Consider the following 52,699-nt stretch of genomic DNA (forward strand, 5'->3'; position numbering starts at 1 on the left):
CGACCTCGTCGCGTTGTTCGGCCACCGCATCGGCGTCGGCAACGTCTACGTCTGGCCAGTCAGTCACGTGCGGACGGACGCTCCCGGACGGTTTAATCAGTACGACTCGTCGGCCGTGCAAAAGTGGCGGTCTGTCTCAGTACTCGTCGTAGTTCCGCGGGGAGTAGTCGGCGCATTGGTCGCCGTCGACGGTCGAATTGCTGCAGTCGAAGTCGCTGCCGACGAACGCGTGCCCGCCGACGGTGCTCGAATCGAGGTCGACGTTGCCACTGGCGGCTATATCGTCCTCGACGACGCCGTTGGACGCGGCGATCTGGTTGTCGGCGACGAGCGCCCCTTCGACGGTGGCTTTCGAGAGATCGACGTTGGCTCCCGAGACCGCGGCGCTAACCGTCGATCCCGCATCGATATCTACGTCACCGTCGGCGTCGATCGAACCGTCGACGCTCGTGTTCGAGACATCGACGCCCTTGCTGGCGTCGACCGAGCCGTAGATGTTCGCATTGTCGAAATCGATATCGCCGCCGTCGATATCACCGAGCACTGTCCCGCCCTGTTTGACCGTGATCGTGCCGCTCGTCTCGACATCGCACGCGACCGTGATACCGTCGATAGTGAGATCGCCGCCGGCTCTGGACTCGACCCACGCGCAGCCCTCGTCGGGCGATGCGGGGACGGGATCGGCGTCGAACGACGCCAGAACGTGGCTCTCGTCCCCGTCCTCGGCGAACCAGACGATAGCGACGTTCTCGTCGACGGGATAGACGCTGACGGAGTCGTCTGCACTCAGTTCCACAGTGGCGAGCGCCTCGGGGTTGGCGACACCGCGGACGACGAGGCGTCCGTCGCGCTCGCCGAGCGTGTCGCCGCCCTGATGGACAATGACGTGAGCGGGGCCGTCGCCCTCCGTCTGCAGATCGAGTGTGGCCTGCGGTGCGGGTCCGGATTGGTCGGTGAGCCCACCCACCATGAACATGGTGACCGCCGCCAGCGTGACGACGATAGCGATGAGGAGTCCGACGCCGATCACGGGCGAGAGCGCACGCTTGCGCCCGGCCGCTCGAAGACGGATGACCTCGCGCATGGCCGGTCCATATGGACTCACATCGGTTGTACCTTTCCCGAGCGGTCGTGACGGACAACAACAGGCTCCGCAGACACAGATATCACTACGCGACCGACACGCTGGGGAAGACGCTAGTCAGAAATTCGCTTAGTCGATGTGACCTTCGCGGCGGAGCTGGTCGGCGTCTTGGCTGGTGTAGCGCCACTCGATGTTGGCCTTCTCGTCCTGCCAGTCCCACGGTTCGACGACCACGATGTCGTCTTGCTCGATCCACGTACGGTACTTCATACGGCCGGGGATCCGGCCCATTCGCTCTTTGCCGTCCTCACAGCGAACGCGCACGTGGTTGCCGCCGTTGTGTTCGGTTACGACCGCAAACAGCTCGTCGTCGTTGGGCATTCGGAGGTTCCGACGCCCGCTTTCTTCACTCACAACCTAACTAGGGGCTTCGCAGGTTTAAGTCATTGGTACGAGACGATACCACACCGCAGACGCGTATCGGATGGTTTTCGACAGGGGTCCGTATCATGCCAGCGTACACGGACGGAGAGGCCGCGTGAGGGGGAGACCGTCAGTCGTCGTTCCAGACGAACCGCGACTGAAGGTAGCCGTTCAGCGGCAACAGGGCGAGCCAGCACAGGATTCCCAGCCGAGGATCGAACAGCCCGATCGGAATCGAGATCACAAACACGAGCGGCGAGACCGCAAACCGTGCAACTCGCACGCGGACGGCGTGCGATCTTATTCCCTCGGCGAACAGTTCCTGCCGGGACGCGTAGACCCAAACAGCCACGAGCGTCGCACCGGCGACCGTCTGAGACGCCGCGTAGAAGATAACGCCGAACTCGTTCGGAAAGGCGGTTAGAACCGACGTGGGATAGGGCAGAAACGAGACCGCGAGCAAAAATAGCAAGTTGAGCCACAGCAGCCGCCTATCGTGACGCCGGATGTGGACGAACGTGTTCCGGTGTAACACCCAGTAGAGACCGATAACGAGAAAGCTCAGGACGTACGCGAACACGTCGATCCCCTGCTCGCGGACGAACGAGCCGAGAAGTTCCGCCGATCCTCCGCCGCCGGCCTCCGGAAGCGGGATGTCGAGCACCAGCAGCGTGATCGCAATGGCGAAGACGCCGTCGCTGAGCGCAACGAGCCGGTCGGTTTCGTCAGTGGCGGCCATCACGTCGACTGTCCACGGCGACGTAAAAATAGGATTGACCCGCTCTGCGTTAGTTCGTCGTTACGACTTCGAGCACGTCCCGGTCGTCGAGTTCGTAGCCCGCGCCGCGCTGGCGGTTCGACCGGCAGTCGATGGCGTGCAGAAAGCCCTCGCCGATGTCCGAGTGGAGGCTGTACGCGAAGTCCTCGGCGGTCGAGTTCGGCGGGAGTAGATAGCAGTCGGGAAGCACCTCGCCCCGCTCGTTGCCCAGTCCGTTCGCGCCCCCGGGGAACACCGGCGTGACGCCGAGCACGTCGAACAGCGCGGCCTCTAGGGCGTCTTGGACGCCGGTCGAGCCGTACTCGTCGACGAACTCGCGGATCTGTTCGAGGCCGGCTTCTTGCTCCTCGGAGATGTCGCCGACGATCTCGAACTCGCCGTCGCCGGGACGGTAGTCGACGACGCCGCCCTCGTCAGCGGACTTGAGCGCCTTCTCGGCGTGAGCGCTGGCGGGGACGAACGTGAGATGGTCGTACTCGGGATCGTCGGTGATCTCGTCCCAGTTGTCCTGTGCTTCGGGCATGTCCATCTTATTGGCCGCGATCACCAGCGGCTTGGTCTCCTTGCGGATCTCCCGGGCGAGATCGATCTTGTCCTCGTCGTCCCACGCGTCGGGGTCGAAGCCGACATCGGTCCGGCGGATCAGCCGCTTGATCTCGTCTTCGATGATGCGGAACGCGCTCATCTGCTCGGCGAGTTCCTCCTCGATGTCGTCGTCTTCGGTGACGTGGCCGCTCCGGTAGCGCTCGATGCCTTTGTCGAGCACGTCGAGGTACCACTGGTCGAGTTCGGTTTCGAGGAAGTCGATGTCGTCGCGCGGGTCGTGATCCTCGGTCGGCTCGCCCTCGATGTCGGTCTTCCCCGAGAAGTCGACGACGTGGACCAGCACGTCGGTCTCGTTGAGATCCGTCAGGAACTGGTTACCCAGCCCCGCACCCTCGTGGGCGCCGGGGATCAGCCCGGCAACGTCGACGAGCTTGGTCGGGACGAAGCGGACGCCGTCGTCGCAGTAGCCGGTGTTTGGCGTACAGGTCTCGTCGAATTCGGGGGCCGCACACTCGACGCGCACGTAGGCCTCGCCGACGCTCGGGTCGATCGTCGTGAAGGGATAGGCGCCTTCTGGCACGTCGTTCATCGTCGCCGCGTTGAAGAAGGTCGACTTGCCCACGGAGGGCTTGCCGACGAGTCCGATCCGGTAACTCATTGCTTTCACTGGTTGGTCCCGGCGTATACGGATTTCTCTCCGTCGGCGCTTCGGTATGCCGTGACGGGGCAGAGAGCCGGGCGCTCAGAGCACCCGGCCGAGCGCCTCCATCGTCCGCTCGACGCGGTTCCGGCGGGCGTTGTGGCCCATGTGGCCGACGCGAAGCACGTCGTCTTCCAGATCGCCCAGCCCGGTCGACAGCACGACGCCGTGTTCCTCGCGCAGTCGTCGCTGAAGCGTCTGTGCTCGCCCCTCGACGTGGAACGCAGTTACTGTCGGCGAGGCGATATCGGCGTCGGGGTACAGCGAAAGGCCAAGCTCGCTGCCGCGCTCTCGGCACAGCTCGGCGGCGGCATCGTGGCGATCGAAGACGGCGTCGAGCCCCTCTTCGAGCAGCAGATCGACCGCGGCGTCGAGCGCCTGCAGATTCGACACCGGCATCGTGTAGGGGAACCACTCATCGTCGGCGGCCGCCTTCCAAGGCGTCAGGTCGGCGTAGTACGACCGCGTTTCGGTCGCCTCGATGGCGTCCCACGCGGCGTCGGAGATCGACAGCACCGCCAGCCCCGGCGGCGCGCTGAAGCACTTCTGAGTGGCGCCGATACAGATGTCGATCTGCTCGGTGGGGACCGGCGTCCCGCCGAGCGAGGAGACGGCGTCGACCACGCTGAGAACGCCGTGGTCGTCGAGCAGGTCGAGCACCGGACCGAGGTCGTTGAGCGTTCCCGTCGGCGTCTCGCAGTGGACCATCGTGGCAACGTCGAACGTCCCGCCGTCGAGGTGGTCGGCGACGGCGTCGACGTCGATCGGCCCCGTCGAGGGCGCGCTACAGACGACGGCCTCGCCGCCGTAGTCCTCGACGAAGTCGGCGAAGCCGTCGCCGTACAGGCCGTTGGAGATACAGAGCACGCGATCGCCCTCCTCGACGAGCGAGGCGACGGCGGCCTCAAGTCCGAGGATGCCCTCGCCGCCAAGCACGGCGATGTCGTCGGCGCCGTAGATCGCGCCGAGCTTGTCGGTCAGATCGCGGTAGAACTCGACGAACTCCGGTTCGACATCGGGGTTCCGGGCCGGCTGGCTCATCCGATCGCGGACGGGAGCCGGAACGGCAGTGGGGCCGGGCGTCATCAACAGTCGGTCGTCGTCCATGCGAGGGTGGGCGTCCCCGGCGAGCATAAAAGCACTCGACTGCGGTCGGCCGCGCCAGCAGCGGTCGCCACTTTCGAAGGATACTCCTGCCGGTCGGACGTAGTTTTTCGTATGATACGTACCCCGCTCTCCCTCCGCCCAGTCACTCCGCCCGACCGACGACGCCCGGTTCGCGGCCGCCGATGACGTTCGACGAGCTCTGGTACCTCGCCAACGAAGCCGAACAGCGCGCCGAGCAGGCGCGACACCGGCTGGCCAGCGAGTACGACGAGTATCTGGAGTTCGAGCGCACGCGCCGGGTCAGTCGGCCGCGCTTCCGGACGCTCGCGGAGCGCATTCAGGCCAACGGAACGCCTTACGGCGCCCACACGATCGTCTACCGCCCCTCCGGTGAGCTGCTGTTAGTCCGCCACGAGACGGTCGATCTGTGGGTGCTACCCGGCGGCGGCGTCCGGGCGGACGAGTCGTTCCGCGAGGCCGCCGAGCGCGAAGTCGCCGAAGAGGCGGGCGTCGAAGTGAGCTACGACGGGCTGGCGATGCTGACAGACGTTCGCGTCGTCGCCGACGACGCCACGATGCGGGGCGTGCTCCCGGTGTTTGCCGGCCGTGCGGAGACGACGACGCCGAGCGTCTCCGACCCCGACGACGAGATTTCGGCGGCGCGGTGGTTCGCCGAATTGCCAGCGGACACGCGCGACCGCGACGAGATTTTGACGTGGCGAGAGCAGGCGCTCTCGGCCTGAGCGGGTGCTCGGCAGCGACGCCCCAGCCGCCCAGTCTACCCGCCGTGGCTGACGCCGTCGTTCGACGACGCGGTCAGGCGCCGCAGCGCCGCCCGAGCGTTGCTGGCGTCGTAGCCAAAGAACACTGATTCGCCGTACGCATCGGCGACTTCGGCGGCGTGGAGCAGGTCGTCGATGTCGACGTCGACGGCGTACAGTTCGACGCTGAAGGGCGTGTCGAGCAGCGACTCGAAGCCGCTCGCGATCGTCTCGATCCAGTAGGTCGTCGAGTAGGCCATGTCGTACAGGGGAACGACGAACTCGTCGACGTGGGGTTCGATCGCCTCGATGTCGATACCCGAGCGCTCGTAGAGATGGCCCGGATAGGGATCGGGATGGAGCGTCAGGTACGTCTTGCCGGGGATGCGATCGGCCGCCTCGGCGACGAACTCGCTGATCACGTCGGCGCGCCAAGCCTGCCAGTCGTCGTACTCGCTGGCGGCAAAGCGCTCCTCGCAGATATCGCAGTGACAGTACTCGGGCCGCGGGAAGCCGATGTCGTCGAGTCGCACGTCCTCGTTCGCCGCGGCGGCGTCCTCGACCATCTCCAGCACGCCGGTGCGGTACTCGTCGCGGTTCGGACAGACGTACCCCCAATCGAAGTACGGTTGCTCTTGGGTCGCTGCGGTGCCGTCCTCGCTTACCGGCGCGAGTTCGGGCCGGGCCTCGACGGCCGCGTTGTCGCCGAAACAGGAGATCATGTTGACCGCCTCCGAGACCGGCTCGGTCGCTCGACCGGTGACATCTTTGACTTCGTAGAACGCCCGGTCGAACTCCGGCCACGACAGCTCTTGCTCGTTGCGCGTCACCACGCCGTACATACTCGACGGTCGGCGGGAAGAAGGGTAAGTGATTCGCTCGGCGATCTATGCGTCGTCGTACTCGACCTCGGCGTCGGTCGAGACAAACTTCCAGAGGGCGACGATTGCGAACAGTACGAGCAGGACCTTGAGGGCGCGCTTCATACCGGAAATACGTCACGTCGTCATATAACTGTTTCCAGTTAGTTTCATGATAAGTTCGTCCCAGCCGGCACGGCGTCAACCTCCCTGTTCCGTGCCGTTGCAACGTTCAAGTTCGGAGGCCTCGCTAGACGAACACATGGGAGCGTCTAGCGACGATGCACTGGCCGACGAACTCGTCAGCGCCTGCCGGACGACGATCGGAGACTCGATGCGGAGTATCACCTACTTCACGGTCGAGGACTACGAGCAGGTCTACATCCGGAGCGACCTCGAACGCGACGCCGAACTGGATCGGTTCGTCGCCAACGAGCGCCTCGGATTTACGTCCCAGCAGACCTACGGTGACTCCGAACTGGGCGCTTACGAGTTCACGATCCGGGCGTTCGACCGGGGGTACGTCACGCGCGTCATCGTCGGCGATCGCGGCGTCTACGTGACGACCGACAAGATTCACATGGACGAGTTCGAAGAACTCGCAACAGCGGTGCGGGGGGTGTTGCGTGAGCATCGCAGTGACTGATCACCTGCTGGCGCGCTGCTGTGAGTTTGGAACGTAACTGAGGAAGTGGGGTCGGAGGGAGTATGAACCGCGAGGACGTCGCTTCGCTCGACCTCTGGGCTCAAACCTCCCGGCGTGACGGATTTGTCGCTCGCGAAGTAGCTCGCGACAAAATACAGTGGGGTCGGAGGGATTTGAACCACGGTCGCAGCAAGCTGCTCCCTGCTTCAAATCCCGCCTCCGTTAGAATACACGCGGCGCTCGAAGGTGAGCGCCGCGAGAAGTTAGTGGGGTCGGAGGGATTTGCGCTAGTCGGGTACAGCGTGGTCTTAGTGCGGTTCAACTGCCGGTTTGCGTTGCTCACTGTCATTGTTCTGAATTGTCTCCGAAATCGAGATCCTGAACGTACTTGCGTCGTCGTTTCTCCATCCGCTCGACCGCGCTCGCCTTGTCGTAGTGACGCTCGATCACGTCCGGGCTCGCGTTCACGCGCTCGGCCGTGACCTCCATCGGAATGCCGCGATCGCGGTGCCAGGTGATCGAGCCGGTCCGAACCTGATGTGGCGACCGCGATGATGGGCACTGACTCGCCTTGTTCCGGTGCGGGTACTCGCAGGTCGGTCGCGTCTCGCCGTGCGGACACTCTTGGTGAAGACACGGCTGGGTTGCGAGGTAGCACCACGAGCGGATCGTCGACGCCGACGGCCGGCCTTGCCGACACGAAAACAACGGCTGGCGACCGTGGTCGTCGCGCTTCTCCCAGCGGTCCCGCTCGATATACGCGTCGAGGACATCGCACACCGTCTCGGGAATGCTGACCGGGCGCTCGCCGTCCTCGTCGTTCTTCAGCCCGGTCCCCGTCTCGGGGCGGTGCTTGAAGTCGAGGAACTGCCGATCGGGATAGTAGTCCTCGAGGTCGAGCGTTCGGATGCCGCTCAGTCGAGCGCCCGTGTTCCACAGCACCTCGAGGAGGGCGTGGTGGTTCGTCGCGTAGACTCCCGGATCGTTGCGGTAGTACTCCAGCAGCGCCTGAGCGTCCTCCGCGGCGAGCTTCGTGTCGCTCGTCTCCTCGGCGCGCGAGAGGCTCGGGATGTCGACCTTCTCCGGCAGATCCTCGTCGACGGCGTCGATCCGAGCGCAGTAGTCGAGCAGCTGCTTCACCGCGACCATCTTGCCCTTCACCGTCACCGGCTCGTCGCCCATCGACTGCCGATCGCGCTTGAACTGGTCGATGGTCCAGCCGGAGATCTCGCTGACCTGCTCGACATCGTGCTCCTCGCACCACTCGACGAACTGCGTGAGCCGGTATCCATAGCTCCGGATCGTGTGGTCCGAAGAGTCCGCCCGGAGGTCGTCGAGGTAGTACTCGCGCGCCTCCGCGGGCGTCAGGTCATCGGGAGCCTGCATCGCCCACCCCCATCGCGTCGAGCGCTCTGCGGAGCATCTCCTCGTCGGCGCCGTTGGCGCGATGTACGAGCTGCCGGATCATCCGATCCGTCTCGGTCGTGCGCCGCGGCGACGGCCACGGCACGCCCCGGACCTCCACCCAGAGTTCGTACATCGCGCGCTCGTCGAGCGAGATCTCGACGCGACCGCCGTCGTCGGTGGTCAGCGCGAGCGTGTAGCCCTCCCCGCGCGGACGCGGGCCGTAGGAGATCGCCGGCCGGTCGCCGGTGACGCGGTAGCGATCAGTCACGGCGATCCCTCCGACTTCGCAGCGCGTTCGAGGAGCGCCTCGGGGCTCCAGCCGCCGGTACTGTTCGACTCACGGACTACGGGATCGTCGAACATGTTCCCGCAGTCGTTGCAGTAGAAGTCGTGATCCGACCGAGACCGCGAGGTGATCGCCGACGAATCGCACGCCGGACAGACCTCGATCTCGTCGCCCGTCACGACTGATCACCCTGATCTGCCTCCTCAGGATCAATGCGCTTCAACGCTGGCGCGTCCGGTTCGTGCTCGGCGCACGCCCAGTACCGGAAAACTGGGCCAGCGGGCGGTTCAAGGCCCTCAAATTGTGCGACTGCCGGGACGCATTCGCCTCGATGCTCACGGTGGTCACACGTCGGGTAATCAGCACCGTTCTCGACAGTGCCGCCGTCGGGAAGCACCTCGTTGTCGTCCTTGAGCGGTGGATCCTCGTTGCGCAAGTCGACGACCTCCGACCGGTCCCACGACGATTGCTCTCGGCGCTGGTCGCGGCAGGTGACACAGCTAACCGTGTTCCGGCTGATTCGGATCGCGTGATGACCACGGGGACAGACCAACGGATCGATCGTATGCTCGGCGCTGACATCGAAGTCCGAGTCAATGCTCATCGTTGCCCTCCATGTTCTCCAGCAGTCGATCGGCCTCGTGGCGGGGAATCGAGAGACGTTCGGCGAGTTCGACGACGCGCTCGTCTCGCTCGCTCACGCTTCGAGCACCTCGTTCAGGGCGGCCGCGAGATCTCGAAGGACCTTCCGGCCGCGGGCTGTCAGCTCGTAGCTGTTTGTACGCTGGTCCAGCATCCCCTTTTCGACCAGCCCGATCTCGACCAACTCGTCGAGGTTCGGGTACAGTCGGCCGTGGTGGATCTCCTCGCCGTACTCGTCCTCGATGTGATTCTTGATTTCGAGTCCGTACGGCGGCTCGTCTTGGGACTGCTCGACGGACGCGATCGCCTCCAGGAGGTCGCGCTGGAAGCCAGTCAGATCGGTCCGGGTGATCTTGATGATCCCGCCGTCAGGCGCGACCGTCGGACTGCAGTCGTGGTCGGCCAGCTCGCCCAGCGTCTCGAACGGCGTCGAGCAGAGGTCGCAGTAGTGCGCGTCGCCCTCGAGGAACGCGGCGCGATCGGAGTCGGTACTCGGTCGGTCGGCTGTGGTGTCATCGGTCATAGTTGTCTGGGATCTGTGTTCTGAGCGAGACGCTACGGTACAAAAACTCGTTTTCAAGGCCGGAGTGGAAGTGAAACTGGTCACTTCCGAACACCCGAAAACTGTCGCAGCGTCAGCGTTGCGACGCCGTGCCCGCAGGGCTCGACGGAGTGACGGCCCGGCCCCATCGTCGACACGGCGGTGATCTCCCTGCCACACTGCGGGCAGGTCGGCGATTCCTCGGTCGGTTCGGGACTTTTATGCCCCGAGTGGACTTCCGTTTGCATGCTTCCGTACCACATCTACGGGAGCGTCGCGGACCCGGTGTCATCAGCACCGGTCCGCTTGGTTTTCAAGAGGACCTGAACGACCAGGCCCGCGTATCGATCCCGTGAACAGTCCGTTTAGATGCCAACTACTAATACCTTTGCACAATATCTTGCAACTGCACAATGTATCTTTCAGAACTGGCGCATAAGGTGCGTAAGGAAACATATTCGGTGCGACTAAGGAACGCTAAGGAGGATTCGGGGGTATGCGTCCCCGGGTTAATTGGATGACCGAAGCCGATGTCGCCATTCTGGAGTTCTTCTATGAACTCGGTGATGTCGATGATGACCGCGTAGTCCTTCCGCCCGGAACAGTTTACGAGAACCTCGTTGAGCAGTTAGGGGTCCTCCAGAAGAGCAAAAGCACAATCTCTCGTCGCATGAAAAAGCTATCTGAAGAGGACCTATTAGAAAAGATTCCAGACACTCGCGGGACCTACTACCGGATCACTGACGTAGGCGTTGACTACTTGGAGGGGAACGTCGACGCCGACGATCTCGAAGAACCCGAAAATTAACTCGTGACCAGACGGCTCACGCAGAGATCACGCACCGACGGTGGGGCTCATCGTACTCCGTGTTGACTGTCCCACTTGTTGCTGTGCCCGGTAGCGCCCTGACTTCGGCATCGAACGATGGCGGTATTTCAACGCAGTTGTCGGTCTTGAATGGCTGTGCCGACGTTTCGAGTGTCGCCGTCTCTCCGTGTGGAACTATCCCTGTAAGTTCGACTCGATTCTCAGTATCACCGATGCGAAGGTCCTGTACCGATGCTGGCGCGTTCCCTGTGTTCTCAATCTCGATCGACGCTGCCCCCGTTTCCTTGTCGACGCTCCCACCGACGATCTCCAGTTCCGGCTCAACACCGAACTTTGCCGTCGAGACGGCGGCGTCCTGAAGCGATGCTTGTGAGTCTTGAGAGTAGTCAGAGAGTTGAATGTCGTACCCGACAAGTCGCCACGTTCCGGACCGGACTGCGTCGAATGACCCCAGAGATCCGAAAACGTCGATCTCCATCTTGTCTTCGTACACCGGTGGTTCCCCGCTGTAGACGAAATCGGGAGCGTTCTGGTTCGGTCCGTAGAGTGCGATCGCGTTCATCCTTTCAGTGTTCTCGAAGGTGACAACCAGCGTCCCGTCCGGTTTCCACTTGACGCTCTCGAATTTACTCGTGAAGAACCCGAACTCGTGGTGTCCCTCGTCAGAGTATCCGAGAATGTCTGCGCGTGCTTTCTGGAGATCACCATCGTAACGAAGAAACCCAGCAGCACCTGCTCCTGCACCACCAACACCCAACATCGTGAGGAACGGCCGACGCCGCAATCGGAACCTCAAACGCTTGTCTGGTCGACGATCAGTCATTGCTCTGGTGACTATTCTGAGTTAACAAATAACCACGTGGTAGGAGAGCTAAATCACGGCCAGCCAGACGAACACGGCGAGGAACGCGATCACGCCGATCGCCTTTGCGACGGTCCAGAGCGTCAGCCCGCCCGCGCTCTCCTCGACCTCGTCTTCGGCGTCCTGCTCGTCCTCGCGTTTGATCGAGCCGTCGACGGCGACATCCGGACTTCGATCGTCGATGATCTCGTCTTTCGACGGCGTCCGGCCGTAGGTCTGTGCGTCGGCGGTCTCGTACTGCGTCTCTTGCTCCTCGCCGTCGACTTCCCGCAGCACCCCGCCCGCTTGTACGACCTTGGTTCGGTGCTGGGCTGTGCTCATCGACTCGTCGCGCCACTTCTCATCGTCGCTCTCGGCGTTCCTGAACGAACAGTCGTGATTCTCGGGGAGTCGGTGGTTCGAGCAGAACGATCCACCGCAGTAGCCGCACTCGTACGGCATGTTCGTCCCGTCGCTACAGAAGTCGCAACTCGCCATTACAACCCTCAAAACACCGAGCTAACAAATAGCTATCTCGTTGCTCGGTGTCGGCGCCGCTGGGCGCTCCAGTTGCCACGATCGGCGACGAGTTCGACCGCGTCCCACGGGATCTCCTTGTCCAGTTTCTTGTCGTAGATCTCCCAGTGCTCGGGATGGACATCGTCGCCGTTCTCGGCCTGCTGTCGGCACGACCGACACCAGACGTGGTTGTTCGTCCGGTCCCAGTCGGTGTGGCCGTTCGGACAGACGTACCGGTAGCGCTCGACCGCGTTGCTCCGGTCGATGCGGACTGTTTGGTGTCTGTCGTCAGGACTGCTTCCATCAGCCGCCAGAGTAGTTCCAGTGACCGACATCACAACTTGCCGATGCGACGTGGGGTAAAAGGCATTCTTCAAGGGCGGAGTGAAAGTGAAACTGGTCAGTTGGCACCTACTCGAAGGTACGATTCTACTAACAGAAACGTACATTCAAGGGTGTGGCAGCCGACTTCCTTTATATGTCGACCAACCCCAGCGCCGGCCGCTCGACAAACTCGAACATTCGTTGGCTCAAGCCAGATCAGGTCGAGGCGATGCGCGACGCCGCACACGAGGGGCGCCACGGCCCCCGCGACGACGCGATCGTGACGCTGCTCTACGACACCGGCCTCCGTCGCGGCGAACTCGTCCAGGTCGATCGAGCGATGCTCGACCTCGACGAAGAGCAGCTCCGGATCCCAGCGTCGATCCAGAAGGACTACCCGAACGACAACAGCCCGAGCGCCGCGACGTTCCAACTCGACCCGAGCGGCGATCTCCGAACCGTCCGAACGCTTCGGATGTACCTCGGCGCCCGTGACGATGACAGCGCGGCGCTGTTCCCGAGCCGAAAGTCCGACCGGATGAGCGGGAAGGGAATCAACGACGTTGTGAAACGGGCGGCACGCCGCGCCGACGTTCAACCGTTCGCGTACGCGGGACGCGGGGAACCCGACGATGTCTCGGCGCACACGCTCCGGCACAGCGTCGCGTGGCGGATGCTTCGAGCCGAGGAGGGGAACACGCTCTACGATGTCCGGAACCGACTCCGTCACGCGACGATCCTCACGACCGAGCGGAAGTACGATCACTTCGAGACGATCTGATTTCTGGATTCAACTCCTCGTCGTGCTCGATGTCGTGCTCGTCGGCGTACCGGATTATCAGAACAGAAAAGCGTACGCTGACCGCGGTGAAAGTGATCTATTCATGCCGAATGCGTTCTTGACTCTCAAAAATGTCGGTCAGTAGTCTGTGCACACCAAGCCCCAGAGCAATTCCCAATAGAGCGGCGCCGGCAAACGCGATACGCAGTCTCCAGTACCATAGCCCAACAGTGATACCAGCCAAGCCGAGAATCAACGAAGTTAGATAAACTGTGCCGTACAGGCCTTCTCGCTCCAAAAAGCGTCTGATTGCATTCATGGAATTTTACTCGGCGTCGTCCTTCCAGCGAACGATTACGTCGAACTCGGCGCCGCACTCGTGACAGAAGCCGAGTGAGAGATTCACGCGAGGCTGGTATCCAGGGCCGTCCTCGTCGTCTGGATCGCAGAACGGGCACGGTGTAGTGAGGCCCTCGTACTCCGCCTCAAACTCTCGTTGCTCGATTACGTCGTCGTTGTTGTCTTTCATCGATGGGAAATTACTCTTCATCCCACGGGACGCTCGTGAGATCCTCTTCGTCGTCCGGCTCTACCCATCGAGCTGCCAGCGCCATTGCGCTATCGCATATGCCGCCGAACAGGCCGATGCTGACCATGATCGTTCCGGCCACCACGAGTGACGATCGCGTCGTCAGCCACGTCGCTGCCTGCTCCGGGTAAAGCGTGACGTAGGCGCTCACGAAGAGCGCCCAGAGAACCAGACCGGCTGCGAGCGAGCGCTCGCGACGCTTCCACTTCGCCGTTTCGCTGTCAGTGTCGTGCATGTCAGTCAGATCGTGTTAGGTTCCGAGCCTTCCGTTTGTGCAGTTTTCCGTCGGTGCCATCCTCGTACCCGTCGTCGTACCCACTTCGGTATCCGCGCTGGTGTCCGGTGTACAGCCCGCCGATCATTGCGACGAGCGCAACCAGTTCCCAGTACGTTTGCGGGAGTTCGATTAGTGTCTCAAGCATGTTGCATCGAAGGTGGATTAGGCCGCGATTCTTTGCCGTCGACGCCCAAAGATAGCTCCGAACAGCATCGTCACGCCCAGCATCTCCCACAAAAGCAAGAAGCCGGCCGTGAACATGAATTGTAGTTCTGGTGTATCGATCCCAGCTGCTGGCAGGAACGCAATGAACTGTTCGATCATCATGAACGGTACGATCATCAACGCGAGGCCGATCAAGGCCACAACGATTCTGATAAGGATCATTAGAGAGCGCCTGCGCGTAGTGCTATCCAAACCAGTCCGATCACCGTACCAGCAGCGAACGCTTTCAAAAAGACATCGAATAGTCCCGTCATAGCCCATCGACCTCCTGAGCCTGAGCACGCAGTTCGGCGAGTAGTAGCGGGACCGAGAACAGCAGGCCCCAGATGAATACGCCGCCGATCACTTGCGCCCCGGTCCCGGTGATGAACCGCGTCAGGTACAGCGCCACGATCCCCGTCCCGGATGTCCACGCGATCAGCGACAGCGGCTGGATGGGCGACCGACGACGACGGACGCTGGTCACGCTGGTGGCTCTGGATAGACTATCTTTCCCAGAACCGTCGTTCGAGCTCATGATTCCTCCGGCCCGCTGAGTATTGTGGTTATCATGTGCTGCACCCAGAGCCCCGTGGGAAATAGTCCGTACGTCACCGCGGCAAGGGCTGCAAGGTAGTAGTGCTCGTTAGTGACGATCGACGCTCCTGTGTCGGCGGCTAACTGTGCCTGACCGACCAACAGCACACAGAGCACGATGGCGATCATCGCGTTCTCGAACATCTTCTGGACGAGTCGATTCACCTCAGCTTCGTCGAAGTGGTTGGTTTCGTTCTTCATTGCTGACTGCCCTCCTGCCGACTACTGTTCCACGTCTTACGGAACCATTCGATCCCCCGAACTAGCGGGGTACCGATGACGACCAGCGCAGTAACCGCAATTGCTCGTGCGGCTTTTCTGAAGTCGCTGCTCATTGTTGACTGTCCCTCACGCTTCTCCGTCCAGCCCTGCCGAAAGGTAGTTCGTGAACGTCTCGATACTCACCGGCGCATTCTGACTCTCGACGATGTGGAGGCCGTCATCCGTTTTGCACAGTGCTCCATCGAACTCGAACCCTGCACCAGTGTCGCCGATGTAGGTCGCATTTTCACCGTAGGCCTCCTCGCAGGCCTGTTGATTCCCGACCTCGGAGAGGTAGCTCGGATAGCCTACCACGGTCAGCATCGCTACGGCGAATGTCATTATCACCACGGCGGCTACTACTGCCCGTAATGCGTTTCTCCAACTCATGACTGACCGTCCTCCTGTTGCTGTGCTGCTGACGCGCCTCCGAGCCGCTTCTTTTCGTCCGCAACCATCTGCTGACACTGCTCGACGACCCAGAGTCCGCCGAGCGCCATGAGTGCGGTTTCGTATACCTCGAGGGCTGCGGCGAATCCGTTCGTCACACCAGTCACGCTGATCGCCGCGATCATCATGATAACGAGCGTCTTTTTGTTGGTAAGAATCGATGCAACAGTCCAAACCGTCGGTTTTTGAAGTTTCATGATTGCACCCCGTTGATCAGCATACCCACGCGATAGACCGCGTAGCCGATCGGCGCGATCGAGCCGAGACCGAACACCACGTTCAGCAGCGACCGCGGGAACCACTGGTTGTGGTAGACGATCGTCGCGGTGACACCGGCGATCTCGGCCACCATGGTGAACCCGCTGTCGTAGACGGTCTTCGCAAATGCGCGCGTGTACTTCTCCGGTATCAGCGTGGGAGCGTCCGGAATGCGCTCGTCGAGCTCGCGTACCCAGTCGGGCTCGGTCGACTCGGTCTCGGACGAGTTGAACGAGGCGTTGATCGTCTCGTCGCCCATCCGGAGCTCGCCGTCGTCGTACTCGACCGTCGCGTTCGCAGCGGTGTCTGCTTCGTACCCTACTGTCGCACCAGTGAACGCGCCGAGGAGAACGAACAGGTAGAGCATGAGTCCGGGAGTGACGATCTGGTGTCTCACCGGGACCACCTCCTGCCGGCCCCCCGGGGACCCGGCCTCCGCCCGTTCAGTAATCGAGCGACCAGCTTCCGGTATACGTGCAAATATCTAACTATGGGCCTCGCGCCTACTACTAACGTTCTGCCACGTCGGCGCCGTCGTGTGGTTTCTGGCATCATGGCGTTAGCGTCGCTCCGAAGCGATCTGTCGAATGCGTCCGTCGGTGATTTCGACCGCAGGAGCGCTCGCAAGGTCCGGCGCACCGATGCCGGCGTCCTTGTAGAGCGATGTCAACAGCTTGTCGCGGACCTCGCGCTTGGCCTGCTTGACGGCACGATCTTTCTTCCGTTCGTGCTCGCTCTTGCGCATCCAGTTGTCGTCGCTCTCGGGGTTGTCGATCATCTCGGACTTCATCGACGACAGCGCCTGGTAGTCCGGGTCCTTGTCCATGTTCGGGAACTCGAACGTCTGCATCGTCTCGTAGTAGACCGAGCGCTTGATCGGGTGGATACGCTTGCGGTAGACCCGAGCCCGCCCGCGACGCTCGACGTTGATCCACACGTCGGCGAGACGTTCCATGCGCGAGTCGATCTCCTCGGGCGAGGGCAGGATCAGGATCGAGACGATCTGCCGAACGCGCTGCTGTTGCCAGACGTGCGACGCGTCGACGTTCTCGTGGGAGTTCGACCGGCGAGCGTCGAGTTGCTCGGCCTCGTCGAGGATCGCCGCCGACCCAAGCTCGAGCGTCCCGTACATGTCGAAATACTCGGGCGGGTCGAGCGTCGCCTTCAGTTTGGCGTTGAAGCCGCCGGGCGACGTGTCGCCGATCTTGGCGACGAACGTTCCACAGGCTGACTTGCCGATCCCGGTCTCGCCGTCCTTCGCTGTGAGGATGATTTTCAGGTCGCGCTCCTGTCGCTTGCGCTCGCCTAACAACTCGAAGAACGGGCCTGTCCAAGGCGGCCCATCATGCACGTCCTCACGCTCTTCGACTTCTGGCGGTCCGTCCTCCGGATCAGGAGAAGCGGCGGCGCTCACGCCTCACCACCCTCCTCGTCGGCGTCCTCGAAGTCGGTCCGGAACTTGTCGGCGTAGTCGTCGGGAAGCCGCTCCAGCGCTTCGTCCTGACCGCGCACGTGGAGCAACCACGCGAGGTCGTCCAGGTCCGCCTCGTCCGATGGCGTTTCCTCTTTGGTCGGCGCCTCGAAGCCGAGGTCGCGCGCGATCTCGTCGAGCGCCCAACTCCACCGGACGAGCCGACGACACTGGATCCGGTAGGGCTTGGTCGACTGACTGACCGTCACCCGCCCGCCTTTCGTGGAGACGCTCGGGTCGCGGATCTTGCTCTGGGCCAGCTCGGGAAGCGCGTCGAGGTTGTGCTCGTCCCACTGCTCGTCGACCTTGTGCTTGTGCGGCCGGAGTTCGTCGTGAACGTCGACGACCGAACCCTGCAGCGCGGCCTGCAGGTTCTTCGTCACGGCACCGACTGACTTCGAGCGCCAGTATTCGCGGCGACGCCGATGCATCTCCTCGAGGGCGTCGTAGACCATGCGCGCCGCGCGATTGTTCTCGTGCTCGTCGTCAGTCATCGCTTGGAGCCTCCGGATGCGGTCGGATCACGATGCACTCCTCGTCGATCAGGATCGGCTTGTGGCCGGGGTGGAGTAGCATCTGGATCGGATCGCCGCCGTCGATCCCGATGTGGTCGATGTGGCTCTCGCTGACCGAGGTTCGGTACGACGCCGACGAGCTATGCTGGAGTTGGCGGACTTTCGGATCGGCGACGAGATCGTCGATCGATCCTGTCTTCCGCGCGGTCGATGCAGTCGCCGAGTCTCTACGGTCGGTTTCTGCTGAACCTGCTCCCATGACACGGCGACGGGCCACGTGAGGGCTATTAAATGGGAGCTTTGTGGGAAGTATCTGGCAGAGGCTTACCTTCTGGTTCCCTAATTGCGAATTTTAAACGACGGAGAGGTGGACGGTCATCTCATGTCGCAAGACAGTAAATCCGCCGTGATGGCGGTGATGATGATGTTCCTCAGTGGCATCGCGTCGATGCTGAGCACGGGCCGAAGCTACGCCAGTCTCGCTTGGCTGGAAATCAAGGTGGCGCTTCTAGAGCGCCGTAACGAAAAGATGGGCTTCATGCAGGACGACACTGCCGTGATGCGCGAGGCCCGGATGATCGGCGGCGCGCTGATCATGCTGCTCGTGATCACGCTCGTGCTGACCGAGGTCTACGCGGCCATCAACATCGAGGAAAACTCGACGTGGTACCCCATCGTCGAGGCCCTGGAGACGACCGGTGTCAGTTCGGTCGTGCTGCTGGTCGTCGGCCTGCTCGTCATCGCGGCCAGCGCCGTCATGCGCTTCTTCCAGGGCGGCTTCGGCGGAGGCCGGTGAGGTAGTCTAACGACTCCCCTCCGGGTGATTTTATGAAAGGTGGTCTCTGGACCGTCGTAGTCGTAGTAGTGTTTCTCGTGGCGATGATGAGCGGCGCCGTCGGCACACAGACCGATCAGGTCACGAGCACCGCACAGGTGGACAACGAGAGCCAGACGCTGACGAGTTCGACGTGGACAGACCTCGATCGCGCCGACGAGGTCGTACGCGTCCACGCGAACGAGACGGTCCGCACCGACAACGGCACCGTCCTCGATCGGGGCACCGACTACAAGATGGACTATCAGGACGCCGAGATTCGTGCGACCGCGAACAGCAGCGCCGCGGGATCGGCGGTCAACATCACGTACGCGTACGTGACGGCTGACGAGACCTCGCGCGGCGTGCTGGCGCTGCTGGGCGTGCTGTCGCCGTTCCTCGGCTACGCGCTGCTGATCATCGGCGCCGTCGTCCTGATCAGTTGGCTGGGGGTACTCAAATGACGTGGGGCTGGTTCTTCGTCGCCACGATCGCGTTTGCGACGGTCTGGACCTACGTCTACGCCGTCCGCGAGGAGGCGGTCGTGTTCGCCGCGGCAGTCTCGGGCACGGCGTGGGCGCTGCTCGCGCTCACCCCCGAAATCACGGTGGTCGGACAGAGCGCGACGACGATCTCGATCGGCGCGACGCGGTGGCTGTTCGCCGCGCTGTCGGTGCTGTCGTGGGTGGCGCTTCTGGGTGCGCTGATCGGCGTCTACCCGGAGACCGATGTGGAGGAAGAAGCGGGTGATCTCGCATGAGCCAACAAGATATGGACGAAGTTCAGCGGCGGCAAGAAGACGCACAGGGACAGCGAGCGATGGCGGAGCAATCGGCCAGACAGGCCGAAGAACTCGTCGAGGAGATGAGCGGGCCGGACTTCATCGACAAGTTCCGCGATCCGGACGTACCCGAGTGGCTGGAGGAAGAGCTCGGCGCGGAACTCTCGGGCGTCTGGCCGCTGGCGAACGAGACCGCGGAGGATCACCGCCGTCATCGCTGGCTGAACGAAAACAAGGCGGATCGCGTCATCGCCGAACAGAATGCGGGCCGGCTCTGTCGCGGCCCGCTGCTCGAGCTCGCACAGAATGTCAACACTCGTCCAGACGAGACGGCCAAGATGGGCCAGACCGACTGGGAACGTCGGCAGACACGGGAGGCAGAGGGTGTCAAGACGGCGATGCAGTCGCTGGGCAAGGACGGTCGTGGCGTCAGTGCACTGACCGAAGCGACCGCAGTGTACCGGCGCGAGCAGGGCGGCGACGACAGCAGTGGCGGCAGCAAGGGACGCGTCCGCAAGACGCTGGGCAAGGTGTTCGGATAACATGAGTGACAACGACGACGATCTTCTCGACGAACTGGAAGACGCCGAGGAGATCCATCCCTCGGATGACGACCAGGACGAATCAGACAGAACAGAATGGGCGAAGTCGATCGGCGAGTCGATCGGTGCGGTGCCGATGTGGGTGCTGCTGAAACTGGGGCTACTGGCGATCGGCGTCGCCAAGGGCATCCTGAAGTGGATCCCCGGCCGGTCGAAGATCTATCGCGGGATGATCAAGAACGGCACCGAACAGCTCTACAAACAGACCGGCGCCGCGGTGATCGTGCTGACGATCTACGGCGATGGCTACCTCGTGCCGCGACCGGCAGAGATCGACCGCGAAGAGGGCGTCGTTCGGACGAACAACGACGAGGAATGGACGCTCTCCGAGCTCTCGCCACTCCGGCTGGGCGACGCGCCGGTCGTCGTGGGAGTCGCCGACGATCACGAGCTGGCGTCACCGATCGCCGCCCGTGTCGCCGAGGCGGCTGATCTGAACTTCTGGGACCGTGTCCAGCCAGTCCGCGAGACATCGGACGGCCTCGAGGAAGTCGACTACCAGTCGCCGCAGCAGGTCGTTGCGGACGGCGGTGACGACGAGATGCACCAGACGTTTGACGATGTCCTCGTCGACGCACGCAACCCGCTCGACAGAGCCACCGGCTGGATCGTGTCGATGCGGAAGGGGTACGAACTCCACTGGTCGCAGTCCTCCAGCGAGGCGATGAAAAAGCAGGAGGATCGCGGTCGGCTCTCCGAGATGGATCCGGACCAGTATCGCAAGCAGGCGATCCGTACCGCGGCGCTCGTTCTCGGCGGCGTCGCTCTGGGCCTGTTTGGCCCGGCGCTGGCCGCACAGGTTGCGGGCGGCGCGGCCGGCGCGGCGACCGGTGGCATCGGCGTTAGCCTCTGGGTCCAGCCCGACGTGCTGCTCGGAGGTGGGATCCTGTGAGCATCTGGGGCCGTGTCCGCGATCGCGCCAGTGACGCCGTCCAGGGCGCGGGCGAACAGGTCTCCGACACGATCGATGAACTGCAGGATGCGGCATCTGACCAGAACGAATCGTCTGGCCAGTCCGATGCCTCTGGGTCGTCGAGCGGATCCTCGTCGAGTGAGAGCAGTTCGTCCAGCCAGCCAGACGGATCACAGCCCGATCAGCAGGGCCCAGCATCGAGAGTCATCGATGCGGTGCGCGAGACGGCCGAACCCATCACGGATCCGCTGTCGGAGGCAGCACAGGATGCCGCGGGGGCTGCCGAGAGCGCGAGCGAACAGGTCTCCGAAACAGGATCTGAAGCGGTCTCCCGATCGGCATCCAATGAGACGATCGAGCAAGCGCAAGAGGTCGCAACCGACGTTGCGCGTGCGGCCGCTCAAAGCGATCCTGCAGATGCTGGACAGCGAATCGAAGTCTCCTCGCAGGAGGTCGCTCGCCTCGAGCGCAACGAGCCGATCTCGACGGTCGACGAGCAGCGGATCCGATCTGACCTTCGGGAGTTCGCGGCCAACTCTGGCGACCTCGACCAGAGTGATGTCACGGTTCGTCGGAGCGACAGCGGCGCCTACCAGGCGGTCGCGGGCGGCTCCGTCGTCGCCCAGACCAGTGATCCGCGTGCAAGCATCGAATCCCAACTCGAAGAGCAGACCGGGGCGGACATCACCGTCGAACGGCAGGACGGCGAGTTCCGGGCGACGTTTGCGAACCCGTCGGAACAGGCGGAATATCTGGAGCAGCAGGTCTCTGCCGGTTATCAGGACATCACGCGGGAGCAGGTCACGGTCGAGCAACAGGGCAACGAGTTCGTAGCGAATCTCACTGGAGAGGGCGTCGTACGCGTCTCCGATCCCGACCAGATCCGAAGCGAACTCTCCACGGACCCGGGCGACCAGCGGAGCGATGCCGCCCAGAGCATGACGGGCGGGGCGGTCCAGCAGCAGGCGCCCGGCTTCGATCGAGACGACTTCATCGTGAACACGGGCAGCGGCGAGGTGTATCTCCGCGAGGGTGCCGAGGAAGATCTCGTCCGCGAGCGTGCGGCGTTCGAGTGGGGCGTCGATCCCGAGCAGGTCTCGATCGAGCGCCAAGACGGTGAGTTCGTTGCGAGTGCGGAAGTGCCGGCCGAGGACACGATCGACCTCTCGCCGCAGTCGGATTCGAGTGGGATCAACAACGAGTCCGCAGGCCTCGAGCAGATCGAGCGCGCGCAAGAGGTTCGAGAACGTGGCGCGGCCAGTCAGTTGTCGCGCGAGATCGGCCAGTTCCGTGAGCAAGCCGAGCAGCAGCTCCGATCCGACTTCGAGGGCGGCGTCGAGAGCGCACAGAACCGTATCGATTCGGTGCGCGATAGCGTCTCCCCCGGATCGACCCAGCAGGCCGCGCTCACCGCGGCAGCGGCTGGCGTCGCAACGCCCGAACCGGTGTCGACGGGTACTGGGCTTGCGGTCGGCGGGCTCGTCGCTGGCGGCCTCGCGCTCGACGCCGCTCGCCGCTCCGAGTTTGAGCTCCCGACCGAGCAGGACCAGCCGGAGATCGAGGCACCAACCGAAGAGCGGTCGGCCGAGTTCGAGGCGCCCTCGGACACAGATCTCGGTGGGGCCGAGGTCGGCGTTGGCGAGACGATGGTCTCCTCGGAGTTGGAAGCGACCGACCAGATGGTTCAGCAGTCAGAAGTCTCTGTTCCGAGCCAACCCGAACAGCCGACCAGCGGAGAGAGCGTCCCGACAATCGAGGCCGCGGGGCAATATACTGGTCAGATCACGATCGGTGAACTGGGCGAACAGGAACAAGAGGACGATATCCTCATTCCGGCTGAAGACATCGCAGGGACCGATCCAGAAGGATCCGTAGATGTCGAGGAGCAGATCCAAGACCAGTCTCAGGACGAACTGACCGCCATTCAGGAAGGCTTGGGAAGTACCGCGGAGGCCGAACGGGAGGCACAGCAGGATCTCCTTGACGATGCCGAACCCGAGATGTTCGGTGGTGGAACTGCTGGTGAAGCGATCTGGGAAGATGCCGAGACACTCGAACGTGTTTATGAGCCAGTGGAAGTTGAAGAAGAACTCGAAGAACAAACTGTCCAAGAGACGGTTGAGCGTATCCAAGAAGCACAGCAGTCAGAGGTGCTTGCTGAAGAGACTGTTGTCGGTCAAGGAGAAGCATCAGAGGTAGCTGAGGAAACGACTACTCTGGAAGAGACGGTCCTAAGTTCCGAACCCAACACGGAGGTGATCGAAGAGCCAGCGGTCGGACAGGGAAGCCAAACGGCACCACTCCCCGGACAGGACCAGGACGAGTCGACTGCCGCTGACGAGCTGGAGGAAGTGCTGAGCGAGGAAGACGTTGCTGTCGAGACGGCACTGGAGTCGGTGCTTGATCAGGAGATGGCTGCTGAAACGGCGACGCCGCAAGCGTACGAGAACGTCTACGAGGCAGTCACCGAGACGGGCTACTCTTACGAGTATCTCTACGGCGGAGGGTCAGACGGCTCTCGGAGACGCCGTCCTCCGTCGCTCGATCTGATGTTTCCCGGCGCGTCCGGATCCGACGATAGCCCACTCAGTGCGTCGGTCGATGATTCTCTCTGGTCAACCTCGATCTCCACTGCGGAGGAGGCCGGCTTCGACTTCGGCGGCGGCGCCCTCGAGGAGGAGAGCCAGCCAGCCGAAGAGATGTTCGAGTCGAACGCCGCCGACCTCGAGGCTGACGACGACTGGCTCGCGGAGTGGTCGGGACAGGCGAACGAGAACGTCGACGATCCGTTCGAGGAGTGGTACTGAATGGCGTCGTTCGACACGTGGCTCCGAGCGGGTGGCCTCCTCGGGTTCGGCTCGCTCGTGTACGCGATCTTCTATGCGGCCGCCACGCCGCTCGTCGGCGTCCACAAGGATCTCGCTCCGGCAGACTCCCAGCTCCCACACTGGGCAGATCTGAGCGTCACGTGGTTCCCCGCCGTGATCCTCGCGTCGCTGCTCGTGATGGTGATCGCCGCGGCCACGCTCCGGCGGGGTGGTCCCTGATGCGCCGACACCTGAACAGGCTCCTCGCCGCGGCGTTCAGCCTGCTCGCAGTGTACGTTCTCGGGATCGTGTTCGACACTGCGGGCGCGGAGCTGATGCAGGTCGCACGAGACCACGGCGTCCAGAACGGCCCGTTCGCGCCGGTGCTGAACGCCGCCGAGGGCATCACCTCGTTCATCATCCCGTTCATGATCGTCGGGATCGTGCTGTGGGTGATCTACGGAACCGTGTCGCAAGAGCGTCGTGAGGAAGTCAGACGGAGGATCGGACCATGACAGGAGAGGATCTTCAGCGAATCATCGTCGAGGAACTGCCGGCCAGCCCGGACCCGAAGCGTCCGACGCTGGCTGCGACCGTCAAAATCCGAGCAGAAGCATGAGCAAGAGCACACCACCAGTCGACGACGAGACCGAACAGGCGCTCCGGGAGATCGTCCGGGACGAGATGAACGAGCAGAGCCGGAGCAAGGAGACCGAGGAGTCCAGCGGCGTCTCGCGCCGCAGTGTCCTGTCCGCGCTCGGGCTGACCGCAACGAGTGCGGCGGCCGGCGGGCTCGGGACGTTAGCCGCCACCGATCCCGCGGCCGCACAAAGCTCCTACCCCAACTCACTGGGGACGCCGGACGATCCTCTCGAGGCGATCTACGTCGATCAATTGTTTCAGAACGCCGACAATCTCGATGTCAATTCGATCAATACAGAGCAGGCAACTATCGGACCGCTGACTGGCGCGGTAACATCTATCTCGTGGGACCGTCCCGAGGTCTTAGATGCAACGACCACAGTTGAAGTCCCTCAAGACGAGCCAACGCCGCAAGATGCGTTCCGGAAGATCCCTCGACGGCTCGCCGCAAACCACACGATCGAGATAGACGAGACAGACGACTACAGCGTCGAGGACTGGGTCGTGCCACCGGTGCAGTCGGCAGATATGTTCGATAATACTGAGGGCGGCAACTCGCGGCTGACGATAACGCGACAGGGAAGTAGCGGCACGCTAAACCCCAATTCTGTGTTCACGATCGGCGGACGGGGGCAGGGTAATACTGTCCATCAATACACGCACCCAGTCGGGACTAATCCGTGGGACGACGAAAACTCGGTTTGGGCGGTATATGGTGGTGAGGGGGTGAAATGCTTCGATTGCGGTATCGGAGGGACCAGCCGAGGCACCGGATCCGTGGGAGTCGATGTGTACGGAACGACCGTGAAACTGGAAGGAACCTTTGACTGGGGGTCTGATCTGGTTGAAATTGCGGGACAGACGAAACAGTTCGGGACTCTGAAAACAGGAGATGTCAACGCATTAGGCAGCGTTACCGGCGATGCGTGGGTTAACGTTTCGGGGCGGATTGAACATCGCCGGATCGGTCCTTCGCACGGAGGCGATTTTGCGGTGGACCCGCAGCGCACAGGAGGAGTTGTTAGCCCAACGGTCCCGACAGTGACGCGTGGCGGAGACCTCGTTGATGCCATCTACCACCGCCCCGACGGAGATGTTGAAGTCCGCGACGCGACAAATAATAAACGTATCCAGTTTTTCGAAGCGGGCGGGAGCGGCTACAATACCGTCTTTTATGACGGAGATGGTAACAAGCTCGCTCGTCTGACAGAATCGGGCGATCTTATCCTTGACGGGGCGGTGACAGAGAACGGCGACCCGTAATTACTGAGACGTACTTACCACTCGACTTCTAATCCAGCGTCCGACACTTCTCCGTTCTGCTGGTAAGAGTCTGGCAAGCGATTCCCATCGGATTCCCAATTTACGAGTTTTGAACGTTCGAGACGTTGCCAGATCAGCCAATGGCTTTTACGGGAGATCGCAATGGCAGAAGAGAATCGTAACCGTCGTCGAATCGTCGTCGCTTGCTTGCTGGTAGTCGTCGGTGTCGCGCTGGGATCCGCTGCAGTCATCGAGATGTACCACGTCGGTTCGGGAGTCCACTACAACGCGAGCGACGGTCCGGAGGTGGTTCTCGGGCAGGACATCAACGCGACCGCCCAGCAGCCGTTCCCCGACGACAACACCGTTGACCTGAGTCCGCACGGCACGATCTCCTCGCCGGGGCCGACGTACGTACGCGTCGACGAGGTAGGTGAGTGGACGCGGCTCTCCCAGCTCGATGTCGGCGACCACGCGATGACGCTCGACATGGACGGCAAGAACGAGATCGTTGTCGAGGGCGCCGCGACAGGACTGGAGTTCCGCGACGTTGCGCTCGACAACGGCCAGTCGGATCTCGCCGTGACGACATCGGCGGCCTCGACCGTGACGGTGCGCGACCTGCCGAGCAACGAGTACGTGCGCGTGGTCAACGGTTCCGGCGGCGTCCACGACGTTGTCTGGACCGACGACAACGGATCGGCGACGCTCTCGTTCAGCAGCTCGACGACGGTCTCGTTCGAGTCGACCGAGGTCGTGGTCGACCAGCCCCAGCCGGAGGACGGGTCGGTGATCAACCAGCAGGGTTCCACCGATCTCTCGGTCCACGTCGACCATCCGACGTTCGACGATGGTGGGTCGGTGAACGTCACGTTCCGCGATCCGGAGGGCGGGATCATCGGTTCGGAGATGCTCACCAGCGAGGGCCGAGCGTCGACGACGTGGTCCTCGATCCAGACGGGGACGAACCGCTGGTACGTCCGCGTCACTGACGACGACGGCGTCCAGATGACCTCCGACATCTACCAGTTCGACGTGCCGGGCAACCTCGAGCTTCGGGACGAGGAGACGCAGGAGCTCATCAACGGGACGAACGCCAGCGCGACGATTCGGTTCTTCGACGAAGGATCCGAGCAGGTCGTCACCAAGACGACGACCTCCGGCGTGGTCGACCTCACCGACTTGCCGGCGACGACGGAGCTCGTGATCTCGATGGATGTCGAGGGCTACTACGATCGGCGGCTGATCCTCCGGGACATCACGCAGCAACAGACGGCGTATCTCCTCAACGAGTCGTCGGAGGCCGTCGAGAACGACTTCACGATCGACGACCGGACCGGGAACTTCCCGGTGAGCGAGTCGCGGCTCCTGATCCAGAAGCCGATCCCGGTCGGCAACAACACGTCTGAGTATCAGGTGATCGCCGGGAACGACTTCGGCGCCGCCGGGCGCGTCTCGACGACACTGGCATCTGGCGATCGATACCGGATCCTCGTCGAGGGCCGAGACGGTCGGATCCGATCACTCGGATCGTACCAAGCAGAGCGCGCTGGGCTGGTCGAACTGACGATCGGCACGATTGAGATTGAGGCGCCGGACAATCAGGGCTACGTGTTCACTGCGACGACCGAGGAGACCGAGGATGATAGCGTCACGCAGGTGCGAGTGAGCTATCAGGATACTGCCGCTCAGACTTCCAGACTGGAGTATTCGATTCACGTTGCGGGCAACGAGTCGGCAGTCGTGCATGGCCCTGTCGAAGTCTTCGACCCGACGACCTACAGCGAGGTGATCAACTTGCCGAGTAACAAGAGCTACGCAGTGACGTGGGAGGCCGAACGGAGCGGACAGACAATCGGAGGCACGAAGATGGTCGGCGGTGTCGGACCGCTGAACCTGCCGCTCGGCGCGACGTTCCTTCAGGTGCTGGGCATGTCCGGACTGATCATGCTGGCCGGGTTGTTCGGAGGGGCACTCTCGAGGACGGGCGCGATAGCGATCGTGGCGATCGCGTTCGTGCTGACGATGCTCGGAATCACGTCGATCCCATATCCATTCCTGTTCGGTGCAGGAGTTGTCGCTGTGATGTTCAAAGTCGGAGAAGGAGGTGTTGGCCTATGAGGGTGATGCCGCTGATAGCGCTCACTGTTGGCTTAGGGCTCATCATCACGCTCTATACCGGACTCGGGATGATGTCGATGTCTGGTCCGAGTGTCGAAAGCGGACTGTCCGATGAGGTCGAAGATACGGCAAACGAAACACAGAACCCCAACATCGATCCTGACGAAGGAGGGTCGGGTGGGTTCCTCTCGTTCGCCGTGAGCGCTCTCTCGAATCTTAAGTCGCTGTTCATGGTCCCGGTCTATCTCCCGACGACATTGCAATCACTCGGGGCACCTGCTCCGTTCGCTGAGATCGTCGGGCGGGGCATCCAGATCGTGATTGGTGTCGGCCTGATTGAAGTTGCACTGAGGTACGATATCACATGAGCGAAAAATATCTCGACTGCCTCTGGTCGCACGACTGCTCGTGGTTCGACTTCGTGCTGGCTCCGTACGTCGATCTGTTGGGCTCGAGCACGGTCGGGATGCTCATCGGCGGCACGATCATCCTGTCGCTCTACATCTTGGCGGACGATCTCGCACTGCCGAGCGTGATGACGATCCTTCTCGGCGGGATCTTCTTCACCATCCTCCCCGGCGGCATCCAGCAGGTCGCGCTGAGCGTTATGATCGTTGGAGGGCTGGCGGCGTTCATGGAGGTTGCTCGGCGCTACGTCCTCTGATCGGGATCTTGCTGCTTCTTTTCGATTCGGGCGAACAGCCAGCCCAAGCGGAGTGCTAAGAGGATAGCGACCCACTGTGCCATCTGACCGATCGGGATGCCACGGAGATGGCTACGGACGGCCAGCGCAAGGAGCGCGATCGCCGCGCAAGCGATGAAGAAGATGCCGATGTAGAGATACCAAATGTCGTCGATGTCGCTCTCGGACATGGAGCCACGGGCCACGTGAGATGTGTTAAGGGTGGCGGCGCATCCCCTCCTAAGCATATCCGGCAAGGTGGCTTCTCGGGGAAACATATGATGAGATACCGCGTTAGATAGTCCTTACTTGTCCTCAGTAGCCGATTCGGTCTCCCACGGGTGCGGCTGCGGTAAGGCCGGACCGTTCTGGTCCGGCCGCATTGTTCTCCCCCTTAGGGGCACTACCCTAAGGGGGGCTGGCAAACCATGTGGGTCAGCCAGAGCCCGAGACCAGCGATTTCGAAGCCTCTCGACGCCGAAAATCGGCGCTACAGCCAAAACTGGATGTCGTTGTGTTCGTCCACACTGGCACTACAAGGAACTCGCACGGGTCGATCACGCCGATCGGCGACCGTTGCTCGGTGGTCAGCTCCGGCTCTCGACGTAACTATTCAGCAATCATACGTAACAACGTCGTAAAAAAGACCGAACCGCAAGTGCTGTCGCTATCGGCCGGCGCGAACACCGGGCCGGACGGCCGCTATGACCGCCCGCGATCGATCCAGTCGTACGGATCGATCCGTAACCGGACGTGATTCTCTTCGAGGTAGCCGCGCTCGATCGCGTTCGCTATCTGATGGGGCTCTAGGTCCAGCAGGTCGAAGTACTCCCAGTCGTTTCCAGCCCGGTCGGGAGCGTCGGTCTCGCTATCGGCAGGCTCGTCGAGGCCGTCGTGGTCGCGTGCCTCGTCGTCGCGTTCCTCGCGGCGCTGTCGGCGTTCCTCAGCCCGTTCCTGCATATCTTCGGCCTGGTCGTCGGGATAGACTTCACGCACAATCTCCTTAGCGCGGTCGAGGAGCTGGCGAGAGACGAACACGACCAGCACCGGGTTCCCGAGTCGCGCGAACACGCCGTTCTCGGCCAGCCGAGCGACGTGGTACCGGACCGTCGAGCGCGCCAGTCCGGTGCGCTCTTCGAGCGTATCGTAGGACGCCCCGGACTCCTCGGCAACCACCTTCAGGATGTCGTAGACGGCTTCAGTGTTCGTCTTGAGCGCTTCCTTGTAGATCTCGGTCGCCACGTCCTCGTAGCGACGCCGAAGCATATTCCGGCGCCCCTGTGGTTTCTCGAAGTTCATCGTGGGCGCCGCCGGTCCGTCGAAATAGTCGTCGGCTGTGAGGTCGGCCCGCTCGATGCCGGCCCACTGGGCGTGCGTGGCGACGACTTCACGGAGATGCTGGAGGACGCTGTCCCACTCGTCGACGTGGGGCAACGCCCCGTCGTCGACGCCGGCGAACGACGCCTCGAGCTTCGGATCCCGGAGTGGGTCGTCGACCGATCGCTCAGCAAAGTCGCTCGTCTGGTAGATCTTCACGCCGGTGTCGTAGCGCTTGCCCTGGAACCCGAGCATGTCCCACCGATCGGAGACGACGCGTGCCTCTAACCACCCCTCCTGCAGCCGGCGTTGGTGCGCCTCGATCTCGGAGTGGCCGCCCCAGCCGATGAGTTGCTTGCTCTGTTCGATCGTCTCGATTGCTTGGGCTTTCTTCTCGATGGCGAACCGGATGTGTGCCTCGGCTTTCGCAATCTTCCGGGCGTCGTCGTTCCGATCCCGGCCCACGTCGATGGCGTCCTGGCCGTAGACGGCGCGGATCGCATCGTACATCCGGCGCTCGATTTCGTCGCCGGATTCGGCCCACGTCGTCGAGGCGCGCACTTTCGTGCCTTCGCCGAACGGGCATTCGAGCCTGTTCCCGTCCTTGTAGACGAGGTCGCGGTACTGGGGCATGATCTCGACGTGCAGCGACGTGGAAGGTTTCGACAGGGTCCCTTCGTCGTCCATGCGCCGGAGCTTGAGATGCTGGTCGTAGAACGCGCTGTAGTCGTCGCCCTCACCGGTCCCAGCCTTCCAGCGGGAGCTGGTCAGCACGTAGACGTACTCGACGCCGGCGCCGGTCGCGGGCAACCAGTCGTGTTCGACATCTTCGGCGACGACGAACGGCTCTTGCTCGTGGTCGCCGACCTGGTCGCGCCAGAACTGGATCGCGCGAGCGTACAGCGTGTTGCGGCTGTTCGGCTTGCGGTCCCGATCCGAGGGTGCAAGATCGTTCAGGACGTTCATCACGGCGGCGCCGTGGGCCCTGGGCTGTGGGTACTCGCAGGTCTCGCAGTCCACGACGGCGTCCCGGTGGATGTCCTGACTCGGTGTCTCGACGCTCATGCCGCATCACCGTCCAGATCAGGCAGCGCTTGGACTGGGTTCCACCACGTCCCGGACTGACACTCGTGACAGACGTGCTTGAACGAGGTGAGGTCCTCGGGGTCCTGCTCGCACCGTTTCACGCGCCGTTGCCCGCATCCGACACAGACCGCGTCGAAGGGGATACCCGAGTGTCCGGCTTCAGGCTCGGCAGCCTCGGCCTCGAGGTCGCGGTCGTCAGCCGGGGCGTCAGTGCTCCGGCTCATCGTGACCTCCCGAGATGCTCCGTGACTCCCTGCTTGGCGCCGCAATGCGAGCAGTACGGATCACAGACGCCGACCACTCGGCCGCACTCCGTACAGTGGACGCGGTACGAGCGGCCACTGTGGGTCGCGTTCATCGCTCGCCCTCCTGTTCAGTACCCGGCTCGCTGTAACGGTCGCTGAAGTGCTTCGAGTCGTCCCAAAAAGTGCTCTCGCTCGGCGCACTGGGTTCGTCGACCCAATCGACGATCTCGCCCGCTTCTGGATCGTCCTCGTAGATCTCACGAACTGCATCAACCTCGTGGTGTATGAGATCCCAGTCTGTCGGCTCCGAGTGGAGCACTGGCGACCGCTGCTCGGCCTCGTCGAGCGCTTGCCAGTCCTCGGGGCCAGCCAAGAGGTTTAGGTCAAACTCGACCGTGTAAGAGAGTCGAAGGTTGTACTCCCGCCCGACGAGACGAGCGTTCTCGATTCGGTAAGTCCCGCTCGTGGACTTATCACTCGGCACCGCGATCACCTCCTGCCGGCCGCACCTCGATGTCGATCGGCTCGTCTTGATGCCGATCGATCACGTGCGCCTGTGCGACGCGCCGGCAGAACTGCCGGCTCTCGAAAACGTCCTCGTCGGGCTGGGTCGGCAAGTGGATCCGGCCGTGCTCGGGACAGACAGCCGCCCATTCCTCAGCCCCGCCGTCGGCTCGAACGGGCTCGGCAGCGACGATCTCCTGCAGTTCCTCGGGGATCGTGTTGATGCCGAACTCGTAGCGCTGGGCTTCGACATCCTCGCCCGCTTCGGGCTCGATCTCGATCGCGTCGGTGCCGACCGCCTGTCGCTTCCAGCTATCGACAGTCGAGTCGCAACCGATCTCTTGAGACTCGCGGAGTTCGAGGCGGACTCGATCGGTAGGACGCGAGCGATCGACCTCGAGGTGCTCGACATCCGTCCACTCGCGCGTCCGGTAGCGCGAGATGAACCTCACGATCACGCCGTCTCACCTCCGTCGGATAGGATCGCGGCCTGTGGCGGCAGGTTGTTCCCGTAGTAGCGCTCGGGATGTTCGACCGGGTCGGGGTCGTCAACGTCGACGCCAGCGCCGGACCCTTGTCGCAGTCGCTTCTGGGTGTCGCACTGGGGACAGCGGTGGAGCTGGTCGTCGTTGTCGCCGAACAGCTTGCGGATCTTCCGCTGCGTGGCTGAGTGGCAGTAGAGACAGCGGTTGTGAGCGCCACGGGAGAGCGGAGTCGGCGTCACGCCGACCACCTCGTGAATAGACCGCCAGCTACCGGATCAGACGGCGCGAAGAAAGCGGAAAGAAGCTCCGCTTTACTTTTATATTGAGTGGGGTCGGAGGGATTTGAACCCCCGATCGACTGATATCTCCGAATCGCCTCGGTACTCCAGAGCGTCGTCGTCGCGAGCGATGATCAGTCGCGCGCTCGGCATATCAGTGGAGTTCGTCACCGGGCGGATATCTCTGGAGTCAGTCGCCATCCCGGACTTGGCCACGACCCCTCGGACTTTCGTTGGCCCGACCGCCCTAAAGTGGTTTCGATTCGAGAGTCAGTCGCGGTCGGTCGCTGCCCAGTCGCAGTCTTGGCATTTCTGGCCCGTGACGAGTTCGGTGACGCCGGGCATGTAGACGACTTCGAGGACATCGCCGCCGCAGTCAGGACACTGGCGGTCGGCTTCCTCGATCGACTCGGCGTCCATGACATCGTCGTCCTCGATCAGTTCGGCGAGACTCCGTGGGGTCACCATGCGACCCTGCACGACGCGGTTTCCGCTCATGGCTACACCGAGGATGGACGTGCGTGTAAAGTCTTGGAAGCCGCTGCGAAGATAGACCGTGGCGGTCGTCGATCAGAGCCACGGTTCACGGCTCTCGCCGTCACCGTTGCCGTCGGTCGCATCGGACTCGACGGCGTCCCAGCCGCGGTCGCGCTTGCCGCCGTCGGGGACCTGCGGGCTGGGCGAGCCGAGCGGGTGGTCGTCAGTGCTACCGACTTCGGCGGGCGTGGTGACCTGCTCGGGGGCGTCCTCGGCCGCGTTCGGGTCGAGCGCGAACAGCGTCGTCAGGCCGAGCACCGCAAGCGGTGCGAAGTCGCCGAACGTGTAGCCAAGCAGCGACAGCGGGAGCAGGCCCAGCGCGACGGCGCTGCCGAAGCGGAACCGGTCGAGGTGGACCACGTCTCGCAGCGTCGGGGCCAGCAAGGCCACCAGCAGCGCGAAGCCGACGCCGACGCCGGCCGCGGCGACGCCGCGGGCGACCAGTTCGGGGTTCGTGACCAGCGCGACCTGCAGTCCGCCGACATCGACGCTGGCGAACAGCCCGAGGCCGACGATGACCGCCGGTCGGGGAAGGAGTTCGCCGACGCGAGCGCTCGCGGTCTGAGCCGCGACGGCGAGGATCACCAGTGCGGCGAAGCGCTCGAAGATCACCATATCGAGCAGGCTCGCGATCGTCGGCGCCATCGCGGCTTCGACCGCGGCGAGCACGAGCAACGGGATGCCGACCATGAGCACGGTCGTCGCCTGCTCGCGGGGCGAGCCGTCCATCTCCGCGAGGATGACCGCGACGGTCGCGCTGCCGCCGAACACGAGCAGGCCGACCTGCAGGATGCCGGCGGCCGAGTCCAGTGCCCCCGCGAGCACGAGCGCTGGGAAGATGCCGTCCAGCAGGGGCAGGAACATGACGGTCGCCAGCAGTCTGGTCGAGCCGCCGACTAGCTGCTCGATCTCTAAGGCGACCGGATGTTGGGAGCTACTCATCGATTACGCTGGTTGGCCATACCCCGTGGCCGGTGGGCGATCGGCGCCGCGATGCGGTACGGCGCGGCCACCGCTCGCGTCGGCGGCCGCCATCGTGCCGTCCGAGGCCCATTTTGTCGCCAGATTAGTCCCCATCGTGATTGTAAAACAGCGATCGGCATCCGCGCGCGACTGACCGGCGGTGCTCGATGCGATGGGACTGGCGACGTCCATACTACATAATCTATCAGGTGGAGTCATAAACGTTCCGTGAGACGGAGCCACACGTTTGGAAACGGCCGTTACGACCGTATTTACTCCCCGATGTTCAACTTCGTACATCCGTTTGAGAACGATCGTCAAGGTTGTCAGGACGCCGTCGGCACGCCGTTCGAGAGACGGGCGAATCGAAATCCCTCCCAGAACACGGTCCGTAGCGAGACCGGGAGCATCAGGCGTCGCGAGTCGTGTGATCGCGTAGCAGAGACACGGCGAGCGGGGCGTCTCGCAACGTTTTTGGGGCGCCGAGGCGGACCACTGACATGGCGAACGACGTTCCCGAAGACGAGTTCTTCTCCCAGAAACTCCAGGTGCCGGAAGCGTTGACTTTCGACGACGTGCTGTTGCGTCCCAAAGAGAGCACGGTCGAGCCCGACGAGGCCGATTTGGGGACGCGCGTCTCCAGCAACGTCGAACTGAACGTCCCCGTCCTCTCGGCGGCGATGGACACCGTCACCGAGAGCGGGATGGCGATTGCGATGGCCCGTCAGGGCGGCTTGGGCGTCATCCACCGCAACCTCGACCTCGACCGGATGGTCGAGGAGATCGAGAAGGTAAAGCGCGCCGACGAGCTGATCATCCGCGACGTCGTGACGGCCGCCCCCGACCAGACCGTCCGGCAAGTCGACGCGATGATGGAACAGGAAGGCGTCAGCGGCGCCCCCGTCGTCGACGACGACGACGAGGTGCTCGGGATCATCTCCGGGACCGACATCCGCCCCTACCTCGAAGTCGGTGACAGCGACGAGGTCCACGAGGCGATGACCGACGAGGTCGTCACCGCGTCCCAAGACGTCACCGCACGCGAGGCGCTCGAACTGATGTACGAGCACAAGATCGAACGCGTGCCGGTCGTCGACGACGAGGATCGCCTGACCGGGCTCGTGACGATGCAAGGCATCCTCCAGCGCCGCGAGTACGGCAACGCGGCCCGCGACGAGGACGGCCGTCTGCGCTGTGGCGTCGCCGTCGGCCCGTTCAACACCGAGCGCGCCGTCGCCGCCGACGAGGCCGGCGCCGACGTGCTCTTTATCGACACCGCTCACGCGCACAACCAGAACGTCGTCAGTGGCTCGCGCGAGATCAAAGAGCAGGTCGACGCCGACGTGGTCGTGGGCAACATCGGCACCCGCGAGGCCGCCGCCGAACTCGTCGACTTCGCGGACGGCATCAAGGTCGGCATCGGGCCGGGCTCGATCTGTACCACCCGCGTCGTCAGCGGCGCCGGGATGCCACAGATCACCGCCGTCACGCAGGTCGCCGATATCGCCAGCCAGCACGACGTGCCCGTCATCGCGGACGGCGGCATCCGCTACTCCGGCGACGCGATCAAGGCCATCGCCGCGGGCGCCGACGCAGTGATGCTGGGCTCGTACTTCGCCGGCACCGACGAAGCGCCGGGCCGCGTCGTCACGATGAACGGCAAGAAGTACAAGCAGTACCGCGGGATGGGCTCGGTCGGTGCGATGTCCGCCGGCGACGACGACGACAACCGCTATCTCAAGGACGAGCCCGACGAGGAAGACGAGTACGTCCCCGAGGGCGTCGAAGCGGCGACGCCGTACAAGGGCAGTCTCGCCAGCGAGCTCCACCAGCTCACCGGCGGGATGCAAAGCGGGATGGGCTACGTCGGCGCCGAGACGATCCCGGCGTTCAAAGAGCGCGCCGAGTTCGTTCGCGTCTCGGGCGCCGGTCAGCGCGAGAGCCACGCCCACGACGTGGTCATCACCGACGAGGCGCCCAACTACAGCCCCGACGAGTAATCGCCCCAACACGGGCAATCAGTGTCATTTTCGTCGCGTTCGGAACTTCGCTTTGCTGGCACAGGACACAGTCACATCTCGAACACGAACAGATGGCCTCCGACTGTCGGTCGCGTCGATACGTGCTTACGCGTCGGGAACACCGGCCGGCGGCGACTGCCAGCGGTCGACCCACTCGACGACCGCCCGAATCTCGTGTTCGGCGTCCGGGGTGGGATCAAACGTGAGCAGTTCGGTCTTCGGGTCGTATTCGACCACGCCGGCCTCGTCGAGAGCCGGGAGGTGAGTGTGGTGCAGCGCGATTTCGACGCGACGGACGAGTCTGTCCGACGGCGTCGCGCTGGTTTCGAGTGTTGCGACGCGACGAGCGAGTTCGGATCGGGGTGTGACACCGGACTCTAGCTCCGTCAGCGCACGCATCGCGTGGCGGCGCCGAGAATTAGACGCCAGTTCGAGGAGTGACTCGGCCACCTCCTCTGGCAGGGGCAGCCCTTCGAGATCCAGTGTACCGGGAGCGTCTTCCAAGGCGAGCGTTATATGGTCATTAGCCATTGTCGTTAGCCTTCTACAACGACCCATCACATAAGGTTTGGTTCTCACATATCATTCGCGAGTTTTCATTAGATTACAACGCCGACTTTGAGGATAAAATCGCGAGGCGGTATGGGATTAAACGTCTGTCGGGGGAAAACACCCCGGCGACGGAGATGTGACTCCGACTCGAAATCGTTCGTTCAGAAAGCGGGCCGGACGCGATTTGAACGCGCGACCGTCTGATTAAGAGTCAGACGCTCTGCCGGACTGAGCTACCGGCCCTCGTGCAGTTTCGAGTTACCGGGGTACAGTGAAATACGTTGTGTTTCGGCGTCGTGATTGGTGGACGGTGACGTGGTGCGAAATCGAAGGACGACGCCGCCGGTCAAGCACCGATAGCGAACAGCACGACGCCGACGGCCAGTACGGCGAGGCCGAGCTGCGACCGGCCGTTGGCCGCGAGCGCGATCCCGCCGATGCCGAGAACCGTTCCGACGAACAGTAGGATCCAGCCGACCGCGGACCGATCGTCGTCGCTGTCGAGCACCGAGTCGAAGAGCAGTTCGGCCGCAAACTCCAGTGCGTCACCGAGCATACGTCGGTGGTCACGTGGTGACGACATAGTACTTGTCAATCGAACTGACGATACGGCGGCGTCGAGCAGAGCAACAGGAAACTCTCCGTCTGGGATTTGAACTCGATGGCGAGACTCGCTCCGCTCGGATCTCCGTAGTTCAAATCCCAGAACGTCCGCTCCATTCTTCGTCACTTTGTTCCTCAGAAGGATGCTCCGTCTGGGATTTGAACCCAGGTCATCGGCTCGAAAGGCCGAAATGATTGGCCGGACTACACCAACGGAGCGCCACTTCGCATCGGGCGAAGCGTACCCAACGATTCCCGGGTAATTCGCTTAAACCTGTCGTTCCAAAGTGACCGTGGGAAGGCGTTTCGGTGTGCGGAGGCGTTCGACGATCGACGCCGGCGCACCCACGAAGCGACATCGGCGTCGCCGCCTGCCGGAATGTCGAACGTTTAACGCGGTGGCACGCACACGGACCAGTATGAAATACGTGCGATTTCGAGACCCTGCGGGGTCCGTCCGACGGGGCGAGTACCGCGACGGAACGATCAGTTTCGGGACCAGCGAGTACGACCCCGACGAGGTCGACGTGCTGGCGCCGACCGATCCATCGAAGGTCGTCTGCATCGGTCGGAACTACGCCGAGCACGCCGACGAGCGCGACGAGGAAGTGCCGGATCGCCCGCTGCTCTTTCTCAAGCCGCCGAACGCGCTGGCGGGCCACGGCGACGAGATCACGCTGCCTGCGGGAAAAGACAAGATCGAGCACGAGGCCGAACTCGGCGTCGTGATCGGCCAGCAGTGCCGGAACGTCGACGCCGCCGACGCGATGGAGGTTATCGAGGGGTACACCTGTATGAACGACATCTCCAACCGCGACGACCAGCGCGTCGAGCAAAACTGGGTGCGTGGCAAGGCCTTCGACGGCGCGGCGCCGATGGGCCCGGTCGTGGCGACGCCCGAGGAGGTGCCCGAGGACGCCAGCGTCCAGTTGCGCGTCAACGGCGAGACGCGCCAAGACTCCTCGCGCGAGCACATGATCTTCTCGATCCCCGAACTGATCGAAGAGATCACGGCCTACATGACACTGGAGGCGGGCGACGTGATAGCGACCGGGACGCCCGCCGGCGTGGGGCCGTTAGCTGATGGCGACACGGTCGAAGTAGAGATCGACGGCGTCGGAACGCTCGAACACGACGTGCGAGCGCCCTGAGCTACTGGTCGCAGACCGACGCGAACACGTCCTGATGGAGTTCGTCGGTGACGGTCTCCATCAGCGCTTTGAGGTTGACGGCGTCGTCGCGGTTGTACGACACCAGCGTATCGAGCGCGGCGTCGTCGCCGTTCTCGTACTCGCGCCAGAGACGGACGGCGTCCCGTCCTGAGAGGTCGGGCCGGTCGCGCTCGATGCCCACGTCTTTCTCGACGGATTTGAGTCCCCCGGAGAGCCCGAGTTGTTTGCAGGTGTACATCAGGTCGACGTGGGGATAATCGAGGTCGACGCCGAAGGAGGTCTCCAGGAACGGCACGTCGAAGCGCTTGCCATTAAAGGTCACCAGCAGATCGGCGCCCTCGAACTGACGGGCCAGCGCGTCAGCGGTGAGATTCTCGCCGTTGACCAGCGTCGTCGTCTCGCCGTCCCGGTGGACGCTCACGGTCGTGACCGAATCGCGCTGGTGGTCCAAGCCCGTCGTCTCGATATCGAAGAAGCAGGCGTCCGATCGGAAGTTCTCGTACAGCCGCCAGCGCTCGCCGGAGGGCAGCGCCCGGTCGAAGTAGTGGGCGTCGCCGCGGTCGAGGCGCTCGTAGGCCTCGGCGATGAACGACTCGATGTTGTCGGCCGTGGTCGGGCCAACGACCGAGCCGTCGAAGTCGTCCCAATGGGTCACCCCGGCGCGCCAGAGCTTTCGCTCGGTCGCCTCGCCGACGCCGCTGACGGGGATGAAACTGTTCTCGATGCGCACGTGTTTCCGAGGGGGCCGCCACGTCCTAAACGTTCGCTTTCCGCTGCATCGACGGCGCCGACGGCGGGCAGCTCACAGCGTCCCACTCACTTGCTATTCGTTGACAATAGTGACAGCGACAGGCTCAGCGATACGCCGGCCGGAAAGCCGAACCTACCGATATAGAACCGGCGATTCGGCGGTCGGGGACGGAGAAATCGGCGGGAAACGGTGGACGGGCGAGCAGTTAAGCCTCCAGAGGTCCTCTGAAAGCTAGATGGCAGAAGGGGTATCGATAGCGATCGATCCGCACGTCCACTCCGAGCAGTCCTACGACGGCCGGGAACCCGTCGAACTCATCCTCGCTCACGCCAGCGCGATCGGCCTCGACGGCGTCGTCATCACGGACCACGACGAAATCGCGGCGTCGCGCCGCGCCGCCGAGTTGGCCGAGGAGTTCGGCCTCGTCGGAATCCCCGGCGTCGAGGTATCGACCGCCGAGGGCCACCTGCTGGCGATCGGCGTCGACCAGCGGCCGGTCAAGGGGATGTCGCTAGAGAAGACGATCGAGATCGTCCGCGAGGACGGCGGCGCGGCGATCGTCCCCCACCCGTTCCAGCGCTCGCGCCACGGCGTCCGCAAGCGCAATCTCACCGACTGCGACGCGATCGAGGTGTTCAACTCGATGGTGTTCACGGGGTATCGAAACCGGCGAGCGCGGGCATTCGCCAGCCGGAACGACTACCCGGCGGTCGGCGCGAGCGACGCTCACTACCTACCCTTCGTCGGCCGGGCGTACACCGAAATCACGCTCGGCGACACCGAACTCGCGCGTCCCGATGTCGACGGCGAGGTCGTCGTCGACGCGATCCGATCGGGTGCGACCCGGATTCAGGGCAAGCGAACCCCGATCACGCGCAGCATCCGCCAGTACGCAAACGGGGCCACCAAGAAGGCGCTCTACGGCGTCGCCGCGCGGGTGCCGGGGATCTCGGTATCGCCGTACAGCAGCGGCTAGTTCTCAGGCCGCGGTCTCTCACTCAGCAGCCAGTCGCTCGGCCACGGGATCCATGTGGTCCCGGCCGACGACCGCGACGACGCTGCCGGTCTCGCGCTCGGTAGCGATCGCTTCGGCCATCGCTGTCTCGCGAGCGGCGTCGCGCAACGTCGCGGCGCCGCCGCCGTCGAGCGCGCCCAGCAGCGCGACGCTCCGCCTGATCTGTCTGCGCTCGTCGGCGGCCTGTGCCTCGGGCGCGTCGACGTCCGTGCAGCCGTGTTCGGTCGGGGCGTTCAGATCGAACTCGACGCCGGTCCGGCGTGCGATCGGCGCCGCGAGACGACTGGCGAGTGCGCGACGAGTGACCGTTGCCAGCCCCCGCACGACGCGTTCGACGTTCTCGCGGTCGGTCTCCTCGGTCCGGAGGAGACGGCCTAGCGCACGCAGAAATCGCCAGCTCGGCGCGTCGATGCCGACGACTGTCGAACCGTCGGCGGCGTCGATCGCGGCGCTCATCTCGCCGCCGCGCTCGGTCGACTGCTCGGGATTCTCGACGTACGCGCGGTACAGCGGGACGGCGAGTTCCGGGAGTTCGAGCGCGACGACGTGGGGATCGAGAGCGTCGACGAGCGCCCGGACGCGGTGGACGCTGGCGGGGTGGTCGTGGACGACGCCGACGACGAACACGTCGTGCTCGCCGGAAACGTGGCGGACGTGATCACCGTCGAGGCGGGGATCGTCTGGAAGGCTATCGAACGGCGAAGGCATCCTGACGTGCCCCACGCAGAGACGGGCAGATATAAATCTGGCGCTAACCGTTCGTAGAAGCCATCTACTGTCGGATTAGCTGATCAGTCGGAGTGATGACCCGATACGGATCGGTCGGTCGGAGCGGTCGCTACCGGAGCGATAAGCGACCGAAAAACGGGGGCTACTCAGGCCGACAGCTCGGACTCGCGGAGCTGGTCCGCGAGGTAGACCGCGGCGGGCACCGGCTCTTCTTCCTCGAAGCGGGCGATCTCCTCGCCGTCGCGCTCGACGACGATCGTGGCGATCAACTCGACGTCGTACTCGTCGGTCAGCGGGCCGTTCTTGTCCCGATCGACCGGAATCTCCTCGACGCGATCCTCGGGGAACTCCGCGGCGTCGAGCGCGGCGCCGAAGTCCGGTAGCTCGGCCCGGCAGTCCTTACACCAGTCACCGCCCCAGACTGTGATCGTCACCGCGTCGTCCTCGGCGAGTTCCGCGAACACGTCGACCGTGTCCTCGTGGGCATCGGCGTCCCACGTCGGCGTGGGCTCCATGGTTTCGAGCGTCATACACCGGCGTTCGGTTCGGAGCGGCTTAACGACCTCGCTCCCGGTCACTTCCACGTGGGTCACGGCGGCCGACGATGACGCCGACGCCGCGCCAGCCAGTGAAGACGACGGCGCCACGCCGACCGACGCCCTCGGATCGGCCGTCGTTGCCCGGATCCATCAGGCGTTTACGTTCTAAGGTTGTACTGCGGGCCAATGAAGCGAAGTATCCTCGACACCATCGGGTCGCCGCTGGTACAGGTCGACTCGCCGGCGGGGTCGACCGTCGCCACGAAAGTCGAGTCGTTCAATCCCGGCGGCTCGGCCAAGGACCGGCCGGCCCGCGAGATGGTGCTGGCCGCCGAGCGCGAGGGCCTGATCGAGCCCGGCGACGAACTGGTCGAACCGACCAGCGGGAACACCGGTATCGGGCTCTCGCTGGTCGCCGCCGCGCGGGGCTACGACCTGACGATTGTCATGCCCGAAGGGAAATCCGAGGAGCGCCAGCAGATCATGCGGGCCTACGGCGCCGACCTCGAACTGATCGAGGGCGACATGACTGACGCCCGCGACCGGGTCGACGAGATCGAAGCCGAGGGCGCGATCCAGTTGGGTCAGTTCACCAACGAGGCGAATCCCGAGGCCCACTACAAGACGACCGGTGCCGAAATCGTCGAGCAGGTCGGCGACCGCACGATCGACGCATTCGTCGCCGGCGTCGGGACCGGCGGGACGATCAGCGGCACCGGCCGACGCCTCAAAGAGGCGTTCCCCGAGATGGACGTGATCGCGGTCGAGCCCGAACGCAACGCCGTGCTCTCGACCGGCGAGTCCGGAAAGGACGAGTTTCAGGGGATGGGGCCGGGCTTCGTCTCGGAGAATCTCGATGTCGATCTGATCGACGAGGTCGAGACCGTCCGGCTGGAGGACGCCGAAGACGAGTGTCGGCGTCTCGCCCGCGAGGAGGGGATCCTCGTCGGCCAGTCCTCGGGGGCGACCAGCGTCGTCGCCCGACGCGTCGCCGAGCGGCTCGCCGAGCCGGACGCCGACTGCCCGCCGTCGCCCTCCGAACGGACGCCGACGGCGACTCCGGGCGACGACCAGCGCGCGGACGAGGGCAACGCCGACCCGACCGACGGCGTCTACGACGACTGCCCGCTGGTCGTCACGGTGTTCTGGGACAGCGGCGAGCGCTACATGTCGACGGGGATGTTCGACGCCGAGTAGTTTGCCGCTGAGTAGCGCGACGTTGCGTGAGCACCGCACGCGGTGGCACCGATCCGATCCCCGACCGCCGACCCGTGACGGCCGACCCGTTGTCGAACGTCGTGACGTAATTGTTCATCATAATTTTAATATCTGTGGGGACGTGTGTCCATGTCGTGCAACGACGTACGTTTCTGGCGAGCCTCTCCGCCGTCGCCGGCGCCGCGAGCGTCGGCGTCCCCGCGAGTGCCGAACACGACGCCAACAAGTCCGACCTCGATCTGGTGAGCGGCGACGGTAGCCATCACCCCGGCCCGCCGCGATTTACCCGCGTCGGCGAGGGATTCGTCAACCCCAACGGACAGGAGGGCGAGACGCGCAACGACCTCGCGCCGTGGAACCCCGACGCCGGACACGAGTACTCGTGGTCGATCGTCGAGGCGCCCGAGGGGGCGACCGCGACGCCGACGGACGCACCGGTCGCCGAGTTCGAGCCCGAGACGCCCGGCGAGTACACGCTGGCGCTGGACGCGCCGGATGGCACCCACGAGCTGACCGTCCGGGTGTTCGACAGCGAGAACACCGACGCCGCCCGGCCCCGGATCGACCTCGACGCCGACGTGGAGGACGATCGGGTGATGCTCTCGGCGACGACCGAGATCGTCGAAGAGGCCGACCAGAGCCCCGAGGACCTCGGCGTGGAGTTCTACGTCGACGATCGGGACTCGCTCTCGCTGGGCGAGGGGCCCGCCGTTCCGACGGACCTCGACGAGCCGGTGCGGGTCCACGCCGTCGCGGTGGGCGACCGCTTCTCGGTCGCCGACGCGGTCGACGTGGTGCCCGGCGACGACGGCGTCACCATCGAGTACCCCTACGAGCCGCCCGAGTACGCGAAAAACGGCGTCATCTACGAGATCTTCACGCGGCGGTTCCCCGACGAGGACGACCGCTCGTTCGACAACATCGCCTCCCATCTCGATCACGTCGAAGAACTTGGCGCCGACGTGCTCTGGATGACGCCGTTCGTCGCAACCGATCGGGGCTACGGCACGCCCACGGATCTCGGCGGCCCCCACGGCTATCACACGACCGACTACTTCGAGGTCGACCCGGATCTAGGCACGATGGAGGATCTGGAAGCGCTGGTCGACGCCGCCCACGAGCGGGACATCCGGGTCGTGTTCGACTTGGTGATCAACCACACCGCCGACACCCACCCGTTCTTCGAGAAGGCGTCGTTCAACAACAGGGAGGGCCACGAGAAGTACAAGGACTGGTATCGCTGGGACGACTTCCTCTCGCGGGACGCCGACACGTACTTCGGCTGGAATTCGATCCCGAACCTGAACCACGAGAACCCCGAGGTCCGGGAGTTCCTGCTCGACGTGGTCGACTTCTGGGTCGAGAAGGTCGACGGGTTCCGCTGTGACGTGGCCTGGGGCGTCCCGATGAGCTTCTGGAAGGAGATCTACGACCGCATCAAGCGCCACGACGCCGACTTCTACCTGCTCGACGAGAGCTGGCCCTACGACGTGGACATGGGCGAGGGGCAGTTCGACGTGCACTACGACGACGCGCTGATGAGGGCTCTCGAAGCCGCGCCCGAGAACGCCGAGGGCATCCTCGACGCCGTCCACGAGCGCCGGTATCGCGGCGCCCACCCCGACTCGGTGTTCATGCAGTGGGCCGAGAACCACGACACCGACCGCTACAAGAAGCGAACCAGCCGCTCGGCGTCGATGGCCGCGGGCGCGGCGACCTGCACGCTGCCGGGCGTGCCGACGATCTACGCCGGACAGGAGACCGGTCTCGACGGCTACCGCGACTGGATGAACTGGGGCGACTTCGACGAGGAACTGTTCACCCACTACAAGAACCTCGTCGACCTGCGCCAGAACCACGCCGCGCTCCAGACCGACGCCGAGCTAGAGCGCATCGAGTACGGCGCCAACGCCGACGACGTGGTGGCCTACGCCCGCCACGACCCCGACTCGGGCGAGCGCGTCGTCGTCGCGTTGAACTTCGGGACGAGCGCCCGGAACGTCCGCCTCGGCGACTACGTCGAGGAGACCGACCTGATCACCGGCGAGGACGCCGATATCGAGTCGGGCGACGGGCACGCCGACGTGACGGTCGATCACGCGGTCGTACTGTCTGCGAGCGAGCCGACAGCCGACAGCCTCGACGCGCCGCCGGAGGCCGAGGAGGGCGGGAACTCGATCCCCGGCTTCGGCGTCGCCGCGGGCGCGGCCGGCGCGGCGGGCGCAGCCGGTGCGGCGGCGCGGCTCGCCGACCACGACTCGGAGCACGACGCCGACGAGTCCGAGGAATAGTCCCTACCCGTCCAAAAACTCGCTCAGGAGTTCGTTGAACCGCTCCGGGCGCTCTCTGGGCGGCCAGTGACCGCAGTGTTCGATCAGTTCGAGCCGCGCGTCCGGAATCTCCGCCGCGGCGGCCTCGGACCACTCCGGGGGCACCAGCGAGTCGTCGGCGCCGTGGAGCAACAGCGTCGGCATCGACAGTTCGTCGAGCCGGTCCGAGTAGTCCGTCCGGACGCCGTCTGCGCGGAACTCGCCGCGCATGAACGCGAAGAACGCGTCGCCGGCGCCGGACCGGCGGAGGCGCTCGTTGACCTCGGCGACGAAGTCGTCCGACAGCGACGCCGGGTCGTGGACGAACTCGCCGACCGCCAGCCGGGTAGCTCCGCTGGTCGCCGCGGCGAACTGCCGACCGAACAGGTTCGCGAAGGGCGTGTTCGCAAGTAGGTACGAGCCGACGCCGCCGGGCACCGCGTCCCGGAGCCCGTAGCTGTCGATCAGTGCGAGTCGCTCGACCAGTTCGGGCCGGTCGAGCGCGACGCCGAGGGCGGCGCCGCCGCCCATCGAGATGCCCACAAGCGCCGCGCGATCGATCCCGATCGCGTCCAGAAAATCCGAGAGGAGGCCGACGTAGTACGCGGTCGTCGGCGTCGCTTCCGGGTCGTCGCTCTCGCCGTACCCCGGCCAGTCGAGCGCGTAGACCCGACGGCCGCGCTCGGTAGCGAGGTGTTCGATCGCGTGCTTCCAGGAGAGGGCGGCGTCGTCGATGCCGCTCCCGTGGAGTAACACGACCGGCGGACGGTCGCCCTCGCGCGACGCCGGAGCGTCGGTGCCACCGGCTCCGCCGACGCCGGCTTCGAGGTAGTGAATCCGCCGGTCGCCGACGGTGACGTATCTGGAGTTCGCTGCCGGGACCCGATCGCTGCGAATCACGGCTCGAACTCCGATTCGCGGACTCTGACGACGACCGTCTCTTCGACATCGCGCAGGTCGTACTCCGGAATATCGCCCTCTGTTCGGCGCACGTACAGCGGTTCGACGAGTTTCCCGGGACCGGACTGATCGGTCTCGGCGTCGCTCGACGCCGCGGCGCCGGCGCTCTCGTTCGACGCCGCCGCGGCGGGCGCGGCCTGCTCGGCGCCGTCGGCATCGCTGTCCTCGACGACGCCGTACACTTTGAGGTACGTTCCCGTCTCTGCGGGGTCGACCCGGTCGTTGCGGACCGCCTCGGCGAGTTCGCGGGAGAGCCACTCGTCGTCGCTGATCGAGGGATCGCGCACCAGCGCAGTATCGACGAATCGCGTGAGATACCAGTTGAGATCGTTCAGCAACGAGACGGCGGCGCCGACGCTGACCGTCTCGAGGGCGATGGCGTTCTCGAACGGCTCCGAGAGGTCGTACGTCGCAAGCGCCTCGCGGGCGGTCTCGCGGGAGAGCAACTCGTATCGCAGCACGACATCCGGCGAGCCGACGAGGCAAACGCGTGTCACGCTCGTGGTTGCGTGGCCCGGAGTATTGGGAATTTCGGCTCGACGAAGCGACCCCAAGAATGCAGCTACCCGAGGGAACTTGTATCCGGAACGAGATGGTCGGACCAAACATGCAACTCCCCTCGAATCCGACGCTGCGGACCGCAACGGTCTATCTGGGGATCGGCGCGACGATCCTCGCGCTGGTCGCCCTCTCTGCGATCGTCGTCACCGGCGTGTACGCGCCCGGCTTTGCGACTGCAGAAATCGGACGCGGCGTGCTCGTGGCCGCGACCATCGCACTTGTCGTGCTGTACGCCGGCATCTACGCCGTCGGACGCCGGATCGTGAGTTAGAACGTCGTCAGCTCGCCTTCGATCACGCGCTCGGTGACGCTCGTGACGTCGGCGAGTTCGCGGTCGACGATCTCAGTGATCTCGGCCTCGACGTCGGCGAGGTCGACGCCGTCGACGGTGACGACCCGCACGTCGGCGACGTGGGGCTCGTCGATCGGCCGGCCGATCTGACTGAGCAGGCGGATGCGCATGTCGCGGATACCGTCGACCTCCTCGACGACGGCCTCGGCGATGTCCGTCGAGAGCAGGTTGTAGATCTTCCCGATGTGGTTGACGGGGTTCTTCCCGCTGGTGGCCTCCATCGACATCGAGCGGTTGGGCGTGATCAGCCCGTTGGCGCGGTTGCCCCGGCCGACCGAGCCGTCGTCGCCCTGCTCGGCGCTCGTACCGGTCGTCGTCAGATAGATCGAGCCTTCCTCGTAGTCGTCGGCAGTGTTGACGTGGACCGAGACCTCGCGGTCGGTGTACTCGCGCGCCAGCTCCTCGACGTGGTCGTGGACCGCCGTGACGGCTTCGTCGTACTCGTCGAGGTCGGCGATGTGCTCGTCGATCATCGCGGCCGCGACGGTGATGTCGATCCGGTCGCCCTCGCGCTTGCCCATGATCTTCACGTCGGGGCCGAGTTCGGGGTTGGCCTCGGCGTAGGGACCGTTGAGACTGTGTTCGGCTTCGAGAACGATCTGTTCGGTCTCGGTCAGGGGAGCGTGGCCGACGCCGAAGCTCGTGTCGTTGGCCATCGGCACAGTAGTACCCTCCTCGCCGAAGACCTCCTGTAGGTCGCCGCTCCCCTCGCCGAGCTTGACGTCGATGACCACGTCGGTGCCCACGTCGAGCTGGGGAATGTTTGCTTCGAGGTACTCGCGGGCGGCTTCCAGCGCGATCGTCTCGGCGGGGATCCGGGTGCCCTCGTAGCGCTTGGTCGCGCGGCCGACGATCAGCAGATAGATCGGCTCTTGGACCTCGCCGCCGCCGAAGGCGGGCGCGGCGTTGCCGGCGACGAGCTGGGTCTCGTCGGTGTTGAAGTGAAGCACCTTGCCGACGCGGTCGATGTACTCGCGGGCCAGCGCGCCACAGACTGCCTCAGCGATACCGTCGCAGATAGAGTCGGGGTGGCCGATCCCCTTTCGCTCGACGATTTCGACTTCCTGGTCCTCGACGGCGCGTCGGTCGATCGGCTCGACCCTGATGTTCCGCTCTGTCATTACGTCTGGATTATCTACGCCCCATTCTATAACTTGCGGAAACCAGCACCGACGAAGTCATGCTCTGCGGTTATTTCAGAGGCGCCGAGATGCCGTCTCCGGACGCCATTCACGCCGCGTCGTCGGCCAACAACAGCCCGAGATACGACGTTCGGATCTGCTCGTCGGCGTCCAGTCCGAGGTCGTCGAGCAGGTCGCGGGCGCCGTCGCGGGCTTCGGCGATATCGCCGCTCTCGCGCTCGGTCTCGACCTCGACGAACTCGCCCAGCCCGTCGACGGCGTCGAGCGTGACGTGATACCCGTCGAGTTCGTACACCGTCCGGTCTTTCTCGACGGTCGCGGCCGGCTCGAACCCCAGACGCTCGAAGATTTCGGTCGCCGTGTCGCCCGCGTCGACGCCGGTCTCGAACTCCTCGCGCGATTTCGATTCGGCGTCCAGCAGCGGTCCCTTGTAGGTGATCCGGGCCTCGGCGTCGGCGCCGTCGGCGTCCAGATCGCGGACGCGACGGACGCGAAGGGCCTCGTCGGTCTCGGCGAACTCCCGGTGGGGCGCGTCGAAGTAGGTGTCGACCTGCCTGACGCGTGTCTGCTTGCCGGCGTCCAGCGCTGCCAGCCGACTGCGGACGGCGTCGTGGTCGGCCCGGACTTTGATCTCGACTTCGTACATGCTCGAAGCCGAGCGGCGTCGGACCAAAAGTCCCCCGCCCGGGTCCAAAACGTGATTGTTTTAAGCCGAACGGGCGAGGTAGGAGGTATGAGCGACAACGAGGAGGCCGAAGCGGCCGAGACCGAGGAGGCCGAGGAAGAAGCACAGAGCGGACTCCAGAACGGCGACTTCGTCCGTCTGGCGTACACCGCCCGCACCGTCGAGAGCGACCAGCTCGTCGACACGACCGACCCCGAGGTCGCCGAGGAAGAGGGCGTCGACGACCAGCAACAGACGTTCGAGCCCCGCGTGATCGTGCTGGGCGAGGGCCACATCTTCGGCGCCGTCGAGGACGACCTCGTCGGACGGGAAGCCGGCGACGAGGGATCGGTCACCGTCCCCGGCGAGGAAGCCTTCGGCGAGCGCGACCCCGACGAGGTCCGCACCATCAGCGCCGACAAGATCCCGGAGGACGACCGTTACCCCGGCGCTCACGTCGATGTCGACGGCGAGCACGGCCACGTCGAAGCGATCATCGGCGGCCGCGCACGCGTCGACTTCAACCACCCGCTGGCAGGGCAGGACATCGACTACGACTACGAGATCCTCGACGAGGTCGACGACCGCGTCGAGCAGGCCAAGGGCCTGATCGGCATGTACGTCGACGCCGACCTCGAGATGTGGATCGAGACCGAAGAAGAGGAAGAAGAAGTCGTCGTCGAGTCCGACGATGACGACGAGGACGCCGAGCCCGAGACGGAAACCGAGACCGTCGAGAAGGAGACGCTGTACGTCGAGTCGACGCCCCAGCTTGCGATGAACCAGCAGTGGATGTTCTCCAAGCAGCAGATCGCACAGGACGTCACCGAGAAGCTCGACCTCGACCGGATCATCGTCCAAGAGACGCTGGGCGAGGGCGCCGGTATGATGGGCGGCATGGGCGGCATGATGGGCGGCGGCATGGGCGGCGGCGACATCGAGGACGCCCTCGAGGACGCCGACGTCGACGCCGACGAGATCGTCGACGAGCTCGAAGACGTCGACGAGTAAGTCGGACCCGAATCAGGGCGGACGCCGACGGTCGGCGTCACTCCGAGACGACACCACAACACCCCACTTTTTGACTGCAATCGACGGCAACAGCGGCTGCGCTGTCGGTCGTCGTTGCGCGAGTAACAGACCAATACCGCCGATCAGGCGATGTCGCGGCTGGTGTCGATATCGACCTGGTCCTGCATCTCTAACTTGATCGTCTCGGTGAGCGCCTGTCCGCCCCGGAACTTCGGCACCGAGAGGCGATTTTCGACATCGGTCCCGCGAACCGTCGTGGTCAGGTCGAAGACGATGTCGGCCATGTGCTGGGTGGTATCTCGGTTGTCCGGCGGTGAGTCGCCGTCGAGACAGTGCAGAATGGCCAGCGAGCCGGTGTTGACCATGTGGTTCTGCAGGTCGTTCAGAAAGTTGCGATAGCGGCTGCGCTCGCGCCGTTCGAGCACGTCGACGGGGTCGATAATCAGGTTCGCCCCCTCCGGAAGCGCTCGGATGAGTCGGTTGGCCTGATCGAGCGGTTCGCTGCCGCTGATGTCCCGAACCGTCGGGCTTCCGGTCGGTGCCGAGGTGGCCTCGATGGCGTCCCGAACGGCCTGATCGGAGCGCTGGGTCGTCAGGTACAGCGATCCGCGGGCGGCGGTGAGTTGGTACAACAGGAGTTCGGACTGGCTCGCCGGCGACGCGGTAAACGCGATGATGCTCCCCGGCGGGATCCCTCCGTCCAGTTTCCGGTCGAGGACATCGATCCCGGTGTCCAGTCGCCCCTCCATGCGTTCGACCGATGTACGCCTGAATGCCACATAATTGTTTGCCCTGTCGGCGATTCGTTCCGCCCCCATCACGATTCATACAACCCGCACCGAGGCCATCAGTACCCGTCGTGGGAGTGGAGCCGGCGTTGAACACCGATGTTCGTCCCGTTTGGAGGAGAAACGGGTATCTCGTCAGCCAAGTCCGCGAACGCTTGTCGGACGGCGGCGTCGTCGAGCGGCGAGGACGACTCGGGCACCGGAACCAGTTGCTCGGTGCCGAGCAGTCGCCTCGCCCCCGGCGGAATCGAACCGGCCGCGGTGAGGGCAGCGCCGAGAATCGGCGTCCCGAGTGCATCTGCCATCGCGGCGGTCTTAGCGGCGTCGCGCAGGCTATCGGGCGTCGCCGTCGACACGAGCACGACGCCGTCGGCCAGTCCTAGGGGCCGTGCGGCGTCGCGGCCGGCGCCAGCCGGGCAGTCGACCAGTACCGGTGAGCGAGCCGTGCGCTCGCGCAGGGCCGCGAAGGTGGCGTCGACGCGGGGCGACTCCTCGCCTGTCGGAGCCGGCAGGACGCCGATGGCCGGTTCGCCGACGAACTGCGCGATGGCGTCCGGACGGTCGCCGTCACGAACGGCCGCGATCGACGGCGATGGCCCAGCGCCCGCGAGCGCGTGGAGGTTTGGCATGTCCCAGTCGGCGTCGGCGACGAGCGGCGTCGCCCCGCCCCGGTCCGCGAGCGCGCGAGCCAGCGCTACCGTCGTCGTGGTCTTTCCACAGCCGCCCTTGCCGCCGGCGATCGCTATCACGTCGGGGCTGGTGCGGCATCGCACAAAAACGTCCGGCGGCTACTCGTCGGCCTCGGCTCCGCTTCGCTCGGGGACGCCGTCGCCGATCTCGGAGACGACGCGCTCGTGGAACGCCCGGAGTACGGCGCTTTCGTCCTCGGCGAGGACGACATCGCTGGCCATCAGGGTTGCGAGGCCGAACGCGCGCGGCGAGGGCGAGTCGACCGACCGGCGGACGACCTCGATCTCGCCCGAGCCGATGCCGTCGAGGACGGTCTCGATCCCGGCGAGGTTCAGTTTGTCTTCGAGGATCTCTCGGTAGGTTTCCTCGATGACGGCGAAGTCGTCCAAGTCCTCGGCGAACCCGAGCAGCATCTCGCTGGAGACCTGTTGCTGGCTGGCGGATTTCTCGGTTCCCTTGTAGCGCTTGAGGATCAGCAGCGATCGGGTGGCGTTGATCCGGAAGTATCGCTGGAGCAGGTCGGTTCCGTCGAGACTGGCCCGGAGGAGGTCACGCGCGTCGTCGGGGGCGGTGTCTTCGAGAATGCCGCGCACGTCGACCTTGCGGTTCAGCGGCATCGAGAGCGTGAAGCCGTTGTCCGCGACCGCGACCGACACGTTGGCGTTGGTCGCCTGCGCGCAGCGGTAGGCGAGCAGGCGCGAGAGCCCCTCGTTGAACCGGCGGCCGTAGTTCGAGTGGACGTAGTAGTTGCGCTCGTACTCCTCGCGGTCGCGCTCGACCTCGATCGAGAGCCGATCGGGCGTGCTGATGCTCTCTACGCCGGCGTAGCGGATCTGCTGGTCGAACATCCGGGCGAGCGCGCGGACGCTGTCGTCGTCCAGCGGGAAGGTTCGGAGCCAGCGCCGGACGGCCGCCGCGCCGCCCGCGTCGTAACGGTCGAGGAGTTCACCCTGAAAATCGAGGACCTCGCGCCCGAGATCGTATGCCAGCGGGAGCCGTTCGGAGTACCACGAGGGCACCGTCGGCGCCGCCGCCGTCCGGTCGACGTACACTTTCGATCCACGGCGATAGCGGTACTCGAAGTTGTCGCCGCCGAGGACGAACACGTCGCCGGCTTCGAGCGTGTCGAGGTACTCCTCGTCGAGTTGGCCGACCCACTCGTCGCTCGCGCGGGTGAACACGTCGCAGCTAAAGGAATCGGGGATCGTCCCGATGTTGGTCATGTAGATGACCCGCGCGAGGCGGCCGCGCTTGCCGATCAGGTCCTCGCCGACCGGGAACTCCTCGTAGTGGTGCTCGCCGTCGGGCGGATCGTTCGCGTCCCGCCAGATCTTCGCGTACACGTTCCGGTCTTCCAGTCCCTCGTAGTCGGCCGTGAGATACCGTGCGAGCTGTTCCCAGTCGGCGTCGTCGTAGTTCCGGTACGGGTAGGCCCGTCGGAGCACGTCGACGACTTCGCTCTCCGGGCGGATCTCTGCGATCGCCATGCCGTAGACCTGCTGGGCGGCCACGTCTTGGGGGTTCTCGGGAATCGAGACGCCGTCGACGAAGCCCTCCTCGGCCGTCTTGAGCATCACGGCGCACTCGACGAGTTCGTCGCGGTCGAGCGCGATCACCCGGCCCGTCACCGTCTCGCCGACGCGGTGTCCCGCCCGCCCGACGCGCTGGAGCAGAGCGGCGACGGATTTCGGGCTACCGACCTGCACGACCAGATCGACGTGGGGCATGTCGATGCCGAGTTCGAGACTCGTCGAGGACGTTACCACGTCGAGCGAGCCGTCTTTGAGCCGCTGCTCGACATCTTCGCGGACATCCTTCGAGAGGCTGCCGTGGTGGCACGCGGAGTTGTCCTCGTCGTAGCCAT

General features: G+C 64.2%; 73 protein-coding genes and 3 tRNA genes (2 of these 76 running past the window's edge). 24 read left to right on the forward strand and 52 right to left on the reverse strand.

Translation table 11 applies throughout. From position 1 onward, the window contains the following. The 6 genes from CRO01_RS05000 to CRO01_RS05025 form a co-directional block, all read right to left on the reverse strand. A protein-coding gene (locus CRO01_RS05000; protein ID WP_097007989.1) for a hypothetical protein crosses the window boundary here: on the reverse strand, positions 1-67 show its 5' portion. It extends 668 nt beyond the left edge of the window; only the first 67 of its 735 coding nucleotides appear in the window; its start codon is at positions 65-67; its stop codon lies off the left edge, out of view. A gap of 69 nt (positions 68-136) precedes the next feature. Then, positions 137-1,084, reverse strand: coding sequence for a type IV pilin (locus CRO01_RS05005; RefSeq protein WP_097007990.1), 948 nt, complete (start codon positions 1,082-1,084; stop codon positions 137-139). Between the two features lie 129 nt (positions 1,085-1,213). Further along, positions 1,214-1,498 (reverse strand): translation initiation factor eIF-1A, encoded by a 285-nt coding sequence (locus CRO01_RS05010; protein ID WP_097007991.1) that lies wholly within the window; start codon positions 1,496-1,498, stop codon positions 1,214-1,216. Positions 1,499-1,637: 139 nt separating this feature from the next. Beyond that, positions 1,638-2,246, reverse strand: a complete 609-nt coding sequence (locus CRO01_RS05015) for a TMEM175 family protein (RefSeq protein WP_097007992.1) — start codon at positions 2,244-2,246, stop codon at positions 1,638-1,640. 49 nt (positions 2,247-2,295) lie between these two features. Next, the gene (locus tag CRO01_RS05020; protein WP_097007993.1) at positions 2,296-3,489 is read right to left on the reverse strand and encodes a redox-regulated ATPase YchF; all 1,194 of its coding nucleotides are present in this window, start codon (positions 3,487-3,489) and stop codon (positions 2,296-2,298) included. 84 nt (positions 3,490-3,573) lie between these two features. Then, entirely contained in the window at positions 3,574-4,638 is a 1,065-nt protein-coding gene (locus CRO01_RS05025) for a pyridoxal-phosphate-dependent aminotransferase family protein (protein ID WP_097007994.1), read from the reverse strand. A 182-nt stretch (positions 4,639-4,820) separates the two neighbouring features. Between CRO01_RS05025 and CRO01_RS05030 the strand changes: the two genes are divergently transcribed. Beyond that, positions 4,821-5,381 (forward strand): NUDIX hydrolase, encoded by a 561-nt coding sequence (locus tag CRO01_RS05030; protein ID WP_097007995.1) that lies wholly within the window; start codon positions 4,821-4,823, stop codon positions 5,379-5,381. A gap of 35 nt (positions 5,382-5,416) precedes the next feature. On the opposite strand, the gene CRO01_RS05035 is transcribed toward CRO01_RS05030, so the two are convergent. Beyond that, positions 5,417-6,241 carry a hypothetical protein gene (locus tag CRO01_RS05035; RefSeq protein ID WP_097007996.1) on the reverse strand — a complete coding sequence of 275 codons (825 nt, stop codon included), beginning with the start codon at positions 6,239-6,241 and terminating at the stop codon, positions 5,417-5,419. A 280-nt stretch (positions 6,242-6,521) separates the two neighbouring features. Here CRO01_RS05035 and CRO01_RS05040 point away from each other — a divergent pair, with 280 nt between their 5' ends. Next, positions 6,522-6,905 carry a DUF7522 family protein gene (locus CRO01_RS05040; protein WP_097007997.1) on the forward strand — a complete coding sequence of 128 codons (384 nt, stop codon included), beginning with the start codon at positions 6,522-6,524 and terminating at the stop codon, positions 6,903-6,905. A gap of 345 nt (positions 6,906-7,250) precedes the next feature. Here CRO01_RS05040 and CRO01_RS05045 read toward each other — a convergent pair whose 3' ends face one another. The 6 genes from CRO01_RS05045 to CRO01_RS16245 form a co-directional block, all read right to left on the reverse strand. Further along, complete coding sequence (locus CRO01_RS05045; RefSeq protein ID WP_097007998.1) at positions 7,251-8,291, reverse strand: tyrosine-type recombinase/integrase; 1,041 nt, start codon at positions 8,289-8,291, stop codon at positions 7,251-7,253. Beyond that, positions 8,275-8,580 (reverse strand): hypothetical protein, encoded by a 306-nt coding sequence (locus tag CRO01_RS05050; protein ID WP_218839124.1) that lies wholly within the window; start codon positions 8,578-8,580, stop codon positions 8,275-8,277. Before CRO01_RS05050 ends, CRO01_RS05045 begins: the two co-directional genes overlap by 17 nt. Beyond that, positions 8,577-8,777, reverse strand: a complete 201-nt coding sequence (locus CRO01_RS05055; protein WP_097007999.1) for a hypothetical protein — start codon at positions 8,775-8,777, stop codon at positions 8,577-8,579. The genes CRO01_RS05050 and CRO01_RS05055 overlap by 4 nt, the downstream gene beginning before the upstream one ends. Continuing rightward, positions 8,774-9,202, reverse strand: coding sequence for a hypothetical protein (locus CRO01_RS05060; RefSeq protein WP_097008000.1), 429 nt, complete (start codon positions 9,200-9,202; stop codon positions 8,774-8,776). Before CRO01_RS05060 ends, CRO01_RS05055 begins: the two co-directional genes overlap by 4 nt. Positions 9,203-9,295: 93 nt before the next feature. Next, the gene (locus CRO01_RS16910; RefSeq protein WP_245838520.1) at positions 9,296-9,592 is read right to left on the reverse strand and encodes a PadR family transcriptional regulator; all 297 of its coding nucleotides are present in this window, start codon (positions 9,590-9,592) and stop codon (positions 9,296-9,298) included. Positions 9,593-9,843: 251 nt separating this feature from the next. Further along, positions 9,844-10,044 (reverse strand): hypothetical protein, encoded by a 201-nt coding sequence (locus CRO01_RS16245; RefSeq protein ID WP_218839125.1) that lies wholly within the window; start codon positions 10,042-10,044, stop codon positions 9,844-9,846. Between the two features lie 254 nt (positions 10,045-10,298). Here CRO01_RS16245 and CRO01_RS05070 point away from each other — a divergent pair, with 254 nt between their 5' ends. Continuing rightward, entirely contained in the window at positions 10,299-10,589 is a 291-nt protein-coding gene (locus CRO01_RS05070) for a winged helix-turn-helix domain-containing protein (RefSeq protein WP_218839126.1), read from the forward strand. A gap of 16 nt (positions 10,590-10,605) precedes the next feature. Here CRO01_RS05070 and CRO01_RS05075 read toward each other — a convergent pair whose 3' ends face one another. Genes CRO01_RS05075 through CRO01_RS05085 form a run of 3 tightly spaced genes read right to left on the reverse strand, consistent with a single transcriptional unit; the run spans position 10,606 to position 12,305 of the window. Next, the gene (locus CRO01_RS05075; RefSeq protein ID WP_097008003.1) at positions 10,606-11,433 is read right to left on the reverse strand and encodes a hypothetical protein; all 828 of its coding nucleotides are present in this window, start codon (positions 11,431-11,433) and stop codon (positions 10,606-10,608) included. A 48-nt stretch (positions 11,434-11,481) separates the two neighbouring features. After that, the gene (locus CRO01_RS17100) at positions 11,482-11,949 is read right to left on the reverse strand and encodes an AN1-type zinc finger domain-containing protein (protein ID WP_097008004.1); all 468 of its coding nucleotides are present in this window, start codon (positions 11,947-11,949) and stop codon (positions 11,482-11,484) included. A gap of 32 nt (positions 11,950-11,981) precedes the next feature. Next, a complete protein-coding gene (locus CRO01_RS05085) occupies positions 11,982-12,305 on the reverse strand; it encodes a hypothetical protein (protein WP_097008005.1) in 324 nt (107 codons plus the stop codon). Positions 12,306-12,448: 143 nt separating this feature from the next. Here CRO01_RS05085 and CRO01_RS05090 point away from each other — a divergent pair, with 143 nt between their 5' ends. Then, entirely contained in the window at positions 12,449-13,075 is a 627-nt protein-coding gene (locus CRO01_RS05090; protein ID WP_097008006.1) for a tyrosine-type recombinase/integrase, read from the forward strand. A 325-nt stretch (positions 13,076-13,400) separates the two neighbouring features. Here CRO01_RS05090 and CRO01_RS05095 read toward each other — a convergent pair whose 3' ends face one another. The 12 genes from CRO01_RS05095 to CRO01_RS05150 all read right to left on the reverse strand — a co-directional run bounded on the left by CRO01_RS05095 (position 13,401) and on the right by CRO01_RS05150 (position 17,956). Beyond that, complete coding sequence (locus CRO01_RS05095; RefSeq protein ID WP_097008007.1) at positions 13,401-13,604, reverse strand: hypothetical protein; 204 nt, start codon at positions 13,602-13,604, stop codon at positions 13,401-13,403. A gap of 10 nt (positions 13,605-13,614) precedes the next feature. Next, positions 13,615-13,899 (reverse strand): hypothetical protein, encoded by a 285-nt coding sequence (locus CRO01_RS05100; RefSeq protein WP_097008008.1) that lies wholly within the window; start codon positions 13,897-13,899, stop codon positions 13,615-13,617. Position 13,900: 1 nt separating this feature from the next. Continuing rightward, complete coding sequence (locus CRO01_RS05105) at positions 13,901-14,086, reverse strand: hypothetical protein (RefSeq protein WP_097008009.1); 186 nt, start codon at positions 14,084-14,086, stop codon at positions 13,901-13,903. Between the two features lie 17 nt (positions 14,087-14,103). Then, positions 14,104-14,328 carry a hypothetical protein gene (locus CRO01_RS05110; protein WP_097008010.1) on the reverse strand — a complete coding sequence of 75 codons (225 nt, stop codon included), beginning with the start codon at positions 14,326-14,328 and terminating at the stop codon, positions 14,104-14,106. A gap of 88 nt (positions 14,329-14,416) precedes the next feature. Beyond that, on the reverse strand, positions 14,417-14,683 hold the full coding sequence (locus CRO01_RS05115; protein WP_143824906.1) for a hypothetical protein: 267 nt from the start codon (positions 14,681-14,683) through the stop codon (positions 14,417-14,419). Beyond that, entirely contained in the window at positions 14,680-14,943 is a 264-nt protein-coding gene (locus tag CRO01_RS05120; protein ID WP_097008012.1) for a hypothetical protein, read from the reverse strand. The genes CRO01_RS05115 and CRO01_RS05120 overlap by 4 nt, the downstream gene beginning before the upstream one ends. A 147-nt stretch (positions 14,944-15,090) precedes the next feature. Then, entirely contained in the window at positions 15,091-15,393 is a 303-nt protein-coding gene (locus CRO01_RS05125; RefSeq protein ID WP_179747398.1) for a hypothetical protein, read from the reverse strand. Next, positions 15,390-15,650 (reverse strand): hypothetical protein, encoded by a 261-nt coding sequence (locus tag CRO01_RS05130; protein ID WP_097008014.1) that lies wholly within the window; start codon positions 15,648-15,650, stop codon positions 15,390-15,392. Before CRO01_RS05130 ends, CRO01_RS05125 begins: the two co-directional genes overlap by 4 nt. Further along, complete coding sequence (locus CRO01_RS05135; RefSeq protein WP_143824907.1) at positions 15,647-16,108, reverse strand: hypothetical protein; 462 nt, start codon at positions 16,106-16,108, stop codon at positions 15,647-15,649. The genes CRO01_RS05130 and CRO01_RS05135 overlap by 4 nt, the downstream gene beginning before the upstream one ends. 162 nt (positions 16,109-16,270) lie before the next feature. After that, a complete protein-coding gene (locus CRO01_RS05140) occupies positions 16,271-17,125 on the reverse strand; it encodes a hypothetical protein (RefSeq protein ID WP_218839127.1) in 855 nt (284 codons plus the stop codon). Further along, entirely contained in the window at positions 17,122-17,676 is a 555-nt protein-coding gene (locus CRO01_RS05145; RefSeq protein ID WP_097008016.1) for a hypothetical protein, read from the reverse strand. Before CRO01_RS05145 ends, CRO01_RS05140 begins: the two co-directional genes overlap by 4 nt. After that, positions 17,669-17,956, reverse strand: coding sequence for a hypothetical protein (locus CRO01_RS05150; RefSeq protein WP_097008017.1), 288 nt, complete (start codon positions 17,954-17,956; stop codon positions 17,669-17,671). Before CRO01_RS05150 ends, CRO01_RS05145 begins: the two co-directional genes overlap by 8 nt. A gap of 123 nt (positions 17,957-18,079) precedes the next feature. Here CRO01_RS05150 and CRO01_RS05155 point away from each other — a divergent pair, with 123 nt between their 5' ends. The 12 genes from CRO01_RS05155 (at position 18,080) to CRO01_RS05210 (ending at position 28,304) form a co-directional block, all read left to right on the forward strand. Then, a complete protein-coding gene (locus tag CRO01_RS05155) occupies positions 18,080-18,493 on the forward strand; it encodes a hypothetical protein (RefSeq protein WP_097008018.1) in 414 nt (137 codons plus the stop codon). 32 nt (positions 18,494-18,525) lie between these two features. Beyond that, entirely contained in the window at positions 18,526-18,975 is a 450-nt protein-coding gene (locus CRO01_RS05160) for a hypothetical protein (protein WP_143824908.1), read from the forward strand. Further along, a complete protein-coding gene (locus CRO01_RS05165; RefSeq protein WP_097008020.1) occupies positions 18,972-19,271 on the forward strand; it encodes a hypothetical protein in 300 nt (99 codons plus the stop codon). The genes CRO01_RS05160 and CRO01_RS05165 overlap by 4 nt, the downstream gene beginning before the upstream one ends. Next, a complete protein-coding gene (locus CRO01_RS05170) occupies positions 19,268-19,834 on the forward strand; it encodes a hypothetical protein (RefSeq protein WP_097008021.1) in 567 nt (188 codons plus the stop codon). The genes CRO01_RS05165 and CRO01_RS05170 overlap by 4 nt, the downstream gene beginning before the upstream one ends. A 1-nt stretch (position 19,835) precedes the next feature. Further along, a complete protein-coding gene (locus tag CRO01_RS05175) occupies positions 19,836-20,786 on the forward strand; it encodes a hypothetical protein (RefSeq protein ID WP_097008022.1) in 951 nt (316 codons plus the stop codon). Continuing rightward, positions 20,783-23,614: a hypothetical protein gene (locus CRO01_RS05180; protein ID WP_097008023.1), complete on the forward strand. Its 2,832-nt coding sequence runs from the start codon at positions 20,783-20,785 to the stop codon at positions 23,612-23,614. The genes CRO01_RS05175 and CRO01_RS05180 overlap by 4 nt, the downstream gene beginning before the upstream one ends. After that, positions 23,615-23,854 (forward strand): hypothetical protein, encoded by a 240-nt coding sequence (locus tag CRO01_RS05185; RefSeq protein ID WP_097008024.1) that lies wholly within the window; start codon positions 23,615-23,617, stop codon positions 23,852-23,854. Beyond that, complete coding sequence (locus tag CRO01_RS05190; RefSeq protein WP_097008025.1) at positions 23,854-24,129, forward strand: hypothetical protein; 276 nt, start codon at positions 23,854-23,856, stop codon at positions 24,127-24,129. Before CRO01_RS05185 ends, CRO01_RS05190 begins: the two co-directional genes overlap by 1 nt. Positions 24,130-24,229: 100 nt before the next feature. Continuing rightward, on the forward strand, positions 24,230-25,519 hold the full coding sequence (locus tag CRO01_RS05195; protein WP_097008026.1) for a hypothetical protein: 1,290 nt from the start codon (positions 24,230-24,232) through the stop codon (positions 25,517-25,519). Positions 25,520-25,681: 162 nt separating this feature from the next. Next, positions 25,682-27,640, forward strand: coding sequence for a hypothetical protein (locus CRO01_RS05200; RefSeq protein ID WP_097008027.1), 1,959 nt, complete (start codon positions 25,682-25,684; stop codon positions 27,638-27,640). Then, positions 27,637-28,008 (forward strand): hypothetical protein, encoded by a 372-nt coding sequence (locus tag CRO01_RS05205; RefSeq protein ID WP_097008028.1) that lies wholly within the window; start codon positions 27,637-27,639, stop codon positions 28,006-28,008. Before CRO01_RS05200 ends, CRO01_RS05205 begins: the two co-directional genes overlap by 4 nt. Next, entirely contained in the window at positions 28,005-28,304 is a 300-nt protein-coding gene (locus tag CRO01_RS05210) for a hypothetical protein (RefSeq protein WP_097008029.1), read from the forward strand. Before CRO01_RS05205 ends, CRO01_RS05210 begins: the two co-directional genes overlap by 4 nt. Here CRO01_RS05210 and CRO01_RS05215 read toward each other — a convergent pair. From CRO01_RS05215 to CRO01_RS05255, 10 genes are all read right to left on the reverse strand, one after another. Next, a complete protein-coding gene (locus CRO01_RS05215; protein ID WP_143824909.1) occupies positions 28,292-28,513 on the reverse strand; it encodes a hypothetical protein in 222 nt (73 codons plus the stop codon). The genes CRO01_RS05210 and CRO01_RS05215 overlap by 13 nt on opposite strands. Positions 28,514-29,024: 511 nt before the next feature. Beyond that, positions 29,025-30,704 (reverse strand): winged helix-turn-helix domain-containing protein, encoded by a 1,680-nt coding sequence (locus tag CRO01_RS05220; RefSeq protein ID WP_218839128.1) that lies wholly within the window; start codon positions 30,702-30,704, stop codon positions 29,025-29,027. Beyond that, positions 30,701-30,949 (reverse strand): hypothetical protein, encoded by a 249-nt coding sequence (locus tag CRO01_RS05225; protein WP_097008031.1) that lies wholly within the window; start codon positions 30,947-30,949, stop codon positions 30,701-30,703. Before CRO01_RS05225 ends, CRO01_RS05220 begins: the two co-directional genes overlap by 4 nt. 130 nt (positions 30,950-31,079) lie before the next feature. Beyond that, complete coding sequence (locus tag CRO01_RS05230; RefSeq protein WP_143824910.1) at positions 31,080-31,454, reverse strand: hypothetical protein; 375 nt, start codon at positions 31,452-31,454, stop codon at positions 31,080-31,082. Further along, positions 31,444-31,932, reverse strand: a complete 489-nt coding sequence (locus CRO01_RS05235) for a hypothetical protein (RefSeq protein WP_143824911.1) — start codon at positions 31,930-31,932, stop codon at positions 31,444-31,446. Before CRO01_RS05235 ends, CRO01_RS05230 begins: the two co-directional genes overlap by 11 nt. Continuing rightward, positions 31,929-32,198, reverse strand: coding sequence for a DUF7563 family protein (locus tag CRO01_RS05240; RefSeq protein ID WP_143824912.1), 270 nt, complete (start codon positions 32,196-32,198; stop codon positions 31,929-31,931). The genes CRO01_RS05235 and CRO01_RS05240 overlap by 4 nt, the downstream gene beginning before the upstream one ends. An 88-nt stretch (positions 32,199-32,286) precedes the next feature. After that, positions 32,287-32,459, reverse strand: a tRNA-Trp gene (locus tag CRO01_RS16525). Positions 32,460-32,507: 48 nt separating this feature from the next. Beyond that, complete coding sequence (locus CRO01_RS05245) at positions 32,508-32,735, reverse strand: DUF5795 family protein (protein WP_097008035.1); 228 nt, start codon at positions 32,733-32,735, stop codon at positions 32,508-32,510. 72 nt (positions 32,736-32,807) lie between these two features. After that, complete coding sequence (locus CRO01_RS05250; RefSeq protein ID WP_097008036.1) at positions 32,808-33,716, reverse strand: DUF5794 domain-containing protein; 909 nt, start codon at positions 33,714-33,716, stop codon at positions 32,808-32,810. 3 nt (positions 33,717-33,719) lie between these two features. Then, positions 33,720-33,929: a hypothetical protein gene (locus tag CRO01_RS05255; protein ID WP_097008037.1), complete on the reverse strand. Its 210-nt coding sequence runs from the start codon at positions 33,927-33,929 to the stop codon at positions 33,720-33,722. A gap of 308 nt (positions 33,930-34,237) precedes the next feature. On the opposite strand from CRO01_RS05255, the gene guaB reads away from it, so the two are divergent. Continuing rightward, entirely contained in the window at positions 34,238-35,737 is a 1,500-nt protein-coding gene (guaB, locus tag CRO01_RS05260) for an IMP dehydrogenase (protein WP_097008038.1), read from the forward strand. A gap of 126 nt (positions 35,738-35,863) precedes the next feature. Here guaB and CRO01_RS05265 read toward each other — a convergent pair whose 3' ends face one another. From CRO01_RS05265 to CRO01_RS05280, 4 genes are all read right to left on the reverse strand, one after another. Beyond that, a complete protein-coding gene (locus CRO01_RS05265; protein WP_143824913.1) occupies positions 35,864-36,289 on the reverse strand; it encodes a DUF7344 domain-containing protein in 426 nt (141 codons plus the stop codon). Between the two features lie 190 nt (positions 36,290-36,479). Next, positions 36,480-36,553 (reverse strand) — tRNA-Lys (locus CRO01_RS05270). A 103-nt stretch (positions 36,554-36,656) separates the two neighbouring features. Further along, positions 36,657-36,866, reverse strand: coding sequence for a hypothetical protein (locus CRO01_RS05275; RefSeq protein ID WP_097008040.1), 210 nt, complete (start codon positions 36,864-36,866; stop codon positions 36,657-36,659). 191 nt (positions 36,867-37,057) lie between these two features. Further along, positions 37,058-37,132, reverse strand: a tRNA-Glu gene (locus tag CRO01_RS05280). Between the two features lie 200 nt (positions 37,133-37,332). On the opposite strand from CRO01_RS05280, the gene CRO01_RS05285 reads away from it, so the two are divergent. Continuing rightward, positions 37,333-38,064 (forward strand): fumarylacetoacetate hydrolase family protein, encoded by a 732-nt coding sequence (locus CRO01_RS05285; RefSeq protein WP_097008041.1) that lies wholly within the window; start codon positions 37,333-37,335, stop codon positions 38,062-38,064. 1 nt (position 38,065) lies between these two features. Here the strand turns inward: CRO01_RS05285 and CRO01_RS05290 are convergent, their stop codons facing one another. Next, positions 38,066-38,815, reverse strand: coding sequence for a ribonuclease H-like domain-containing protein (locus tag CRO01_RS05290; protein ID WP_097008042.1), 750 nt, complete (start codon positions 38,813-38,815; stop codon positions 38,066-38,068). Between the two features lie 256 nt (positions 38,816-39,071). Between CRO01_RS05290 and CRO01_RS05295 the strand changes: the two genes are divergently transcribed. Further along, the gene (locus tag CRO01_RS05295) at positions 39,072-39,812 is read left to right on the forward strand and encodes a CehA/McbA family metallohydrolase (protein ID WP_097008043.1); all 741 of its coding nucleotides are present in this window, start codon (positions 39,072-39,074) and stop codon (positions 39,810-39,812) included. 18 nt (positions 39,813-39,830) lie between these two features. Here the strand turns inward: CRO01_RS05295 and CRO01_RS05300 are convergent, their stop codons facing one another. Then, on the reverse strand, positions 39,831-40,559 hold the full coding sequence (locus CRO01_RS05300) for a hypothetical protein (protein ID WP_097008044.1): 729 nt from the start codon (positions 40,557-40,559) through the stop codon (positions 39,831-39,833). A gap of 167 nt (positions 40,560-40,726) precedes the next feature. Beyond that, positions 40,727-41,110 (reverse strand): thioredoxin domain-containing protein, encoded by a 384-nt coding sequence (locus CRO01_RS05305; protein ID WP_097008045.1) that lies wholly within the window; start codon positions 41,108-41,110, stop codon positions 40,727-40,729. Between CRO01_RS05305 and CRO01_RS16325 the strand changes: the two genes are divergently transcribed. From CRO01_RS16325 to CRO01_RS05315, 3 genes are all read left to right on the forward strand, one after another. Beyond that, entirely contained in the window at positions 41,094-41,288 is a 195-nt protein-coding gene (locus CRO01_RS16325; protein ID WP_143824914.1) for a hypothetical protein, read from the forward strand. The two genes, CRO01_RS05305 and CRO01_RS16325, sit on opposite strands and share 17 nt — an antisense overlap. Before the next feature lie 17 nt (positions 41,289-41,305). Beyond that, positions 41,306-42,316 (forward strand): PLP-dependent cysteine synthase family protein, encoded by a 1,011-nt coding sequence (locus tag CRO01_RS05310; RefSeq protein WP_097008046.1) that lies wholly within the window; start codon positions 41,306-41,308, stop codon positions 42,314-42,316. Between the two features lie 155 nt (positions 42,317-42,471). Next, positions 42,472-44,628 carry an alpha-amylase family glycosyl hydrolase gene (locus CRO01_RS05315; protein WP_218839129.1) on the forward strand — a complete coding sequence of 719 codons (2,157 nt, stop codon included), beginning with the start codon at positions 42,472-42,474 and terminating at the stop codon, positions 44,626-44,628. Positions 44,629-44,631: 3 nt separating this feature from the next. Here the strand turns inward: CRO01_RS05315 and CRO01_RS05320 are convergent, their stop codons facing one another. Next, positions 44,632-45,546 (reverse strand): alpha/beta fold hydrolase, encoded by a 915-nt coding sequence (locus tag CRO01_RS05320; RefSeq protein WP_179747399.1) that lies wholly within the window; start codon positions 45,544-45,546, stop codon positions 44,632-44,634. After that, entirely contained in the window at positions 45,543-46,103 is a 561-nt protein-coding gene (locus tag CRO01_RS05325) for a DUF5804 family protein (RefSeq protein WP_097008349.1), read from the reverse strand. Before CRO01_RS05325 ends, CRO01_RS05320 begins: the two co-directional genes overlap by 4 nt. A 110-nt stretch (positions 46,104-46,213) precedes the next feature. Here CRO01_RS05325 and CRO01_RS05330 point away from each other — a divergent pair, with 110 nt between their 5' ends. Continuing rightward, complete coding sequence (locus CRO01_RS05330) at positions 46,214-46,438, forward strand: hypothetical protein (protein ID WP_143824915.1); 225 nt, start codon at positions 46,214-46,216, stop codon at positions 46,436-46,438. Here the strand turns inward: CRO01_RS05330 and CRO01_RS05335 are convergent. After that, the gene (locus CRO01_RS05335) at positions 46,435-47,640 is read right to left on the reverse strand and encodes a methionine adenosyltransferase (RefSeq protein WP_097008049.1); all 1,206 of its coding nucleotides are present in this window, start codon (positions 47,638-47,640) and stop codon (positions 46,435-46,437) included. The genes CRO01_RS05330 and CRO01_RS05335 overlap by 4 nt on opposite strands. Positions 47,641-47,749: 109 nt before the next feature. Continuing rightward, positions 47,750-48,307: a class IV adenylate cyclase gene (gene cyaB / locus CRO01_RS05340; protein ID WP_097008050.1), complete on the reverse strand. Its 558-nt coding sequence runs from the start codon at positions 48,305-48,307 to the stop codon at positions 47,750-47,752. A gap of 87 nt (positions 48,308-48,394) precedes the next feature. Here cyaB and CRO01_RS05345 point away from each other — a divergent pair, with 87 nt between their 5' ends. Beyond that, positions 48,395-49,336: an FKBP-type peptidyl-prolyl cis-trans isomerase gene (locus tag CRO01_RS05345; protein WP_097008051.1), complete on the forward strand. Its 942-nt coding sequence runs from the start codon at positions 48,395-48,397 to the stop codon at positions 49,334-49,336. A gap of 143 nt (positions 49,337-49,479) precedes the next feature. On the opposite strand, the gene CRO01_RS05350 is transcribed toward CRO01_RS05345, so the two are convergent. From CRO01_RS05350 to CRO01_RS05360, 3 genes are all read right to left on the reverse strand, one after another. Then, positions 49,480-50,106 (reverse strand): RAD55 family ATPase, encoded by a 627-nt coding sequence (locus tag CRO01_RS05350; protein ID WP_097008052.1) that lies wholly within the window; start codon positions 50,104-50,106, stop codon positions 49,480-49,482. Positions 50,107-50,204: 98 nt separating this feature from the next. Continuing rightward, positions 50,205-50,894, reverse strand: coding sequence for a MinD/ParA family ATP-binding protein (locus CRO01_RS05355; RefSeq protein ID WP_097008053.1), 690 nt, complete (start codon positions 50,892-50,894; stop codon positions 50,205-50,207). Positions 50,895-50,933: 39 nt separating this feature from the next. Beyond that, positions 50,934-52,699, reverse strand: the 3' portion of a protein-coding gene (locus CRO01_RS05360) for an ATP-dependent helicase (protein WP_097008054.1). Its footprint extends 1,003 nt past the window's final position; 1,766 of the gene's 2,769 nt are visible here — the last part of the coding sequence; its start codon lies off the right edge, out of view; the stop codon is at positions 50,934-50,936.

The sequence above is a fragment of the Natronoarchaeum philippinense genome, assembly GCF_900215575.1.
GTDB lineage: Archaea > Halobacteriota > Halobacteria > Halobacteriales > Natronoarchaeaceae > Natronoarchaeum > Natronoarchaeum philippinense.

Bases quoted from the DNA above. Each gene is read 5' to 3' on its own strand.
- cyaB (WP_097008050.1), bottom strand. From the start codon at position 48,307: ATGTACGAAGTCGAGATCAAAGTCCGGGCCGACCACGACGCCGTCCGC.
- CRO01_RS05090 (WP_097008006.1), top strand. From the start codon at position 12,449: ATGTCGACCAACCCCAGCGCCGGCCGCTCGACAAACTCGAACATTCGT.
- CRO01_RS05060 (WP_097008000.1), bottom strand. From the start codon at position 9,202: ATGAGCATTGACTCGGACTTCGATGTCAGCGCCGAGCATACGATCGAT.
- CRO01_RS05015 (WP_097007992.1), bottom strand. From the start codon at position 2,246: ATGGCCGCCACTGACGAAACCGACCGGCTCGTTGCGCTCAGCGACGGC.
- CRO01_RS05025 (WP_097007994.1), bottom strand. From the start codon at position 4,638: ATGGACGACGACCGACTGTTGATGACGCCCGGCCCCACTGCCGTTCCG.
- CRO01_RS05105 (WP_097008009.1), bottom strand. From the start codon at position 14,086: ATGCTTGAGACACTAATCGAACTCCCGCAAACGTACTGGGAACTGGTT.
- CRO01_RS05130 (WP_097008014.1), bottom strand. From the start codon at position 15,650: ATGAAACTTCAAAAACCGACGGTTTGGACTGTTGCATCGATTCTTACC.
- CRO01_RS17100 (WP_097008004.1), bottom strand. From the start codon at position 11,949: ATGGCGAGTTGCGACTTCTGTAGCGACGGGACGAACATGCCGTACGAG.
- CRO01_RS05195 (WP_097008026.1), top strand. From the start codon at position 24,230: ATGAGCAAGAGCACACCACCAGTCGACGACGAGACCGAACAGGCGCTC.
- CRO01_RS05215 (WP_143824909.1), bottom strand. From the start codon at position 28,513: ATGTCCGAGAGCGACATCGACGACATTTGGTATCTCTACATCGGCATC.
- CRO01_RS05210 (WP_097008029.1), top strand. From the start codon at position 28,005: ATGAGCGAAAAATATCTCGACTGCCTCTGGTCGCACGACTGCTCGTGG.
- CRO01_RS05265 (WP_143824913.1), bottom strand. From the start codon at position 36,289: ATGGCTAATGACCATATAACGCTCGCCTTGGAAGACGCTCCCGGTACA.
- CRO01_RS05070 (WP_218839126.1), top strand. From the start codon at position 10,299: ATGACCGAAGCCGATGTCGCCATTCTGGAGTTCTTCTATGAACTCGGT.
- CRO01_RS05170 (WP_097008021.1), top strand. From the start codon at position 19,268: ATGAGCCAACAAGATATGGACGAAGTTCAGCGGCGGCAAGAAGACGCA.
- CRO01_RS05085 (WP_097008005.1), bottom strand. From the start codon at position 12,305: ATGTCGGTCACTGGAACTACTCTGGCGGCTGATGGAAGCAGTCCTGAC.
- CRO01_RS05045 (WP_097007998.1), bottom strand. From the start codon at position 8,291: ATGCAGGCTCCCGATGACCTGACGCCCGCGGAGGCGCGCGAGTACTAC.
- CRO01_RS05145 (WP_097008016.1), bottom strand. From the start codon at position 17,676: ATGACTGACGACGAGCACGAGAACAATCGCGCGGCGCGCATGGTCTAC.
- CRO01_RS05110 (WP_097008010.1), bottom strand. From the start codon at position 14,328: ATGATCCTTATCAGAATCGTTGTGGCCTTGATCGGCCTCGCGTTGATG.
- CRO01_RS05035 (WP_097007996.1), bottom strand. From the start codon at position 6,241: ATGTACGGCGTGGTGACGCGCAACGAGCAAGAGCTGTCGTGGCCGGAG.
- CRO01_RS05155 (WP_097008018.1), top strand. From the start codon at position 18,080: ATGTCGCAAGACAGTAAATCCGCCGTGATGGCGGTGATGATGATGTTC.
- CRO01_RS05285 (WP_097008041.1), top strand. From the start codon at position 37,333: ATGAAATACGTGCGATTTCGAGACCCTGCGGGGTCCGTCCGACGGGGC.
- CRO01_RS05295 (WP_097008043.1), top strand. From the start codon at position 39,072: ATGGCAGAAGGGGTATCGATAGCGATCGATCCGCACGTCCACTCCGAG.
- CRO01_RS05095 (WP_097008007.1), bottom strand. From the start codon at position 13,604: ATGAAAGACAACAACGACGACGTAATCGAGCAACGAGAGTTTGAGGCG.
- CRO01_RS05250 (WP_097008036.1), bottom strand. From the start codon at position 33,716: ATGAGTAGCTCCCAACATCCGGTCGCCTTAGAGATCGAGCAGCTAGTC.
- CRO01_RS05300 (WP_097008044.1), bottom strand. From the start codon at position 40,559: ATGCCTTCGCCGTTCGATAGCCTTCCAGACGATCCCCGCCTCGACGGT.
- guaB (WP_097008038.1), top strand. From the start codon at position 34,238: ATGGCGAACGACGTTCCCGAAGACGAGTTCTTCTCCCAGAAACTCCAG.
- CRO01_RS05330 (WP_143824915.1), top strand. From the start codon at position 46,214: ATGCAACTCCCCTCGAATCCGACGCTGCGGACCGCAACGGTCTATCTG.
- CRO01_RS05020 (WP_097007993.1), bottom strand. From the start codon at position 3,489: ATGAGTTACCGGATCGGACTCGTCGGCAAGCCCTCCGTGGGCAAGTCG.
- CRO01_RS05185 (WP_097008024.1), top strand. From the start codon at position 23,615: ATGGCGTCGTTCGACACGTGGCTCCGAGCGGGTGGCCTCCTCGGGTTC.
- CRO01_RS05205 (WP_097008028.1), top strand. From the start codon at position 27,637: ATGAGGGTGATGCCGCTGATAGCGCTCACTGTTGGCTTAGGGCTCATC.
- CRO01_RS05220 (WP_218839128.1), bottom strand. From the start codon at position 30,704: ATGAGCGTCGAGACACCGAGTCAGGACATCCACCGGGACGCCGTCGTG.
- CRO01_RS05040 (WP_097007997.1), top strand. From the start codon at position 6,522: ATGGGAGCGTCTAGCGACGATGCACTGGCCGACGAACTCGTCAGCGCC.
- CRO01_RS05305 (WP_097008045.1), bottom strand. From the start codon at position 41,110: ATGACGCTCGAAACCATGGAGCCCACGCCGACGTGGGACGCCGATGCC.
- CRO01_RS05345 (WP_097008051.1), top strand. From the start codon at position 48,395: ATGAGCGACAACGAGGAGGCCGAAGCGGCCGAGACCGAGGAGGCCGAG.
- CRO01_RS05275 (WP_097008040.1), bottom strand. From the start codon at position 36,866: ATGCTCGGTGACGCACTGGAGTTTGCGGCCGAACTGCTCTTCGACTCG.
- CRO01_RS05245 (WP_097008035.1), bottom strand. From the start codon at position 32,735: ATGAGCGGAAACCGCGTCGTGCAGGGTCGCATGGTGACCCCACGGAGT.
- CRO01_RS05310 (WP_097008046.1), top strand. From the start codon at position 41,306: ATGAAGCGAAGTATCCTCGACACCATCGGGTCGCCGCTGGTACAGGTC.
- CRO01_RS05120 (WP_097008012.1), bottom strand. From the start codon at position 14,943: ATGAAGAACGAAACCAACCACTTCGACGAAGCTGAGGTGAATCGACTC.
- CRO01_RS05115 (WP_143824906.1), bottom strand. From the start codon at position 14,683: ATGAGCTCGAACGACGGTTCTGGGAAAGATAGTCTATCCAGAGCCACC.
- CRO01_RS05350 (WP_097008052.1), bottom strand. From the start codon at position 50,106: ATGGAGGGGCGACTGGACACCGGGATCGATGTCCTCGACCGGAAACTG.
- CRO01_RS05255 (WP_097008037.1), bottom strand. From the start codon at position 33,929: ATGGACGTCGCCAGTCCCATCGCATCGAGCACCGCCGGTCAGTCGCGC.
- CRO01_RS05100 (WP_097008008.1), bottom strand. From the start codon at position 13,899: ATGCACGACACTGACAGCGAAACGGCGAAGTGGAAGCGTCGCGAGCGC.
- CRO01_RS05200 (WP_097008027.1), top strand. From the start codon at position 25,682: ATGGCAGAAGAGAATCGTAACCGTCGTCGAATCGTCGTCGCTTGCTTG.
- CRO01_RS05190 (WP_097008025.1), top strand. From the start codon at position 23,854: ATGCGCCGACACCTGAACAGGCTCCTCGCCGCGGCGTTCAGCCTGCTC.
- CRO01_RS05175 (WP_097008022.1), top strand. From the start codon at position 19,836: ATGAGTGACAACGACGACGATCTTCTCGACGAACTGGAAGACGCCGAG.
- CRO01_RS05335 (WP_097008049.1), bottom strand. From the start codon at position 47,640: ATGACAGAGCGGAACATCAGGGTCGAGCCGATCGACCGACGCGCCGTC.
- CRO01_RS05150 (WP_097008017.1), bottom strand. From the start codon at position 17,956: ATGGGAGCAGGTTCAGCAGAAACCGACCGTAGAGACTCGGCGACTGCA.
- CRO01_RS16325 (WP_143824914.1), top strand. From the start codon at position 41,094: ATGGTTTCGAGCGTCATACACCGGCGTTCGGTTCGGAGCGGCTTAACG.
- CRO01_RS05125 (WP_179747398.1), bottom strand. From the start codon at position 15,393: ATGAGTTGGAGAAACGCATTACGGGCAGTAGTAGCCGCCGTGGTGATA.
- CRO01_RS05225 (WP_097008031.1), bottom strand. From the start codon at position 30,949: ATGAGCCGGAGCACTGACGCCCCGGCTGACGACCGCGACCTCGAGGCC.
- CRO01_RS05165 (WP_097008020.1), top strand. From the start codon at position 18,972: ATGACGTGGGGCTGGTTCTTCGTCGCCACGATCGCGTTTGCGACGGTC.
- CRO01_RS05030 (WP_097007995.1), top strand. From the start codon at position 4,821: ATGACGTTCGACGAGCTCTGGTACCTCGCCAACGAAGCCGAACAGCGC.
- CRO01_RS05160 (WP_143824908.1), top strand. From the start codon at position 18,526: ATGAAAGGTGGTCTCTGGACCGTCGTAGTCGTAGTAGTGTTTCTCGTG.
- CRO01_RS16245 (WP_218839125.1), bottom strand. From the start codon at position 10,044: ATGTGGTACGGAAGCATGCAAACGGAAGTCCACTCGGGGCATAAAAGT.
- CRO01_RS05005 (WP_097007990.1), bottom strand. From the start codon at position 1,084: ATGCGCGAGGTCATCCGTCTTCGAGCGGCCGGGCGCAAGCGTGCGCTC.
- CRO01_RS05075 (WP_097008003.1), bottom strand. From the start codon at position 11,433: ATGACTGATCGTCGACCAGACAAGCGTTTGAGGTTCCGATTGCGGCGT.